This is a genomic window from Phaeobacter gallaeciensis, assembly GCF_001678945.1.
Lineage (GTDB): Bacteria > Pseudomonadota > Alphaproteobacteria > Rhodobacterales > Rhodobacteraceae > Phycobacter > Phycobacter gallaeciensis_A.
In genome coordinates, this window is the sequence record NZ_CP015124.1 from 2,754,156 (window position 1) to 2,811,607 (window position 57,452).

The following is a 57,452-nucleotide window of genomic DNA, read 5'->3' on the forward strand; positions in this document are numbered from 1 at the left end:
CGGGGAAGGGTTCTGTGGTCACATTGACCGCCTTCACCCTGTCGCCGCGGCGGCGCACTTTCAGGCCCGCGTCTGTTTCCTCGATGGCGACGCCTGCCTCGTCCAGCTTTTCGGCAAAAGCACCGACCAGATCCATGCGGCCGCCCAGCAGTTCGACTTCGCCGCCACAGATAACCGGTGCCAGCATATATGTGCCAAGCTCGATCCGGTCGGTTACCACCTGGTGGGTGGCGCCGTGCAGGCGGTCAACGCCCTGAACTTCGATTCGCGAGGTGCCGTCGCCTTCGATCTGGGCGCCCATCTTGCGCAGGCAATCGGCGAGATCCGAAATTTCCGGCTCCCGCGCGGCGTTGTTGATGACGGTGGTGCCCTTGGCCAGGGTCGCCGCCATCAGGATATTTTCAGTGGCCCCGACCGAGGCAAAGGCAAGATCGATCACCGCGCCTTTCAGTCCACCAGGCGCCTTGGCATGAAGATAGCCGTCGCGCAGGTCGATCTCGGCGCCAAGCGCCTCCAGCCCGTGAATATGCAGATCCATTGGGCGTGCACCGATGGCGCAGCCCCCCGGCAGCGACACCACCGCTTGACCCAGTCGGGCCAGCATCGGCCCCAGTACCAGATTCGACGCCCGCATTTTGCGCACGATGTCATAATCGGCCACGTGATTGTCGAGGTTGTGGCTCGACATGGCCTGCACCTGACCGTCCTGAAGCGCGGAAACCTCGGCGCCAAGGGATTGCAGCAGCTGGGTCATCGTCTTGATGTCGCTCAGGCGCGGTGCATTGGTCAGGGTCAGCGGTTCTTCGCTGAGCAGCGTTGCCGGCATCAGGGTAAGGCAGGCATTCTTTGCCCCCGCGATGGGGATCTGCCCCTGAAGGGGGCCATTGCCCGTTACCAGAATCGAATCCATGCGCTCTACCTTTCCGAACCGCCTGTTTGCTCGTCCTGTTTCCCGGCACGCGCCTTAGCCTGCGCCTTGCGGCGGGCCATGTTGGCCTTCAGGGCGGCCTTGAGGCGATCCTCGCGGGTGGTGGACTGAGCACTGGTTTTTGGTGATTTTTTATCTGCCATAAACCTTGTGTAACTTAGTGTGAAAAAACCGTCCAGAATGGTCTTGCGCCGCTCTGCGTTTATCCCTAAAAGCCCCCTCACCGGCGCTGCTGTAGCTCAGAGGTAGAGCACTCCCTTGGTAAGGGAGAGGTCGAGAGTTCAATTCTCTCCAGCAGCACCAGTAAACTTTCCCGACGATATATCCCGTAAATAGCCCGCCATGTCGGTCTTATGGTTTTGCCATGTGAACTGGCCCAATTTGCGCGGGTTTCGTGACTATCCGCTATGCAAACTGCGATTCGAATTGCGGTAATCCGGTCGATTCCCTGCAGGCTGTTTCGTGCCTCTGCGTCTGGTTCCCGCATGCCTGCCAAAATGGTGCGGCCATTGGCTGGCCACCACAAAACATCCGGGGGCAGAGATCGATTCACGCCCCGGCCGCGCCGCCTCACTCCCCGATAAAGCGGCGCATTAGATGGGCCTCTTGGCCGCGCATCAGGTCCTCGGCCACCTGCATGTGCGAGGCCATGATCTCGCGCGCCCGGTCTGCATCGCAGCTGCGCAGCGCCTCGACCAGTTGCAGCTGGTGTTTGCGCCCCTTGCGCCAAAGCTCCACATTCGGCGGATCGTAAAGGCCGCGATACACGGTCAGATCGGTCAGGATCTGCGCCATGAAACCGATGACAAAGCCCAGAAGCCTGTTGTTGGCGAAATCGGACAGCCGCGCATGGAAGATAAGCGAGGCGATATGCTGCTCTTTCTCTTCTTCCGAAGATTTGGCCGGCTCGGGATAGCGTTCGGCAAGCTCCTGCAGTTCTGCCAGCTGTGCCTCGCTCAGCTTTCCGGCCAGGCTGGCGGCAAGTTCCGGCTCCAGCGCCCGGCGCATCTGATAGATGTCCGCCACCGACAGGTCCTGAAAGTAGAAGTAATTCGCCAAGAGAGACCGGGCGCGTTCGGCAGAAACCTCGCCAACCATGCTGCCGCCACCGGGGCCGGTCTTGGTCACGATCAGGCCCTGCGCCTCAAGGATGCGCAGCGCCTCGCGCACGGTGCCCTTGGAGACGCCGAATTCCTCGATCATGGCGCTTTCGTTGGGCAGCTTGTCGCCCTTTTTCAGGTCACGCTCGACCACCCACTGCTTGATCTCTTCCGCGACCCTGACGGGGCGGGATTTCTTGGGTTTTGTGGGGGGCGTGTTGCTGCCGTCCATTCGGAACCTCTGTTTTTATCATTATAAAAATATAGACTTCATAGGGCGCCATGTGTAGTGCCTAATTTATCATTATAAATATGGAGGCCGGGATGGACTGGGGTCAGATCGCGCAGAATCGTTTGGCAGAGATTGCGCAGTGCAGCGTCGATTCCGAAGGCGTTACGCGGTTTCCGTTCACCACCGAACATGGTGAGGCGGCCAAGATTATCCGCGCCTGGATGGAAGCTGCGGGGATGGCGGTGCGCTGGGATGCCGCAGGAACCCTGATCGGGCGCAAGGAAGGGCCCGCCGGGGCGCCGACCTTTCTGATTGGCTCGCATCAGGATTCGGTACGCAACGGTGGCCGTTACGATGGCATCATGGGTGTCGCTCTGGGATGCCTTGCGGTTGAAAAGCTGACAGCGGAGGGTGTTGAACTGCCTTTCGCAGTCGAGGTTCTGGCCTTTGCGGATGAGGAAGGCGTGCGGTTTCCGACGGCGCTGATGGGGCCACGGGCGCTGGCGGGTACCTTTGATCCGTCTGTTCTGGAGATGACCGACCGCAGCGGTGTATCGCTGCGGCAGGCGCTGGCGGATTTTGGTGGCGATCCGGACGAGGTGGCGGCCCTGCAGCGCGATCCGGCGGCAACCTTGGGGTATCTGGAGCTTCACATCGAACAGGGGCCGGTGCTGGAAGACGCGGATGTGGCGCTGGGCATTGTCACCGGCATCTGCGGGATCGAGCGCAACACGGTGATCTTTACCGGTGACACTGGCCATGCGGGCACAGTACCCATGGCAGGGCGCCGGGATGCCTTGGTCGCGGCCTCGGAGTTTATTACCGAGGTTTTTGATGCCGCCAATAAAATTGCGGACCTGCGCGCCACGGTGGGATCCTTGTCGTTGCTTCCGAATGTTGTGAATGCAATCCCCCGCCAGGTGGAGCTGACGTTGGAAATCCGGGCTTTGCAGGATGAAGCCCGTGAAGAGTTTGCCGCATTCGCGCAGGCGCTGGGACAGAAGATTGCCCAGAAACGCAATGCGGGCTTTGCGATGCACCGCACCTATGACCAGCCCGCAGTACCATGTGACGCGGGTTTGGTGACGGCGCTTGAAACATCAGTGCGACAGGGCTGCCCGACCGCGCCGCGGCTGCCGTCGGGGGCGACGCATGATGCTTCGGCCATGGCAGATCTTTGTCCGATCTCGATGCTGTTTCTCCGCTGCAAGGATGGCGTCAGCCACAAGCCGGAGGAATTTGCATCAGACGCCGACATGGCGGCCGCGATTGAGGCGGTTTCGACCTTTCTGACCTCCTTGCCTACTGGCGCGTGATCAGCGGGGGAACCTATTCCGGGCGGGGGCGATCCCCTCTCAGCACCTCGCCCAGACGCTGGAACACCTCGGCGCGGGCGGATCCGGACCGCCAGGCCAGGACAATCTGCCGGGGGCAGGCGTCGGGCAGGTCTGTGAGGTGTACCTGACCTTTGGCCGCCACACCCGCCTCTACGGCGAGGTTGGGCAGCAGCGTGATGCCCAGCCCCTCGGACACCATCGCGATCAGCGTCGGCAGGCTGGTTGCGGCAAAATCATCTTGCTGGTTCGAGATTTTCCCGGGATAGGCCTCCAGCGCGTGGCGTTGCAGACAGTGGCCCTTTTCCAGCAGCATCAGGTGGCCGGAGGTCAGTAGGGTCTCAGACCCTTTGCCCGGCGTTGCGGGGCTGCCCGGTGGTGTCGCCAGCTGATAGCCATCCTCGAACAGCGGCTCGATGCTCAGTGACCCGGTTTCAAAGGGCAGGGCGATCAGGAGCAGGTCCAGCCGCCCGCTGTGCAGCCCGTCGATCAGGCTTTCGGTCAGTTCTTCGCGCAGGAACAGCCGCAGTTTTGGAAAGGTCTTGCGGATGTCCGGCAGGGTCTGCGGGATCAGGTAGGGGCCGATGGTGGGAATGACGCCAAGACGCAGGTCGCCTTCAAACGGGTTGCTGTGCGCCTGCGCCAGCACACGGATGTCCTCGGCATCTACCAGCAGCCTGCGGGCGCGGGCGACGATCTGTGATCCGACCTCGGTGAGCATCACGCTGCGCCGGGTGCGTTCGAACAGGGTCACACCCAATTGCGCCTCAAGCTCCTGTATCCCCGCGCTTAGCGTGGGTTGGGTCACGAAACAGATCTCGGCCGCGCGGGAAAAGTTCAGCTCGTCCGCGAGTGCGATCAGAAAGCGAAGCTGGCGCAGGGTGAACATTTATAGATCCCCTCTATAACTGATGAATAAATATTCAATTTCACAAATATATGGCAAGGCCCCATCTTCAGGTCATCGAAACGACCTGCTCAGGAGATGACAGATGACCGACCAGATTGCACCCACAGGCCCTCGCCTCAATGAAGCTGCCCCGGCGTTTGATGCGCTGACCACCCATGGTCAGAAAACGCTGGAGGATTATCGTGGGAAATGGCTGATCCTGTTCTCGCACCCGGCGGATTTTACGCCGGTCTGCACCACCGAATTCATTGCCTTTGCCAAGAAGCAGGATGAGTTCGCTGCGTTGAACACCGAACTGCTGGGCCTTTCGATCGACAGCCACTACAGCCACATCGCCTGGATGCTGAACATCAAGGAAAAGTTCGGCGTTGAGATCGGGTTTCCGATCATTGCCGACCTCAACATGGCAGTGGCGCAGGCGTATGGCATGATCCAGCCGGGGGCCTCGGACACCGCTGCGGTTCGCGCCACCTTCCTGATCGACCCCGAGGGCGTGCTGCGTGCGATGGTCTATTACCCGATGACCGCGGGCCGGTCCGTGGACGAAATCCACCGCCTGTTGGTGGCGCTGCAAACCGCGGATGAGAATAAATGCGCCATGCCCGAGAACTGGACCCCCGGCGATCCGGTGATCGTGCCGACGCCCGCGACGCCCGATGCTGCCATGGCTCGTATCGAAGAGGGCTATGACACGGTCGATTGGTACTTCTCGACCCGTAGCCTTTGATCGGCTTCGAACGTGAAATCCAGCCCGGCGGCCAGAACATGCCGCCGGGCTGACCCTTCCGCGCCGAAAATCCCAAGACTTAGGAGACACTCCCATGCAAAACCCTGTTGTGAAAACCTTCTGGGATCAGCCCACCGGAAGCTGGCAGTATGTGTTCCACGATCCGGCGACCATGAAGGGCGCCATTATCGACCCGGTGCTGGACTTCGATCCGCTGTCTGGTGCCACCAGCTCTGCCAATGCTCAGCGTCTGCTGGATTACGTGCAGGCGGCGGGTATCGATCTGGTTTGGATCCTCGACACGCATCCCCATGCCGACCACTTTTCCGCCGCGCAGTGGCTGAAGGCCCGGACCGGCGCGCCCACCGCGATCGGGGAAAAGGTCGTGGGGGTGCAGAAGCTGTGGAAGGAAATCTATAACCTGCCTGACGATTTCCCGACCGATGGCAGCCAGTGGGACCACCTGTTTACCGATGGAGAAGCCTTTAATGTCGGCGAGGTGCCGGTCCGGGTGATGTTCTCACCGGGGCACACGCTGGCCTCGGTCACCTATGTGGCAGGCGACGCGGCCTTTGTGCATGACACGCTGATGATGCCCGATAGCGGAACCTCCCGCGCGGATTTTCCCGGCGGCAGTTCAAAGGCGCTGTTCGACAGCATTCAGGATATCCTTGCGCTGCCCGATGACACCCGGGTCTTTGTCGGCCACGATTACGCCCCCAAAGGGCGCGCCGCGCAATGCGTTGCCACGGTGGCCGAACATAAGGCGACGAATATCCATCTGAAGGACGCCCCCGGCGAAGCGGAGTATCGCAGCCTGCGGGATGCGCGTGATGCCACATTGCCGCTGCCACGGCTGATGCTGGCGGCGCTGCAGGTCAACATTCGCGGCGGGCGCCTGCCCGCGCCCGAAGGGAATGGCCATTCCTACCTGAAACTGCCGCTGGATCAGTTCGAACCTCGCTAAGGTGTTCAGCCGCCCTGGCCCAGTTCCGCGCCGCATTGTGCGGGCGGGGCTGGGTGCATCGCCAGAAGCTTGGCAAGACCGCAATTGCCGCGCACCAGGTCCTCCAGCGTCACCATGTCGAGTTCATGGTAGAACGCTCCCAGGGCGCGCTCCAGGTAGCTGCGCAGGCGACAGGTCTCGGTCAGCGGGCAGCTGTTGTGCTCGGCATCGAAACACTCTGCAAAGGGAATGTCGGCCTCGAACAGGCGGAACATCGTGCCGATGGAGATCTGGTCGGCCGCGCGCGCCAGGCGAATGCCACCGGTGCGACCGCGTAGGGTGGTCAGGAACCCCTCGGCATGCAGGCGCTGCACCACATGGGCGGCGTGATTGGTCGAACAGTTGCACAGTTCGGAGATCTCGGCGGTTCGAAGCAGCCGGTCCCCGTTGGTCGCACAGGCCATCAGAATGCGCGCAGCCAGGTTGGTGCGGGTTGTCAGTCTCATCGGCGCTCCCGGTGTTTGGCCCTTGGGTTGGCATATTTGTTACACCGGCCATTCGGATTTTGTCTTGCGCCAGATCAAATCACCATCCCGTTACCTTGGATAAAGTCATATTCAAAATACGGGTTAATCCGGAGTTCTCCGTGAGATTGCAGACTGCCTCTTCCATCCGGGGCGAGGGCCTTGGCACACTGCTGAGCCTTGCCGCATCGCTGACATGGCTGGTCGCTGCCGCGGTGATCGCTTGGTCGCTGGCGGCTTTGCTGACGGATCCTGCGGTGCTGTCACCCGTTCTCATGGCGACGAGTTTCTTCGCGCTGGCCGCGCTGCGGGCTGCGCTGTCCGCCATGTCGGATCGCTGCCTTGCCGAGGCTGCCGATGCGCGGATCGATGTCCTGCGGCAGGAGATCGCGACGGTTGAGGCGCAAAGCACACAGCCCTCTGCCCTTGGCGGGCCGGGCGCGCTGGCTGCGCTGGCCGGGGAGAAACTGGAGGCGCTGCGCCCCTATCTCATGCGCTATCGCCCGGCGCGGATGCGTTCGGCGGTGATGCCGCTGGTGATCCTCGGCATCGCAGTCTGGCACAGCTGGGCGGTGGCGCTGGTCCTGCTGCTGGCCGGGCCTTTGATCCCGGTCTTCATGGCGCTTGTCGGTTGGGCGGCCAAATCGGCCAGCGAACGGCAGATGGTGGAGATTGGTCAGCTCAGCGATCTGCTGGTGGACCGGCTTGCGGCACTGTCGGATCTGCGCCTGATCGGGGCCGGGCCGCAGATGGTCGATGGCTTCGCCCGCGCCTCGGAAGACCTGCGGGAGCGGACGATGTCGGTGCTGCGGATCGCCTTCCTGTCCTCCACGGTGCTGGAGCTGTTTTCGGCGCTGGGCGTGGCGATGGTTGCGATCTGGGTCGGCTTTTCACTGCTGGGGGAACTCAGCTGGGGCGCCTGGGGCACGGAACTGTCTCCGGCGGCGGGGATCTACCTTCTGCTGCTGGCGCCCGAATTTTTCCAGCCTCTGCGGGATCTTGCGGCCGCCTGGCATGATCGTGCCGCAGCCGAGGCGGTGCAGGATGAAATCGCCGGATGGCGCGCCGAAGACCGCCCGGTGCGAGTGGGGCAGGGCGGTGGTGTCGCTGCTTTGACCCCTCAGCCCGTTCTGCGGCTGTCGGGCGTGGTGCATCGCGGCATTGCCTATCCCGAACTTTCCATCGTCCCCGGAGAGACTGTCGCTCTCACCGGTCCAAGTGGCTGCGGCAAGTCCACCCTTTTGCGACTGCTGGCAGGGCTGGAGCAGCCGGATCAGGGCGCGGTCCTTCTGGATGGGCAACCGCTGGATGACAGCAACGCGGCGGCGTGGCGGGCGTCGCTCGGCTGGATGCCTCAGGCGCCGCATTTCCTCAATCGCAGCCTGCGCTACAACATCGCCTTTGGCGCGCCGCTGGAGCCCGGCCTTCTGGACGCCGCCCAGTTGGCGCAGGTGCTGAAGGCGCTGCCAAAGGGCGATCTGTCTTTACTTGGAGAGCGCGGTGCGGGTCTGTCGGGCGGAGAGGCGCGGCGGGTGACGCTGGCGCGCGCCATGCAGGGCGCACCGGGGCTGATCATCGCGGATGAACCAACCGCGGATCTGGACGCCGCAACCGCAAAGGCCATCACCGATGGGTTGATGCGCTTTGCGCAGACGGGCGGCACGCTGATCATAGCCACGCATGATCCGGCGCTTGCCGGGCGTATGGACCGGCAGATCGCACTTGGTAAGTCGGAGGATCTGTCATGCGGGATCTGATACACCTGCTCCGGGTCATCCTGCGCACTGAACGCCGCAGCCTGCTACGGGGGCTTTTGCTGTCTGTGATGGTGCTTGCCATGGGCGTGGCGCTCCTGGGCCTGTCTGGCTGGTTCATCACCGCAGCGGCGGCAGCGGGCATGGCTGGGATTGGCATCCTGTTCAACGTCTTTGCCCCCTCGGCTATGGTGCGCTTTCTGGCGCTGGGGCGGACCGCCGCCCGCTACGGAGAGCGGGTGCTGACCCATGATGCGACCCTTCGAGCGCTGTCGGCGCTGCGGGTTCGGTTGCTGACGGGGCTGCTGCACAGCCCGCACCGGCATCTGGAACGAATGCGCGCCAATGCTTTCCTCAACCGGGTGACGGCGGATACAGATGCGCTGGATGGGGCGCTGTTGCGGCTGATGCTGCCCGCGCTGGCTGGTTGGGCCGTGATCCTGCTCAGCACGCTGCTGCTGTGGGTGCTGGTGCACCCGGCGCTGGCACTGACCATCGGGGGCGGCTACTTGCTGCTGCCGACGGGGGTGTTCCTGCTGGGGCAGAAACTGGCGACAAAACCAGCGCGGCGGGCTGAGGCTGCGATGCAGGCAGGCCGCAGCCGGTTGATCGACCTGATCGCCGGGCGCGATGATCTGACCGTATATGGCCAGATCGGCGTCGCCACCGATGCGGTCCTTTCTGCCTTTTCGCGGCATGGTGCAGCACGCGCGCGGCTTGATAGGACCGAGCGGCGCGCCGGAGCGTTTCTGGATCTGACTGCTGCGGCAATGACGGCGCTGGCCCTCGGGATGGGCATGGCGCTGGTGCAGCAGGGCAGCATCACGGCGGCTGAGGCGGCGATCGCCATCTTCGCGGCGCTGGCCCTTGGCGAAACGGTAGCGCCGGTGCGGCGCGCGCTGGCCGAGATTGGCCGCATGACGCAGGCCGCGCGGCGTATCCTGCCCTCCGTCGAAACCGAGATTGCATCCAGTCAGGCATCAATCCCGGCTCCATCCGGCTCTCTCACCTTCGACGCTGTAGCGCTGAAAAGGGGGCAGGGCGGGATGATCTTTGCCCCGCTCAGCCTGACGGTCGCACCCGGCGAAACGGTTGTGCTGCAGGGCCCCAGCGGCAGCGGCAAAAGCACCGCCTTGCTGCTGGCGGCAGGCGCGCTGACACCTTCGGCTGGGACAGTGCGGTTCGGCGGCCTCGATCCGGCGCAGCTGCCGCTGGAAACACGCACGCAAAGCATCGCCCTGGTGCCGCAGCGCCATGCTTTGATCGCGGGCAGCGTGGCCGAGAACCTGCGGCTTGCTGCGCCGAACGCCCCGGACGCCGAGCTGTGGCAGGCGCTGGAGGCGACCCAGCTGTCGCATACCCTGCGGCAGCGCGAGGGGCTGGACACCCGGCTTGGCTTTCGCGGGGCGGGTCTGTCGGGCGGCGAGGCACGGCGGTTGGTTCTGGCCCGGGCGATTCTGCGCAGGCCGCGCCTTCTGCTGCTGGATGAGCCGACCGAAGGGCTGGACGCCGCAACCGCGCGCGTCGTGATGACCGGTCTGCGTCGCGCCTGTCCCGATGCGGCTTTTCTGATCGCGGGGCACCGCAGCGCAGAAACGGAAGGCGCTGACCGCTGTGTCGAGGTTATTCGCAATTAAATCTGCATCTAAGATTGGAAATTTGATCTGCGTCAAAGTTATATTGCAAATATAGAATATGAAGTTTGAAAATCCGTATCTTTGATGCGGAAAACCTATGGAAAGGATTCGCATCATGGAGATCGGACTGGTCGAGCTGTCGCGCCTGCAGTTTGCGATGACGGCCATGTATCACTTTCTCTTCGTGCCGCTGACGCTGGGTCTGTCGATCCTCGTGGCGATCATGGAGACCGTCTATGTCATGACGAACCGCCCCATCTGGCGACAGATGACCAAGTTCTGGGGCACCCTGTTCGGCATCAACTTTGTCCTTGGCGTCGCCACCGGCATCACCATGGAATTCCAGTTCGGTATGAACTGGAGCTACTACAGCCACTACGTGGGTGACATTTTCGGTGCGCCGCTGGCGATTGAGGGGCTGATGGCCTTCTTCATGGAGGCGACCTTTGTCGGGTTGTTCTTCTTTGGCTGGGACAAGCTGTCGAAGGTACAGCACATGGTGGTGGCCTGGCTGGTCGCCATCGGGTCGAATTTTTCGGCGCTGTGGATCCTGATCGCCAATGGCTGGATGCAGAATCCGGTCGGCGCAGAGTTCAACCCCGACACCATGCGGATGGAGATGACCTCTTTCTTTGATGTGGTGTTCAACGAAGTGGCGCAGGCCAAATTCGTGCATACCGTCAGCGCGGGCTATGTCACCGCCGCAGTCTTTGTTCTGGGGGTTTCGGCGCTCTATCTGATCCAGAACCGGCACAAGGATCTGGCGCGGCGGTCGATCGCGGTGGCCTCGTCCTTTGGTCTGGCGGCGGCACTGTCGGTGGTCGTGCTGGGCGATGAATCCGGTTATTCCGCCAGTCACACCCAGAAAATGAAACTCGCCGCGATCGAGGCGATGTGGGAAACCGAACCGGCGCCTGCGTCCTTTACCCTGTTTGGTCTGCCGGACAAGGAAGCCCGCGAGACCCATTACGCGGTGCATATCCCATGGGCGATGGGGCTGATCGGAACCCGCAGCCTGACCAAGGAAATCCCCGGCATCAACGATCTGGTGGCTGAGGCCGAAGACCGTATCCGCCATGGTGTCATCGCCTATGACGCGCTGATGACCATCCGCGAAAACCGCGGCAATGTCCCGGCCGAGGCGCGGTTCATCTTTGAGCAGAACTCAGACAATCTGGGGTTTGCCTACCTGCTGAAACGCTATGTGGACGATCCGCGTGACGCCACCGAAGAGCAGATCGCCATGGCGGCCGAGGATACCATTCCGGGCGTCGGGCCGCTGTTCTGGGCCTTCCGCCTGATGGTCGCGCTGGGCTTCAGCTTTATCGGCGTGATGGCTTTCTTCTTCTACCGGGCGTCTTTCTGCAACATGCGCTTCCCGCGCTGGTCGCTTTATGCCGCTGTTGCCATCATTCCGACCCCGTGGATCGCGGCCGAGCTTGGCTGGTTCGTGGCCGAGTTCGGGCGCCAGCCCTGGACGGTGGATGGCGTGTTGCCGACGGCCCTGTCGGCCTCGCATCTGAGCGTTGCGGATCTGCTGATCACCCTCGCTGGTTTCGTCATCTTCTACACGATCCTCTTCGTGATCGAGGTCAGCTTGATGGTGAAATACATCCGCAAAGGCCCGTTTCAGGACGTTGCCGAGACCGAAGCCTGGCAGGACCAGCACGAAGCGCGCCTGCGCGGTGCGGGCCGTGATGCTGCCGCCCCTGCAACCCCTGCGGAGTAAGACTTATGATCCTTCATGAACTGATCGATTTTGACACGCTGCGGATCATTTGGTGGGCGCTTCTGGGCGTGCTGCTGATCGGATTTGCCCTGACCGACGGGTTCGACATGGGCGTTGGCGCACTGTTGCCCTTTGTCGCCAAGACGGATGTGGAACGCCGCGTGGTGATCAACACCGTTGGGCCGGTCTGGGAAGGGAACCAGGTGTGGTTCATCCTCGGCGGCGGCGCGATCTTTGCCGCTTGGCCGCCGCTTTATGCGGTGTCCTTCTCTGGCTTTTATCTCGCGATGTTTGTGGTGCTCGCGGCCCTCATCGTGCGTCCGGTTGCGTTCAAGTATCGCTCCAAACGCGACAGTGCCGCATGGCGTACGCGCTGGGATTGGGCGCTGTTTGCCGGAGGTGCGGTTCCGGCGCTGCTGTTCGGCGTGGCGGTGGGCAATGTGCTGCTTGGCGTGCCCTTCTTCCTGACCGCAGACCTGATGCCAATGTACGAAGGCAGCTTCTACGGCAAGTTCCTGGGCCTCTTGCATCCCTTTGCGGTGCTGGCCGGTGTGGTGTCGTTTTCGATGCTGCTGATGCATGGCGCGGCCTGGCTGACGCTCAAGACCGAAGGCGTGATCGCTGAACGCGCCCGCCGCATCGGCACCGTGGCCGGAATGGTGGCTGCAGGGGGCTATGTGCTTGCCGGATTGTGGCTGGCGGTTGGCATCGACGGGTTTGCGCTGGTGAACGATGTGGTGCCGAACGGCCCGTCCAACCCGCTGTATTCGCAGGTAACCCGGGAAGGCAGCTGGCTTGCGGCCTATGTCGCGCGGCCCTGGATCGTGGTTGCGCCACTGATGGGCTTTGCCGGGATCGCCATGGCGATACGCGGGCTGAAGGCGGGGCACGAGGTCTCGACGCTTCTGTGGTCAAAGATGGCGATCACCGGGATTGTCGCGTCGGTCGGTCTGACCATGTTCCCGTTCATCCTGCCTTCGACCGTGGACCCGAACAGCTCGCTGACCGTCTGGGATGCCTCAAGCTCGCATCAGACCCTGTTCATCATGCTGGTGGTCACCGCGATTTTCATGCCGCTGATCCTGGCCTACACCGCGTGGGTCTACAAAGTCCTCTGGGGCAAGGTCACCGAGGCAGACGTCACCGAAAACGCCGACACGCTATACTGAAGGAGTTGATATCATGTGGTATTTTGCCTGGCTTCTTGGCCTGCCCCTCGCTGCTCTCTTTGCCGTCCTGAACGCCATGTGGCTGGAGCTGCGCACCGATGCCTGCCTCGCGGAAGAGGGGGAGTGCCCGGTGGAAGAGCATAAGCGCTGAGCCTGCATCGACACGTAAAGCGAGCTGAATCCGGCCTTGCCGGTTCCGGACCTGATCCCAACCTTCTGCGGAGACCTGTGATGACCGCTGATCCCAAGACACCCGAAACCCCAGCCGATCCTGCGGCTGCGGAGCCGAGGCTTCAGCACTTTCCGGTGCCCTTTTTCGCCGCCGTCATGGGGCTGTCGGGGCTGACGCTTGCGCTGCATGCGGCGGGGATGCAAACCATCAGCCGCACGGCACTGGTCGCGACGGTTCTGGTCTTTGCCGTGCTGGCAGCGGTCTACGCGCTGAAGGCTATGCGCTATCCGCAGGCGATACTGGCCGAATGGCGGCATCCGGTGAAACTGGCCTTCTTTCCTGCCGTGTCGATTTCCCTGTTGCTGATCGCCACCGCCCTGCAGCCGGTGTCGCATGACAGCGCGCGGCTGGTCTGGCTGATCGGCGCGCTGGGGCAGGGCATCCTGACGCTGGCGGTGCTGTCGAACTGGATCGGGCACCGGGCCTTTCAGACCATCCATATCTCGCCTGCCTGGTTCATCCCGGCAGTGGGCAACGTGGTCGCGCCGGTGGCGGGTGTGCAGCTGGGATTTCCGGAAACCTCCTGGGTGTTCTTCTCGGCGGGGCTGGTGTTCTGGATCGTGCTGCTGGTGCTGGTGATGAACCGGCTGGTGTTCCACGATCCGCTGCCCGGACGCATGGTGCCGACCCTGGCCATCCTTATCGCCCCGCCCGCGGTTGGCTTCCTTGCCTGGTTGCAACTGAATGGCGACGTGATCGATGCCTTCGCGCGGATCCTTTATGGCGCGGCGTTGGTCTTTACGGCGCTGGCCGCGACACAGGTGGCCAAGCTGCGCGGCCTGCCCTTTGCCCTGTCCTGGTGGGCGCTCAGCTTTCCGGTTGCGGCACTGACAATCGCGACGCTGCGCTTTGGAACCCTGATCTCCAGCCCGCTGCATACTCTGGCCGGAAACGTCGGTGTCGGCGTTCTGTGCCTCATCGTCGGTGGGCTGGTCTACCGCACGGTCCGCGCCGTTCTGCGTGGGGAAATCTGTCAACCTGAGTGATCCCGGAAAGGACTTCAGACATGAAAAAACTTGCAATTGCAGCGATCAGCGCCCTTGGCCTTTGCACGCCTGCTGTGGCGCAGGACAAGCCCGGGACGCTGGTGACGATCCTGACCGCGCCCGAGCCGCAGACCCAGCTGATGGCGATGGTTCTGGCCATGCAGGCCGCCAAACAGGGCGTCGCGCAGCATGTGCTGCTGTGCGGCCCGGCCGGGGATCTGGCGCTGAAAGAGGCGCCCGAAAGCGCCACCGCGCCGCAGCCGCCCAAGGACATGAGCCCGCAGGGCCTGATGAAGAAAATCGCCGCGATGCCCGGTGCCAAGGTCGAGGTCTGCGCGATCTACCTGCCGGGACGCGGCGCCGACCCATCGGTCCTGCTGGATGGCGTGAGTGTTGCCAAACCCCCGGCGATGGCCAGCGCCATGATCGCCCCGGGCGCGCGGATCGCCAGTTACTGACCAGCGCCCGGCCTGCGCGCGGACCCGGCGCGCAGGCCCAGAGTTCCCTTTCGGAGGAGAGATGATGACGAAATCCATAAAGAACCCCACACGCCGCCAGCTCTTTGGCCTTGCGGCATCGGCGGGCGTGGCCGCGGCGCTTGGGGCGCATGCCAGCGCCAGCACGCCGGTGCCGACAAAGGCACGGATCGTCATCATCGGCGCGGGCGCTGGTGGCACGGCGCTCGCCAACCGGCTGGTGCGCCGCCTTGAGGGCGCCGAGATCACCCTTCTGGATCCGCGCGTGCAGCACCTTTACCAGCCCGGCCTGACACTGGTTGCCGCCGGTCTGAAGCCTGCGGATTACGTGCTTAGTCAGACCGGCGACTGGCTGCCGGACGGCGTGACCCTGATCCCGGAAAAAGCCGCCGCGATTGACCCGGAGGCCAAGACCGTCGCCACCGAGAGCGGTCAGTCGCTTGCCTATGACTTCCTGGTTGTGGCCCCGGGGCTGGTTCTGGATCACGACGCCATCGAAGGGTTTTCGCTCGATATGGTCGGGCAAAACGGCATTGGCGCGCTTTATGCCGGGCCGGAATACGCGGCACGCACCTGGCAGGCGGCCTCGAAGTTCACTGAGGAGGGCGGCGTTGGCCTGTTCACCCGCCCCGAGACCGAGATGAAATGCGCGGGCGCGCCGCTGAAGCATACTTTCCTGATCGACGATATCGCCAAGCGCGCGGGCAATGGCGGCAAGATCGACGTGCAATACGCCGCGCCGCAGACCTCTTTGTTCGGGGTGCCCATCGTCGCCGAAAAGGTGCGCATGTTGTTTGGGGACCGTGGCATCACCAGCCATATGCAGCACCAGTTGCAAGGCATCGACGCCGACCGGCGCCGGGCACGCTTTTCGACCCCGGATGGCTCGGTCGAACTGGACTACGACTATATCCATGTCATCCCGCCGCAACGCGCGCCTGAGGTGGTCCGCCAGTCCGGTCTGAGCTGGGCTGACAAATGGACCGATCAGGGCTGGGTCGAATGCGACATGGCGAGCCTGCGCCACCTGCGCTATCCCGAGATCTGGGCGCTGGGTGATGTGGCGGGCGTTCCCAAGGGCAAGACCGCCGCCAGCGTGAAATGGCAGGTGCCAGTGGTCGAGGATGGGCTTGTCGCGGCCATCACCGGCACTGACCCCACCCAGACCTACAATGGCTACACTTCCTGCCCGATGATCACCCAGATCGGCCGGGCCATGCTGGTGGAGTTTGATTACAACGACAATCTTGTGCCGTCCTTCCCCGGGATCATCGCCCCGCTTGAGGAGCTGTGGATCAGCTGGCTGATGAAGGAAGTGGCGTTGAAGGCCACCTATAACGCCATGCTGCGTGGCCGGGCCTGAGGAGGAAGAGGCGATGAAAGACCTGACAGTTGGAACCCTGATTGCGGTGTTCGAAGAGATTTTTGGTCGCGGCCTGTTCTGGGCTATGGTCGGCTTGGCGGCCGTTGTGACGCTGGGATACGTTTACGTGTTGATCCGGGATCGCAAGATCAGCTGGCACAAATTCCTGCTGGCGCAGCTGTCGATGCCGGTGGGGGCGGTGCTTGCGGTGTGGTTCGTGCTGGTGATGACTCATTCCGAACTGGCCAATATCGGCGGGCCGGTCGATCTGATCGTGCTTCTGGGGGTTGCTGCGGGCGGGGCCGTTGGTGCGGCGATCCTCGTCTACACGATGCAGTCACTGCTCTGGCCCCCGGCGGCAGAGCGCAGCTAGCCTTCCTCTCTGGCGCCGGGTGTCTCAGCGTTTGCGGTAATTCTCGCGATACCAGACATAAAGCCCGGCGCCGGCGATCATGACACTGCCGAAGATGGTCCAGAAATCCGGGACTTCGGAAAAGAACACAAAGCCCCAGACCGCAGCAAACGCCAGCCCGGAATAGGAAAACGGCGCCAGCATTGCTGCTTCGCCTTTGGAAAACGCCTGAATGAGGGCCAGTTGCCCGATGGTTCCGGCCAGCGAGATGATGATCATCAGGCCGATCCCGAACAGATCCGGGGGTTGCCATTGAAAGGGCACCGCAAGGCTCAGCAGAACGGTGCCGACCAGCCCGGTGTAAAACAGCGATGTCCAGACGTCTTCATCGGCGCCGACCCGGCGCGTCAGCAGGGCATAGCCGGAATAGCAGCACGCTGCCGCCAGCGGATAAAGCGCGGCAGGGCTGAACACATCGCTGCCGGGGCGAATGACGATCATCGCGCCGATCATGGCCACCGCGATCCCGGCGATGCGCCGCACACCCAAAGCCTCGCCCAGGAACAGCGCCGCGCCAAGGGTGATCAGCACAGGATTGGTGGACATCAGCGCCGCAGCATCCGTCAGGGGGATCTTGCTCAGGCCGGTGAAAAAGAAGGCGGTGGCGCTCATCAGCAGCACAGAGCGCAGGAATTGCAGCGCTGGATACCGGGTGCGCACCACCTGTTTCAGCCGGGGCATGACGATCACCAGCACCAGCAGCATCTGCCCGGCATAGCGCGCCCAGAGCGCTGGAAGAACGCCAACGCTGGGCGCCAGTGCCTTGACTGTGGCATCCATCACCGAAAAACAGAAGATCGCGCTGATCATCAGCAGAATGGCGCGGCTTTGCAGGCTCATCGGGTGGTCCCCGTGTAAAAACCCATTGCGTCACCGTAGCGCTGCGGCATGGACCATGCGAACCGATTGTTTTTCAGCAATATTTCAGCGCCTTCTAAGACGGATAAGGATAGAAATGCATTTCGGAAAGCAAGGCCGGAAAGGCAAATCCAAGCGGCGCCAACGCCGCTTGTGTGCTCATATAGGATGATCAGCCCTGACAATGCAAAGCCGGAGTGCGCAGATCCGTTCGCCGTCAGGCGCATACCGGCAAGTGCACTCCGGGACCGGCCGTTCGCTGCAAGCGCGGTCTACAGAAGATCGTCGAAGGCGACGGTCTGGTCGGCAAAGACCAGGAGATCGATATCGATCAGCATATCACGTCCTTCGTAGTATCCATCCCGGCCGCCATTGGCGGCATCCGTGACCGCCAACCAAGTGACGTCTTGCCCCCGGTTTGAATCAAAGTAGGTTCCGCTTTCGAAACTGAAGTCGGAGAAGTTGCCGTCGAACATCGCCCGGTCCTTGTTGTCCGAACCGGCGTCATTCCAGACACTGCCATAAATGGTGTCATCGCCAAGGCCGCCGTACAGCCGGTCATTGCCTTCTTCGCCAAAAAGGGTGTCATGGCCATCACCGCCGTGCAGCACGTCCTGACCGTCCGATCCCTGCAGCTTGTCATCGCCCGCCTGACCCAAAAGGGTGTCGCGCCCATCGCCGCCGTACAGAGTGTCATCGCCGCGCCCGCCCAGAATGAGATCGTCGTTGCCCATGCCGATCAACCGGTCGTTGCCGCCTTTGCCAGTCAGCACATCGGCGCCGTCACCGCCGCGCAGTTCATCATCGCTGCGCGAGCCGATCTGGATATCCGCCGTACGCACCGTCAGCCCATCAAAGGCGGCAAACCCGGTTCCCCCGGTCAGCTCTGTCTCGGTGCTGCCGCGGCTGACCACGACGCTGCCGGACTCGCCCCGGCCAAAGTCAAACCGGTCGATGCTGCCGTCGAAATAGGTGTAGTCCGCGCGCTGAGCGTTACCGAACAGTTCTTGCGCCGTCAGGGCCTCGTCATAGATCGCAAGATCTTCAATCGTTCCGTCAAAGTAGCTGTTGAGGTTGTCGGTCTCGCCAGCTGTGTTGCTCCAGCCCGATGCCCCGGCAATCAGGGCTTCGGTGTTCTGGCTCCAGCCTATGCGGATCTCTGGATCATAGGCGATGCGTGCACCGTTCAGGTAGACTTCAAGACCGTCCGCGCCAAAGCTGAGGTTGAAATCATATTCCTCACCGACGGTGATCGCGTTGCTGGCGATAAGGTAATGCGATTCCGTCTCGTCCTGAAGTCGCACGACCAACTCGCCGGTTGCGTCTATATAGACGGAGAGATGCCCGCCCTGACCGTAGTCCGATGCATCCTTGGAGATCAGTGTCTGGTAGCTCGACAAGCTGTTTGCGGAAAACCGGAAGGCGATGGTGCCGCGGGACAAGGCGAGACTGTCCGTGTGGTCGAATACATAGGCCGACCGGTCCGCGGCGGAAAACGCGTGGCTGCCCGTCATGGCGAATACCGCTGATGCATCCGTTTCATATCCAAGGTCCGCGGCATCTGGCAGCTGGGACCCGGGGGCACGGATCGGGCCGCTGTTGGTGCCGGGGTCCAGCGGGGCCAGCGCCTCTTCCAGATCGTCGATGGATTTGACAATGCCATAGGCCGGAGCGGCTGTGTGCTCGATATCAGAGCGTTTCACCAGATCGCCGTAGACGGTGATGGTGCCCAGCCGGTCGTCATTATGGGCGCCGCCGTTGTTGCCCTGATCCGAGTAGAGCGCGATCACCGAATGATCCATCACCCCGTTGCCATCAGCATCGCCATAGGTGATCGAGGCGATCTGAGTGGTGTGCCCTTCGATCACCAGCCTGTCGCCCTCGGCGCGGCTGAAATCCTGCACCACATCGTTGCCGAGGACGTCGACCCAATGGTCGTGCAGCTTGTCGTTTTCGCCGGCAACGCCGTGCCAGTTGATTGTGCCGTCGTCGCGGGTGTGCTTTTCGATATAGCGTTCCTTGGCGTTGATCAGCGTCTGGAAGTAGAAGATGTCGGCGCCGCGCCCGCCGATCAGCAGGTCATCGGCCGGGATTGGCTGGTCGGGATAGAGCTTGCCATCGGTCAGCTCGTTCAACGGATCGCCTTCGTCGCGGTCGGGGTCATAATAGATGGCGCCTTCGCGCCCGTCGGCGCGGCTGATCAGCAGATCGTTGCCCTTGCCGCCTTTCAGCGTGTCCTCGCCATGGCCGCCATCCAGCACGTCATGCCCGCCGCTGCCCAAAAGGCGGTCATTGCCATAGCCACCCTGCAGCACATCGGCGCCGCCCTTGCCCTTGACCCGGTCGTTGCCACCACCGCCGTTGATGCCATCGGCGCCGCCGGTGCCTGCAACGCGGTTGTCGCCGCCATTGCGGCTGATCATGTTGAGATGGCTCTCCATGTGACCATGGGCGCTGACGCCGTAATCCGCCAGAATATCGAGGAAAGTGTCGCTGGCGCCGTGCAGCTGGCCAAAGACCGGCGCCAGATCCGCCATCGCGGCCTGCATCTGCGCGCCCATGGCCAGCTCGGCTCCTGCGGCTTCGGCCAGCGCCAACTGGCTGTCTGCACCCAGCTGGCGGTCAAAGATCATGACATCGCCGATAGTGCCCTTGAACAGGGAATGGGCGTCGTCGTCCTGCCCCTCGCGCCAGGCCCGGCTGCCGCCGACCACCAGCGAATGATCGTTCAGTTGCAGGCCCTGCTTGAACTCCGGTTCTGCCGCGACCAGCGCGCCATTGAGCCAGATCATCAGCCCATCGCTGCCAAAGCTGACGGAGATGTGGTATTTGGTCTGCGCCGACAGGACGAGATCAGGCACCTTCAGGTATTCGGTGTCGGCCCCGTCCGACTGGCTGAGCAGCAGGGTGCCATCCTTGACCCAGAGGGTGAAATCACCTTTCCCGGCGCCTTTGCCATCCTTCGAGATCAGCGCCATTTCCCCTGGCAGCCGGTCCAGTGAAAAACTGAGCGAAACCGTCGCCGCGCGTAAGGAAAGGCTGTCCAGATGACCCGCGTTGAGGTAATCGCCCTCTTCTCCGCTCAAAACATGGGTCCCGGGCATGGAAAGTACTGGCATGCGGGTTTCGGATAGGGGGAGCCCGGCCGCATCTGGCAGCTGGGATCCGGGCGCGCGGATCGGGCCGCTGTCGGTGCCGGGGTCCAGCGGGGCTAGGGCCTCTTCCAGATCGTCGATGGATTTGACGATGCCATAGGCCGGAGCGGCTGTGTGCTCGATATCAGAGCGTTTCACCAGATCACCGTAGACGGTGATGGTACCCAGCCGGTCGTCATTATGGGCGCCGCCGTTGTTACCCTGATCCGAGTAGAGCGCGATCACCGAATGATCCATCACCCCGTTGCCATCGGCATCACCATAGGTGATCGAGGCGATCTGAGTGGTGTGCCCTTCGATCACCAGCCTGTCGCCCTCGGCGCGGCTGAAATCCTGCACCACATCGTTGCCGAGGATATCGACCCAATGGTCGTGCAGCTTGTCGTTTTCGCCTGCAACGCCGTGCCAGTTGATGGTGCCGTCGTCGCGGGTGTGCTTTTCGATATAGCGTTCCTTGGCGTTGATCAGCGTCTGGAAGTAGAAGATGTCGGCGCCGCGCCCGCCGATCAGAAGATCATCGGCCGGGATTGGCTGGTCGGGATAGAGCTTGCCATCGGTCAACTCGTTCAACGGATCGCCTTCGTCGCGGTCGGGGTCATAATAGATGGCGCCTTCGCGCCCGTCGGCGCGGCTGATCAGCAGATCGTTGCCCCCGCCGCCCTTCAGCGTGTCCTCGCCGTGGCCGCCATCCAGCACGTCATGGCCCCTACCGCCCAAAAGGCGGTCATTGCCATAGTCGCCCTGCAGCACATCGGCGCCGCCCTTGCCCTTGACCCGGTCGTTGCCACCACCGCCGTTGATGCCATCGGCGCCGCCGGTGCCGACGATGCGGTTGTCGCCGCCATTGCGGCTGATCATGTTGAGATGGCTCTCCATGTGACCATGGGCGCTGACGCCGTAATCCGCCAGAATATCGAGGAAGGTGTCGCTGGCGCCGTGCAACTGGCCAAAGACCGGCGCCAGATCCGCCATCGCGGCCTGCATCTGCGCGCCCATGGCCAGCTCGGCTCCGGCGGCTTCGGCCAGCGCCAGATGGCTGTCTGCGCCCAGCTGGCGGTCAAAGATCATGACATCGCCGATGGTGCCCTTGAACAGGGAATGGGCGTCGTCGTCCTGCCCCTCGCGCCAGGCCCGGCTGCCGCCGACCACCAGCGAATGATCGTTCAGTTTCAGGCCCTGCTTGAACTCCGGTTCTGCCGCGACCAGCGCGCCATTGAGCCAGATCATCAGCCCATCGCTGCCAAAGCTGACGGAGATGTGGTATTTGGTCTGCGCCGACAGGACGAGATCAGGCACCTTCAGGTATTCGGTGTCGGCCCCGTCCGCCTGGCTGAGCAGCAGGGTGCCATCCTTGACCCAGAGGGTGAAATCGCCTTTCCCGGCGCCTTTGCCATCCTTCGAGATCAGCGCCATTTCCCCCGGCAGCCGGTCCAGAGAAAAACTGAGCGAAACCGTCGCCGCGCGGGATTCATAGGCATCGGAATGGCGAATGTTCAGGATGTCTTCCTGCGCGCCGGAATATATGCGGTCGGCTTCTCTCGTGAAAACCGGAGTCGGGGTATTCGCGACCATGCTCAGGGTCCTCTTTTTGCTTTAGCCTATGTTCTGTGGTTGCTGTTGGGGAGAAGTTTATCGGGCAATGTCGCGCCAAAGGTGGCGGCAAAGTGGCGTTGGGCCATTGCGTCCGGGATCGGCGAAAACATGCAACAAGGGGCTAAGCCCCTGAAACCATGCCGCGCATGGGCAAGGGTGCCATTAACCAATTAGCAATTGCGGCATAAGTGTGGCGAAAACGTGTTGCGCGCAGCGTAAATACGTCAGCGTGAAGCCCGTGATTCAGCCTTTGCAGGAGCGATTGTGGCGCGGTCTATTGCGGCGCGCGGCTTTTGTCGTTCAGCACGGGGACCTCTGCCAACCAGTCGAAATAGGGGGACTGGCAGGTTTTCTGCCAAAGCTGCTCCAGCGCCGAGATCGGATCGTTGTCGTGCTGGTCGATGCGCAGATCCAGCGGCGGGCGCTCCGGTTCCAGCACCAGCAGGGCTGCGGACTTCAGCCCGCGGCTGTCGCCGCCTGCGTCTTTTGCGGCGGTCAGCACCCGTAGCATGCGTTCGGCGGGCGAGGGGGCTTCTGCGTGCGCCGCTGTCTTCATAGCTTCCAGAACCTCTGGACCAGTCAGCATGTTGCCGGCGATGACAAGACCCGGCTCCGCGATATGGCTGGCATAGGGAACGCTTTGATCGCCGGTGAAGCCCTGTGTGCGCCCTTGCCGGTCCAGCGCGGTGAGCTGCCGGTGCCCACGCCCCGGATCGGCGCTGGTGACACGGGTGACGGCGGTTTCGGCGTCCTCGCCCTGATACATGGCCCGCAGCACGTCATCGCGCCAGAAGCTGCTGGGCGCCGTGCCTTGAGACGCCACAAGACCCGATTCGATATCCCCCCGCAGCACCCAGCCGCCCACGCAAAGGCTGCCAGTGGCGGCCGCCGCAGCGAAAACGCCTGTTTTGCGGTCGTATGTCAAAATCGAGAAGGTCATTTCAGGGTCCAATCACATTTCCCTTGTATTTATCATGATAATTTGCGTGAATGCAATTCATTATGATAAATAAACAGGGAAGGACCCGCTCATGACTCTGCTGAAACTGACCCGCAGGGCGATGTTGGCTGCTGGCGCAGCAACGGCACTCGCCCTTTCCCCGCTTTCTGCGGCTGCTCAGACGCCGCCGGGTGTCCTGATTGTCGGCCAGATTGCCGAGCCGAAGGCGCTGGACCCCGCTGCGGTCACCGCCGTCAATGACTTCCGTATTCTGATGAATGTTTATGACGGTCTGGTGCGCTACAAGGATGGATCGCTGGAAGTTGAACCGGCGCTGGCCACCGCCTGGGACATTAGCGAGGATGGCAAGACCTATACCTTCACCCTGCGCGAGGGCGTGACCTTTCACGATGGCAGCGCCTTTGATGCCGAGGCGGTCAAGTTCAACTTTGATCGGATGCTGGATGAAAACCACCCCTATCACAACACCGGTCCCTTCCCGCTGGCCTTCTTCTTTTCCGCCGTGGAAGAGGTCGAGGTTGTCGATCCGCTGACGGTGAAATTCACGCTCAACGCGCCTTATGCACCGTTCCTGTCGAACCTGGCCTATCCGACCGGCCTGATCGTTTCGCCCGCTGCCGTGGCCGAACACGGCGCTGATTTTGGTCGCAACCCGTCCGGCACCGGTCCGTTCAAATTCGCCGAATGGCGCTCGAACGAGGCGGTGGTCATCGAGAAGAACGCCGATTACTGGGATGGCGCGGCCGAACTGGACGCGGTTGTGTTCCGCCCGATCACCGATGCCAACACCCGCACTGCGGAAATGCTGGCGGGCGGGATCGACCTGATGGTCGAGGTGCCCCCGGTAGCATTGGGTGAATTCCAGAGCGACGCCTACACCGTGCACGAACAGGCGGGTCCGCACGTCTGGTTCCTGATCCTGAACGCTAAGGAAGGCCCCTTTGCAGACAAACGCGTACGTCAGGCGGCGAACTATGCGATCAATAAATCCGCGATCGTGAATGACGTTCTGGAAGGCACCGCGGAAGTCGCCGCCGGTCCGACGCCTCCGGCCTTTGCCTGGGCCTATAACGAGGAACTGGAACCCTATCCCTATGATCCGGCCAAGGCCAAGGAGCTGATCTCTGACGCGGGCGCCGAAGGGGCGGAACTGACCTTCTACGTCACCGAAGGTGGCTCGGGCATGCTGGATCCGCTGGCCATGGGTACCGCCATTCAGGCCGATCTTGAGGCTGTCGGGTTTGACGTCAAAATCGAAACCTACGAATGGAATACCTTCCTTGGCCAGGTGAACCCCGGTCTGGAAGGCAAGGCTGACATGGCCGAGATGGCCTGGATGACCAACGATCCGGACACCCTGCCGTTCCTGGCGCTGCGCACCAGTGCATGGCCCGAAGAAGGCGGTTTTAACTCCGGCTATTACTCCAACCCCAAGGTGGATGAGTTGCTGGAAGCCGCCCGCGCTGCCACCGATCAGGAGGAGCGCGCCAAGCTCTACCGCGAAATGCAGACCATCGTGCAGGAAGACGCCCCGTGGGTCTTTGTCGCGAACTGGAAGCAGAACGCGGTGACCTCTGATCGGGTCGAAGGTTTTGCCCTGCAGCCGTCGTTCTTCCTGTTGCTGGATGACGTGGCCAAGAAATAAGAAACAAGGCGTCGCCGCAGCTGATCCTGCGGCGGCGCCACTCAGGAGGGACGCGCCATGGCGGGCTATATTCTGAAACGGCTGATGTCGGCGATACCTGTGCTGTTTGGTATTTCCATCATCGTCTTTGTCATCATGGCGATGATCCCCGGTGATCCGGCCACGGCCATTCTGGGCTCCTATGCCACGCCGGAGAATGTTGAGAAACTGAACCGGGATCTGGGTCTCGATCAGCCGATGGTGCAGCGGTATTTCATCTGGCTTGGCAATATGCTGCAGGGTGATTTCGGCCGCAGCTTCTCTCTGAACCGTGCCGTGCTGGACGAGGTTCTGGACCGCTTTGGCGCCACTCTGGTTCTGGCTGGTACCTCCTTTGTGCTGTGTTCCATTCTTGGCATCGCTGCGGGCGTTGTTTCCGCGGCGCGCCAATACGGTCTGGCGGACAAGGCGATTACCTTTGCCGTGCTTCTGGGGATTTCCATCCCGTCGTTTTTTCTGGGCATGATGATGATCCTGATCTTTGCCGTGAAGCTGCGCTGGTTTCCCGTGTCGGGCATGTGGCCCATTTACGGCGCCCGCGATCTCTCTGCGCTGATCAGCCATCTGACCCTGCCCGCGCTGGCGCTGGCGGTGGTGGCGACCGGGGTGATTGCCCGGCTGTCGCGTTCGGCCATGCTGGAGGTGCTGCGACAGGATTTCATCCGCACCGCGCGGGCCAAGGGCGTGCATGAACGCTCGGTGATCTGGCGCCACGCCCTGCGCGCGGCCATGGTCGGCATCATCCCGGTTCTGGGGGTGCAGGCGGGCTTCGTGCTGTCGGGCGCGGTCTATATCGAAATGGTGTTTCAGTGGCCGGGTGTCGGGCGGATGCTGGTCGATGCCATCCTGAAACGCGACATTCTGCTGGTGCAGGGCGGCGTGGTCTTTGTGGCAGCCTGTTACGTGCTGTTCAACATCGCGGTCGATGTCGCCCAAAGCATGCTGGATCCAAGGATCAAGACATGAAGAGCTTTCTTTCGCTTCTCGCCCGCAACCGGCTTGCCCTTGGCGGGCTGATCGTGATGGGCGTCGTTGTGCTGCTGGCGCTGGTGACGCCGCTGTTGCCGCTGGCTGATCCGGATGTGACCAATACGGCAAACCGGTTCAAACTGCCGCTGTCAGAGGGCGGCTTGTTGGGTACCGATCATCTGGGCCGCGATCTGCTGAGCCGCCTGATGTGGGGCACCCGCCTGTCGCTGGCGGTCGGATTTGCCGCTGCGGTGATCGCCGCCACCCTTGGCGCTGCGATCGGGATCGTGGCGGGGTTCTATGGCGGGCGCACCGACAATATCATCATGCGCGGCGTCGATATGCTGATGGCCTTTCCCTATATCCTGCTGGCGCTGGCCATCGTTGCGGCGCTGGGGCCGGGGCTGATGAATGCGCTGATCGCCGTCGCCGCTGTCAATATCCCCTTTTTCGCGCGCAATATCCGCGGCATTACCGTGGGCATCGCGCATAAGGAATTCGTCGATGCGGCGCGCCTGTCCGGCATGACCGACTGGCGGATCATCCTGACCGAAGTGCTGCCCAACGTGATCCCTGTGATCGTGATCGCGATGTCCACCACGGTCGGCTGGATGATCCTTGAAACCGCCGGCCTCAGCTTCCTCGGTCTTGGTTCACAGCCGCCGCAGGCTGACCTCGGCTCGATGTTGGGCGAGGCGCGTGCGGCGCTGATCTCCAACCCGCATACCTCGATTGTGCCAGGGGCGATGATCCTGGTGATCGTCATGGCGATCAATCTCCTTGGCGACGGGGTGCGTGATGCGCTGGATCCCAGGCTGAAGTCCGGCGCGCTGTCGCGGCCGATGCCCACCACTCGTGTTGAGCGGTCAGGTCCGGTTCCGGCAGCGTCGGACGATGCTCTGCTGGCGCTGCGCGGGCTCAAGACCGAATTCCAGGTCAAGGACCGCGTCTACAAGGCCGTGGGCGGCGTGGATCTGAAGGTTCAGCCTGGCGAATGTCTGGGCGTGATCGGCGAAAGCGGCTCGGGCAAATCGGTCACAGCACTCAGCGTGATGGGGCTGGTGGCCTCGCCCCCCGGCGTGATCACCGGCGGCGCCGTCCACTACAAGGGCGGGGATCTGATTGGTGCCCCCTATGAAACCCTGCGGAGCCTGCGCGGCAGCCGGATCGCCTATATCTTTCAGGATCCTTTGGCGACGCTGCACCCCCTTTACACCATCGGCGATCAGCTGATCGAGGCGGTGCGCGCGCACCACCCAACGGACCGGGCCGCGGCGCGTGCCCATGCCATCGAGCTGCTGAAATCGGTGCGCATTCCCAATGCCGAGCAGCGGGTGGACAGCTACCCGCATGAGATGTCGGGTGGCATGCGGCAGCGTGTCGGCATCGCCATGGCGCTGGCCAACGATCCCGAGGTGATCATCGCGGATGAGCCGACCACCGCGCTGGATGTGACGGTGCAGGCGCAGATCCTGTCTCTGCTCGAGGATCTGCGGCGCGAACGCGGGTTGGCGATCATCTTTATTACCCATGATTTCGGCGTTGTGGCGCAGATCTGCGACCGGGTCGCGGTGATGTACGCGGGGCGGATCGTGGAGGAAGGCCCCAGTGAGGCGATCCTCAACGCTCCGGCGCATCCCTATACCGCGCGGTTGATGGCCTGCGTGCCCGAATTGGGGCAGGGGCGGCGCGAGCTGGCCGCGATCCCGGGGCTGCCGCCTGCGGTCGATCGGCTGCCGCAGGGCTGCGCCTTCGCGGATCGATGCCACAAGGCACAAGAGGGCTGCCGCGCGGCGGATATCCTGCTTTCCGATCATGGCGCCGACCACCGGGTGCGCTGCATCGCCCCCGAAGACACCCTGCAGGAGGCACGCGCATGACGACGGCTCTGAAACTGACCGACCTCAGCAAGACCTTTCCGGTGGGCAAGCGTCTGTTCGGCCCGGCAAAGGGGATGGTGCGCGCGGTGCAGCCCCTGTCGCTCTCTGTTGAAGAGGGCGAAACACTCGGGATCGTCGGTGAGTCCGGCTGCGGGAAATCCACACTGGCGCGGATGCTGGTGGGCTTGCTGCCGCCCTCCACCGGCACGATCGAAATCAACGGTGCGCCCTTGGACGCCGCCGATCCGGCACTGTTTGGCCGCAAGATCCAGTATGTGTTTCAGGACCCGATCAGCAGTCTGAACCCGCGCAAGACGATCCGGCAAATCATGGAAGCGCCGCTGAAGCACCTGCACGGCATGTCTGCGGCGGAACGTGATGCGCGGATCCGGGAGATCTTTGCGGCGGTGAACCTGCGGGAGGAGTTCCTTGACCGCTACCCGCATGAATTCTCTGGCGGGCAGGCGCAGCGGATCGGTATCGCGCGCGCACTGGCGGCGGATGCGCGGATCCTGATCCTGGATGAGCCGGTCTCGGCGCTGGATGTTTCGGTGCAGGCGCAGGTCTTGAACCTGCTGGCTGATCTGAAGCAAAAGTTCGGGCTGACCTACTTGTTCATCAGTCACGATCTGGCTGTGGTCGAGGCAGTCAGCGACCGCGTTGCCGTGCTCTATTTCGGCGCGGTGGTCGAGGTCGGCCCGGCGGAGCAGATCTTTGCTCAGCCGAAACACCCCTATACCAAGCTTCTGGCGGATAGCGCCCCGGTTGTCGGGCGTGCGCTGGTGGCGCCGGAGGGACGCGAGACCGAGCTGCCCGATCCGCTGAACCCGCCGCCGGGCTGCGCCTTCAGCGCCCGTTGTCCTTACGCCAGCGCTGAATGCAGGCAGGCGCCGCCGCCGCTTGAGCAGCAATCGGACGGGGTCTGGGCTGCCTGCTATCATCCGCTGTCTGAAACGGCCTGAAACCCTGGCGCGCGGCGCATGGGAGTAGGTCCCTGATAGGGCTGGATAGCCGGGGGTAATATGCGTCCCGCACAGGTTTGTCGCCTGCTGATTTTTTGACGCTACCGCCAATAAAATGAGCACTCACCCGTGGTCGGCGTCCGGCTGCGGCTCTGGCGCTGGCCTGCGGCACTGCGGCTGCTTGCGGAGCCAGCAGGGTTCGCCCTAGCGGGAATAATGAGTGCCAGATTGACAGTTGTTGTTGTCGAAGAAGATCGGGATCGTGCAATTGCCGTTGTCGATGCGATCAAGGATACCGCCGAGTGCGATGTCTACGTGATCGGCAATTCCAGTGCCCTGGCGCGCAAGATTGCGGCCCATGATCCCGACATTGTTCTGATCGACATCGACAACCCGACCCGTGACATGCTGGAGGAACTGACGCTGGCCTCCGGGCCTCTGGAGCGTCCGGTGGCCATGTTCGTGTCCGGCCCCGCTGGCGGGTTGGCGCAGACCGCGATCGAGGCGGGCGTATCGGCATATGTGGTGGACGGTCTGGCGCCGGACCGGATCAAACCCGTTATGGACACCGCCATTGCTCGCTTTCGCATGGTTCGCCAGATCCGCAACGAACTGGCCGAAACCCGGCGGGCATTGGAAGAGCGCAAGGTCATCGACCGGGCCAAGGGGCTGCTGATGAAGGCAAAGGGCATTGATGAAGACGCTGCCTATGCGCTGCTGCGCAAGACTGCGATGGATCAGGGACGCCGGGTGCCGGATGTGGCAGAGGCGCTGGTCACGGCTTCGGGGCTCTTGGGATGAAGCGAAGCCACCTGCCTGTCGCCTATATGCCCCTAGTCGATGCTGCGCCGCTGATCATCGCGCAGGAAATGGGATTTGCCGAGTCCGAAGGAATTGCGCTGGACCTGATCGCCGCGCCCTCGTGGTCTTCCGTGCGGGATATGCTGGCCTTTGGCCGGGTCGAGGCCGCTCATATGCTGTCACCGGTGCCGGTTGCGATGGCCATGGGGCTGGGCGGGGTGAAGACAGACCTTTCGGCGGTGTCGGTCCTGTCGGTCAATGGAAACGTCATCGGTGTTGGCCGCGCGCTGGAAGAGCGGTTGCGGGACATTGGCTATGGTTTTGATTTCGCCGATCCGGTGAAGGCCGCCGCAGCGCTGGCCGAGGTGCGCTCCGGCCCGGTTGTTTTTGGCGTGCCGTTTCCATTCTCGATGCATGTGGAATTGCTGCGCTACTGGTGTGAAGGCACTGCCCTTGGGGCTGGGGGGATTGAAATCCGCACGGTGCCGCCGCCGCTGATGGCGACTGCGCTGGCCAATGGCGATGTGGATGCCTTCTGTGTCGGTGAACCCTGGGGATCGGTCGCGGTGGATCAGGACTCAGGGGCGCTGCTGCTGCCCGGCAAGGCGATCTGGGGCTTTGCGCCGGAAAAGGTGCTTGCCGTCAAAACCGAATGGGCCGAGAGCGAACCGGCTCTTCTGGGGCGGATCATGCGGGCGCTGTGGCAGGCTGGGCGCTGGCTGGCCAAACCCGAAAGTCGCAGCACCGCCGGAGAGATCCTGTCGCGCAAGAACTATCTTGATGTGTCGCCGGAACTGATCGACCGAGCCCTATCGGGGCAGTTCACCGTTTCGGATCGGGGCGAGCAGCGCCGGGTCGACAGTTTTGTCGAATTCCACCACGGCGCGGCCACCTTTCCCTGGCGCAGTCAGGCGAAGTGGATCGCCCATCGTCTGCGGCAATCCCACGAGGCCGCAGCTTCGCCCTCTCTTGATGAGGTTTCCCGGGTTTTCCGCGCGGATCTGCACCGCAGCCTACTGAGCGAAGCCGGAGTGGATATGCCGGGGGCCTCCGAAAAACTGGAAGGTGCGATTCGACACAAAACGGCGGTGGCCTCGACGCGGGGCGAATTGTGCCTGATGCCAGATGCGTTCTTTGATGGTCGGATTTTTGACCCAGAGGCCCTGGATTGATCACTTATTGGGCAGAAATCCCGCCCAGGCCGTTCGGGTTGGGAAAATCCCGATCAGATTTTCGTTTTTTCTTCGCGATCATGCTGCGCTGCCGCAAGATGAGGACATCGGTTCACAACGGGGTGGACCGATCCGAAATTCTCCCACTGACAGGGATATTCTGAGCAAGGCCGCTCTCGCACCGCCGAAACCATCGGCGCGTAGCGTAGCGGCCTGTTTTGCGTTTGCCCGGTTCCATCCTCCTCCGACCGGGCCTTACCGAAAGGGAAGAAGATGAGAAAACTGATGCTTGGCCTCGTGGCCTCTACCGTTCTGACCAGCCCGGCTTTTGCCGAAGCACTGGAACTTGAAAAAGATGAGTTGACCTTCGGCTTTATCAAGCTGACCGATATGGCGCCCCTCGCCGTGGCCTATGAACAGGGTTATTTCCTCGACGAAGGCCTGTTCGTCACCCTGGAAGCGCAGGCCAACTGGAAGGTTCTTTTGGATGGCGTCATCGGCGGGCAGCTGGACGGCGCACATATGTTGGCTGGACAGCCACTGGCCGCGACCATCGGCTTTGGCACCGAGGCGCATATCATCACGCCCTTCTCGATGGATCTGAACGGCAACGGCATCACCGTCTCCAACGAAGTCTGGGACATGATGAAACCGAACATCCCCACCATGGATGACGGCCGTCCGCAGCACCCCATTTCGGCCGAGGCGCTGGCGCCGGTGGTCGAACAGTATAAATCCGAAGGCAAGCCCTTCAACATGGGCATGGTCTTCCCGGTTTCCACGCACAACTACGAACTGCGTTACTGGCTGGCCGCTGGCGGTCTGCATCCCGGCTATTACAGCCCGGAAAACGTGACCGGCCAGATCGGCGCAGATGTCTTCCTGTCCGTGACCCCGCCGCCGCAGATGCCTGCCACGCTGGAAGCGGGCACCATCAACGGCTACTGCGTGGGCGAACCCTGGAACCAGCAGGCTGTGTTCAAGGGCATCGGCGTTCCGGTGGTCACCGATTACGAGCTGTGGAAGAACAACCCGGAAAAGGTGTTCGGCATCACCGCCGAGTTTGCCGAAGAATACCCCAACACCACCCGCGCGGTGACCAAGGCGCTGATCCGCGCTGCGATCTGGCTGGATGAGAACGACAACGCCAACCGTCCCGAAGCGGTCGAGATCCTGAGCCGTCCGGAATACGTCGGCGCCGATTATGACGTCATCGCCAACTCGATGACCGGCACCTTTGAATATGAAAAGGGTGACAAGCGCGAAGTGCCCGATTTCAATGTCTTCTTCCGCTACAACGCCACATACCCGTTCTATTCGGATGCCGTCTGGTACCTGACGCAAATGCGCCGCTGGGGTCAGATCGCCGATGCCAAGCCCGACAGCTGGTATGACGAGGTCGCCAAATCGGTCTACCGCCCGGATATCTACCTGGACGCGGCCAAGATGCTGGTCGACGAGGGCCTTGCCGACAGTGCCGATTTCCCCTGGGACAGCGACGGTTACAAGGCTCCGACCCCGGCCGAGGATATCATCGACGGCATCGCCTTTGATGGCCGCACCCCCAACGCCTACCTCGAAAGCCTGCCGATCGGCCTGAAGGGTGAGCAGGTTGTCGTGGGCGCCGGTGTCGAAGGCTGACCTATCCTGACCCGGAGCGCGCCAGCACCGGCGCGCTCTATCTCCCCCCTCTCCGTTGTACCTCCGGTTCCGAAAGGCTCTTCCGATGACCACGACCGACCCCGATTTTGCCGCTGCCGAGGAGCGCGAAGCCCGGCGTGCAAGGCTGTTCACCAAGATCAACACCGCCGACAAATGGTTCCAGGTTCTGGGCCTTGCCTGGATGACTCCGATCCTGAAAGCCGTTGCAGGCGACAACCCACAGGCCCAGGTCAAGGAAATCTGGCGCCTTCTCGCCGTGCCACTTATCGCGATCCTCGCATTCCTGCTGCTTTGGGGTACATTGGCGCCCAAGGTGCAAACCTCGCTTGGCGCAGTACCCGGTCCGGCGCAGGTCTGGGCCGAGGTGGTGAACCTGCATGAAGACGCGCAGGCCAAGGCGGCTAAGCGCGAAAAATTCGAAGCCATGCTGGCCAAGCGCAACGAGAAACTGATCGCCGCAGGCCGCGCCGATGAGGTCAAGACCGTCGCCTATACCGGCGCGCCGAGCTATTATCAGCAGATATGGACCTCGATCCGCACGGTGTTCTTTGGCTTTCTGATCGCCACCGCCGTTGCCGTACCGCTGGGCATCGCGGCAGGTCTGTCGCCCACCGCAAATGCCGCCATCAACCCGCTGGTGCAGATCTTCAAACCGGTTTCGCCGCTGGCCTGGCTGCCGATCGTCACCATGATCGTCTCCGCCGTTTATGCGACCAATGACGGGCTGTTCTCCAAAAGCTTCCTGATCTCGGCCATCACAGTGACGCTGTGCTCGCTCTGGCCGACGCTGATTAACACCGCGCTGGGCGTCGCCTCGATCGACAAGGATCTGGTGAATGTCTCTAAGGTCCTGAAAATGAACACCTGGACCAAGATCACCCGGCTGGTGCTGCCCTCGGCGCTGCCGCTGATCTTTACCGGGCTGCGCCTGTCCCTGGGCGTGGGCTGGATGGTGCTGATCGCCGCCGAAATGCTGGCGCAGAACCCCGGTCTTGGCAAATTCGTCTGGGATGAATTCCAGAACGGCTCTTCCAGCTCGCTCGCCAAGATCATGGTGGCCGTCTTCACCATCGGCATCATCGGCTTCCTCTTGGACCGGGTGATGTTTGCGCTGCAGTCCCTGTTCACATTCACGAACAACCGGTGATCGCCATGGCTATTCTGACATTCGACAACGTCTCCAAAAGCTTTGGCACTGGCACCGGCGAGACCCATGTGCTGAAGAACATCAACCTTGAGGTGGAGGAAGGCGAATTCCTCGTGCTCCTTGGCTTTTCCGGCACCGGCAAGACGACGCTGATCAACCTGATGGCGGGGCTCGACAGCCCGACCAAAGGCACCGTCAGCTTTCGCGGCCAGAAGATCGAAGGCCCCGGCCCCGAGCGCGGTGTGATCTTTCAAAGCTATTCGCTGATGCCCTGGCTGACCGTGGCGGGCAATGTGCGCCTTGCCGTCGACACCGTGTTCCCCAAGATGGCAAAGGCGGAAAAAGACGCCAAGGTCGCCCATTACATCCAGATGGTTGGCCTGTCCCATGCCGCCAGCCGCCGCCCGGCGGAACTGTCGGGGGGCATGCGCCAGCGGGTCAATGTTGCCCGCGCCCTGGCCATGTCGCCCGAGGTTTTGCTTCTGGATGAGCCGCTTTCGGCGCTGGATGCGCTGACCCGCGCCAACCTCGCGGATGAGATCGAGGCGATCTGGGAGGCGGACAAGAAGACTTGTGTCCTCATCACCAATGACGTGGACGAGGCGATCCTTCTGGCCGACCGCATCATTGCGCTCAATCCCGATGGCACCCTGGGTGAGGAGTTCCGTGTCACCATCCCCCGTCCGCGCGACCGGGTCGAGATGAACCACCACGAGGGGTTCAAGACCCTGCGCAGCCAGGTCACCTCCTACCTGATGGAGGTTGGCATCGAATCCAAGGTCGAAGGCACCCGCCTGTTGCCGGATGTCACCCCGATTCATGGCCTGCCGTCTGCGGTGGCCAAGGCCCAGGAAAGCGCGACCGAGGAACGCTTCCTCGACTTCTCGCAACTGCACAAGATCTACCCCACGCCGAAGGGGCCGCTCACCGTGGTCGAGGATTTCAACCTCAAGATCAACAAGGGCGAGTTCATCTCGCTGATCGGCCACTCGGGCTGCGGCAAATCCACTGTCCTGACCATGGCGGCGGGTCTGAACCCGATCTCCAAGGGGGCGATCAAGCTGGACCGCCGCCATGTGGAGGGCGCCGATCCCGAACGCGCCGTGGTGTTTCAGTCGCCGAACCTGTTTCCCTGGCTGACCGCACGGGAGAACTGCGCCATCGGGGTCGACAAGGTCTACCCGGGTGCCAGCCGCGCCGAGCGGCAGGATGTGGTGGAATACTATCTGGAGCGCGTCGGCCTGGCCGATGCGATGGACCGCCCGGCCAGCGACATGTCCAACGGGATGCAGCAACGGGTGGGCATCGCCCGCGCCTTTGCCCTGTCGCCGAAACTCCTGCTGCTGGATGAACCCTTCGGGATGCTCGACAGCCTGACCCGCTGGGAACTGCAAGAGGTGCTGATGGAGGTCTGGTCCCGCACCAAGGTCACTGCCATCTGCGTCACCCACGATGTGGACGAGGCGATCCTTCTGGCTGACCGAGTGGTGATGATGACCAACGGTCCGCAGGCCACCATCGGCAAGATCACCGAGGTCGACCTGCCGCGCCCACGCACCCGCAAGGCGCTGCTCGAACACCCGGATTACTACAGCTATCGGCAAGAGGTGCTCGATTTCCTGGAAGAATACGAGCATGGCGCGAAACCGAAAAAACCGGCGCTGAGCGCCGTCGCTGCGGAGTGAGGACCATGAAGCAGAAACTCGTGATAATTGGGGCAGGCATGGCCTCGGGACGGATGCTGGAGCATCTGCTGAACGCGGACCCAGAGGCCTATGAGATCACCCTCTTTAATGCGGAGCCGCGCGGCAACTACAACCGGCTGATGCTGTCGCCGGTGCTGTCGGGCGAAAAGACCTATGCCGAGATCGTCACCCATGACGAAGACTGGTACGCCGAGCATGGCATCACCTGCCGGTTTGGTGAAAAGGTCCTCGCCATCGATCCCGCGCAGAAAGTCGTGCGCGGCGAAAAGGGCGATGTCGCTTACGACAAGCTGGTCATCGCCACCGGGTCGAACCCCTTCATGATCCCCTTGCCCGGACATGATCTGGCGGGCGTGATCCCCTACCGCGATCTGGAAGACACCGAGGCGATGATGGCCCTTGGCGACACCCCCGGGACAAAGGCGGTCGTGATCGGTGGTGGCCTGTTGGGGCTGGAGGCGGCAGCAGGCATGGCCGCGCGTGGCGTCGATGTGACCGTCGTCCATATCATGGGCCACCTGATGGAGCGTCAGCTGGATGAGGCGGCCGGATATCTCTTGCGGAAATCGCTGGTTGAGAAGGGGATCAAGGTCCTTTGCCAGGCGAACTCCAAGGAGATCCTGGATGACGGCACCGGCCATGTGAAGGCCCTGCGGCTGGAGGATGGCACCGAACTACCCTGCAATCTGTTGGTGATGGCGGTGGGCATTCGCCCAAGCATGGCGCTGGCAGAGGCAACGGGCCTTTCCTGCAACCGGGGCGTCGTGGTGGACGACCACATGGTGACCTCGGATTCCGACATCCTTGCCCTTGGCGAATGCGTCGAACATGATGGCGCTCTCTTTGGTCTTGTGGCGCCGCTATACGATCAGGCCAAGGTGCTGGCGCAGACCCTCTTGGGGCAGGACGCGCGTTTCGTGAACAAGGAGGTCTCGACCAAGCTGAAGGTCACCGGTTGCGATCTGTTCAGCGCCGGGGATTTTGCCGAAGGAGAAGGGCGCGAGGATATCGTTTTCCGCGATCCCGCGCGCGGCGTCTACAAGCGGCTGGTGCTGGAAGGCGATCGACTGATCGGTGCCGTCATGTACGGCGACACCGCCGATGGCGCCTGGTTCTACAGTCAGATCAAGGACGGCAGCGATATCGCCGAGATGCGCGATACGCTGATCTTTGGCCCGGCCTATCAGGGGGGCGCCTCCGCGGACCCTTTGTCAGCCGTTGCAGCCTTGCCGGATGATGCGGAAATCTGCGGCTGCAACGGCGTATGCAAGGGCGATATCGTCTCGGCGATCCACGATGGTGCCACCGATCTGGGTGCATTGCGGGCCTGCACCAAGGCGTCTGCCTCCTGCGGGACCTGCACGGGACTGGTGGAACAGGTGCTGGCCGTCACCCTTGGGGACGACTACGCCGCGCCCACAGCGCAGCCCATCTGTGGTTGCTGTGATCTGACGCACGAAGACGTGCGCCGCCTGATCAAATCACAAGAGCTGAAATCTCAGGCTGCGGTCTGGCAGGAGCTGGGCTGGAAAACCCCCAATGGCTGCCATGTCTGCCGCCCGGCGGTGAACTTCTACCTGCTTGCCGACTGGCCGGTGGAATATCAGGACGATCCGCAAAGCCGTTTCGTCAACGAACGCAAGCACGCCAATATTCAGAAGGACGGCACCTTTTCAGTGGTGCCGCGCATGTGGGGCGGCATGACCACCCCGGATGAGCTGCGCGCCATCGCCGATGCGGCCGAGAAATACAACGTGCCCACCGTCCATGTGACCGGCGGCCAGCGGATCGATCTCCTGGGCGTCAAGGGAGAGGATCTGCCGCATATCTGGGCCGATCTCAACAAGGCGGGCATGGTTTCAGGTCATGCCTATGCCAAGGGCCTGCGCACGGTGAAGACCTGCGTCGGCAAGGATCATTGCCGCTTTGGCACCCAGGACAGCACGGGCCTTGGCATCAAGCTGGAAAAACGGCTCTGGGGCTCATGGTCCCCGCATAAGGTCAAGCTGGCCGTCTCGGGCTGTCCGCGCAATTGCGCCGAGGCCACCTGCAAGGACATGGGCGTTGTCTGCGTCGACAGCGGTTACCAGATCGGTGTCGCAGGCGCGGCTGGCATGGATGTGAAGGAAACCGAACGGCTGGCCGATGTGGCAACCGAGGAAGAGGCGCTCGACCTCGCCACCGCCTTCATGCAGCTTTACCGCGAGAACGCCAAATACCTCGACCGGCCCTACAAATGGGTCGCCAAGGTCGGCCTTGATTGGGTGAAGGCCCGCGTCGTGGATGATCTGGAAGAACGCCAGCGCCTGATCGACGCGTTTGAACTGTCGCAAACCATCTACCGCAAGGACCCTTGGGCCAAGGAAGTGGAGGAGAAATCCGCCGCTTATGCCCCCCTTGCCGATCTCACCCTGGAGGCCGCGGAATGAGCTGGATCGATATCGGACATATTGACGAGGTGCCCCTGCGCGGGGCGCGGCTTTTGAAAACCCCGATGGGCTGTATCGCGGTTTTTCGCACCGCCGAGGCAGAGGTCTTTGCCGCCTCCAACAGCTGCCCGCACAAGGGCGGCCCGCTGTCCGAAGGCATCGTGCATGGGCAATCGGTGACCTGCCCGTTGCACAACTGGGTCTTTGACCTCAACACCGGAGAGGCCCAGGGTGCCGATGACGGGCGGATCGAGACCTACCCCTTGCGACTTGAAGGGGCGCGCATTCTGATCGATGCCAGTGCCCTTGCCCGGCGGAGCGCCGCATGAGCGCGCCCGGCGGGATCCGCTCCACCTGCCCCTATTGCGGGGTGGGCTGCGGGGTTCTGTTGTCTGAGGACAAGAACGGCGCGCTTTCCGTGCGCGGCGATCCCGACCACCCGGCCAACTTCGGGCGGCTCTGTTCAAAAGGCTCAGCCTTGGGTGAAACTCTAGGGCTGGAGCATCGTTTGCTTGCTCCAAAGATAGACGGGCAGGACAGCGATTGGGACACGGCGCTCGATCTGGTTGCGGATCGGTTTTCCCAGTCGATCCGCGATCATGGGCCGGACAGCGTCGCCTTCTATGTTTCGGGCCAGCTGCTGACCGAAGACTACTACGTCGCCAACAAGCTGATGAAAGGCTTCATCGGCTCGGCCAATATCGACACCAATTCGCGGCTCTGCATGGCTTCCAGCGTGGCGGGGCACAAACGTGCCTTTGGCAGTGATACCGTGCCCGGCACCTACGAGGATCTGGACGAGGCCGATCTGGTGGTGCTGGTGGGTTCGAACCTCGCCTGGTGCCATCCGGTTCTTTACCAGCGCCTTCTTGCGGCCCGCAAATCACGCGGCACCAAGATTGTGGTGGTGGACCCGCGCCGCACCGCCAGCTGCGACGGCGCCGATCTGCATCTGGCCTTGCAGCCGGGGTCGGACGTGGCCCTGTTCAACCACCTTCTGAGGGAGATCGGCGCGCGCGGCGCGGTGGATCCCGATTTCCTGCAACACACCAATGGGTTCGAAGCTGCGCTCGAAGCAGCCCAGCTTGAGACCCTGTCCCCGACCGGCCTGTCGGAGGAGGAGGTCCGCGCCTTTTGCGACATGTGGATCGGCACAGAAAAGACCGTCACCATCTACAGCCAGGGGGTCAACCAATCGACCAGCGGCAGCGACAAGGTCAACGCCATTCTGAACTGCCACCTTGCCACCGGGCGCATCGGCAGGCCTGGAATGGGGCCCCTGTCGGTGACCGGCCAGCCCAATGCCATGGGCGGGCGCGAGGTCGGCGGGCTGGCGAACATGCTGGCCTGTCATCTCGATCTGGAAAACCCCGATCACCGTCAGGCGGTGCGCGATTTCTGGCAGGCCCCGCAGATGCCCGAGGTGCTGGGGCTGAAAGCGGTGGACATGTTCCGCGCTGTTGCCGATGGGCGGATCAAGGCGCTGTGGGTCATTCACACCAACCCCGCCGTGTCGATGCCCGACTCCGCCGCCGTGCGCGCCGCGATCGAGGCCTGCCCCTTCACCGTGGTCAGTGACATCACCGAACACAGTGACACCGCACGTCTGGCACGGGTGCTGCTGCCCGCCAGCGCCTGGGGTGAAAAGGACGGCACCGTCACCAATTCCGACCGAACCATCAGCCGCCAGCGCGCGGCCCTGCCCGCGCCCGGTGCGGCCCGCCCCGACTGGCAGATCCTCTGCGAAGTTGGCAAACGCATGGGCTGGCACGCGGCCTTTGACTATGAAAGCCCGGTTGAGATCTTCCGTGAATATGCCGCCCTCTCTGGGCTCGCGGGTCAGTTCGGACGCGATTTCGACATCTCCGGCCTCTCCGGGTTGGAGGCATCGGCCTATGACACCCTTGCCCCCACACGCTGGCCTGTCATCGCAGATCGCAGCGGTGGCCGGTTCTTTGCCGATGGCAATTTTTACCATGGCGACAAAAAGGCCCGGCTGCTGCCGCTGCGCTATCGCCCGCCTGCAGCCAGGACCGGGCCAAAGTACCCCTTCCGGCTGAACACCGGGCGACTTCGCGACCAATGGCACACGATGACGCGCACGGGGCTTTCACCGCGCCTTGGCGCGCATATGCCGGAACCCTTCCTTGACCTGCACCCCAATGACGCCGCCACATTGGGTATCACCCCTGCCGATCTTGTGGAGGTGCGCAGCCCCAATGGAAGCGCCATCCTGCGCGCCCGGATCAGTGACGCGGTGCAACCCGGGCAGGTCTTTGCGCCGATCCACTGGACCGGGGAAACCGCGCCCTCTGGCCGGATCGACGATCTGGTAGCAGCCGAAACCGACCCTGTGTCGGGTCAGCCCGAAAGCAAGGCCAGCGTCGTTGCCGTCCAGAAGATGGAGGCCGCCTGGTATGGTTTTGCCGTCTCGACCCGACCAATGGCACCAAACGCCGACTATTGGGCGCAGGCCCCCACCCGTGGCGGCTATCGCGCCGAGATGGCCGGATATGCGCCTGCCCCTGATTGGGAAGAGGAAGCCCGCCGCCTGTTCGATCTGCCCGACGCCGAAGCCGCCACCATTCTGGACCCCGCGCGGGGAACGGCCCGGATCGCCCTGTTCGACAAGGGGCGCCTGCTTGCGGCCCTGTTTGTCGACCGGGAACCGGTGGCGGTGGTGCGGGACTATCTTGCCACGCTCCCGGATGCGGCAGGCACAGAGGTTCTGACCGGTCGCCCCCCGGCGGATGTGCCTGACCCCGGTCCGGTGATCTGCTCCTGCTTCGGGATTGGGATCAACACCATCATCAGTGCCATCGAAACCCAGCACCTGATGACAGTGGAAGCGATCGGTGTCGCACTGGAGGCGGGTACGAACTGCGGTTCCTGCCGTCCGGAACTGGCCGCCATTCTGGCAAGCACCCATCAGCGGGAGGCTGCGGAATGAGCCTGGCCGGTCATGTCGCCACCCTGGGCCGTGGCCCCGGACGCTCCCGCTCTTTGACCCAAGACGAAGCGCGGGACGCCATGACCCTGATGCTGGGCAAGGACGCCGCGCCCGAGGCCATTGGCGCGCTGTTGATGCTCTTGCGCATGAAGGGCGAAACGGCGGAAGAGATCGCCGGTTTCGCGGCTGCCGCACAAGAACAGGCCCCGGCGCTGCCGCGGGTCGACCTCGACTGGCCGTCCTATGCGGCAGGGCGCACGCGTGGGCTGCCCTGGTTCCTTGTCTCGGCGCTGATGGTGGCCCAAAGCGGCAAACGGGCGATGCTGCATGGCTGGAACGGATCCGATCCCACTGTGCGAAACGGTCTTGAAACCCTTGGCATCCCGATTGCCCATACCCCCGCCGAGGCTGAAGCCGCGCTGAACGCAGGGAATATCGTTTATATGCCGCTGGAAAATCTTTGCCCGCCCCTAATGCACCTCTTGTCCCTGCGTGCCGTGCTTGGCCTGCGTTCTTGCGTCAACACGGTGTGCCGGATGCTAAACCCCGCTGGCGCGGCTGCCAGTGTTCAGGGCGTCTTTCACCCCTCCTACCGGCTGTTGCAGGCCGATGCCGCCCAGCGACTTGGCTTGCGATCCCTGACCGTGATCAAGGGGGGCGGCGGCGAATTCGAACGCCACCCGGCCAAGGCCATCGAGGCCTTCGGTTTGCGGGACGGTGCCCCCTGGCAGGAAACCGAGGCGGCCCGACTGGAAGGCACCCGGCGGCTGGCGGACAGCGCCAGGCCGATCAACTCGCTGAAGGTCGCAGTCAGCCCCGCCGCCCTGCCGCGTTTCGAATCCGAAATCATCCTCGGCACGGCTCATCTTGCCATGGACACGCTGGGCTGTGCCGACAGCCCCTTGCACTTTCCCGATGGTACTCACGCGTCGACATCGCTTCCCCTGACAGCCTGAAAGGACATCCCATGACATTGCTGCAACGGCTGTTTCACATCCCCCTGTTTGTCCCGGTGCAAACACTTGCTCTCGCTTCAGGGCCTGCCTCCCTCATCCTGGCGCGGGTGGGCCGCACGCTGGACCGGATGACACCCCAGCTTAGCGCCCCTTCCACGCCGAAGGAACGGCAGGCAAAAGGTCATATCGCCTTGGTCGGGGCAGGGCCGGGGGCGGCGGACCTTTTGACCCTGCGCGCCGTCAAACGCCTGCAGCAGGCCGACGTGATTTTCTACGACCGGCTGGTCGATCCCGAAGTGCTGGAGCTTGCCCGGCCCGGTACTGAAATGGTTTTTGTCGGAAAACATGTCGGGGCGCACAGCTGGCCGCAGGAGAAGATCAACCGCGTGATCGTAACCGAAGCTCTGAAAGGACGCCGCGTTGTGCGGCTGAAATCCGGCGATCCCGGCATCTTTGGCCGCGCCAGCGAAGAGATGGAGGCGGCTGATGAGGCGGGCATCCCGGTTGAGCTGGTGCCTGGCATCACTGCAGCCTCAGCCGCTGGGGCGGCGCTGGGGCGCAGCCTGACCAGTCGCGGTGTTGCCAATGCGCTGGTGCTGACTACGGGCACCGGCTGTGCCAGCGATCCTTTTCCCGATTGCACCCGCCTGTCGGGACCGGGCACGACGACGGCCTTTTACATGTCGGTGCGTCAGGCGCGGCGGCTCGCGGATCAGTTGATGCAGAAAGGCCTGCCTGCGGACAGCCCCGTTGATATCGCGGTGGAGGTCTCCAAACCCGGGGAGCGGCATTTTGCTGCCACTGTCGGCTCTTTGGCGGATGTCATCGCGGCCTGCCACATCACCGGCTGCGCGATCCTGCTGGTCACCTGGCCAGAGGGCGGGGTGCCCACAGTGCAATCGCAAACGGCGGCGGGCCAGACCGCCGAGGGTCCAAAGGCCGTGACTGCTGTCTGACTTCAGCCCCAGTCCAGCGGCGTGATGTCAAAGGACTTGATCCGCGAATAGAGCGTCGTCGGTTTAATCTGCAATAGGGCGGCGGCGCCGGTCGGGCCGGAGACGCGCCCACCCGCTTCGCGCAGGGCGGCGATGATATTGTCCCGGATCATCTCCTGCATTCTGGCCTCGGTATGGAACCTGGTGCCGGGCACCGGGGCGTCTTGGGTCGTGCCGGAGAGTTCGATGACCAGCTTGCGATCCTGCGAGACGATGGCGGCGCGCTCCATCGCATTGTGCAATTCGCGTACGTTGCCGGGCCAGTCATAGGCCTGCATCTGCTGCATCACCCGTTCGGTGATCACCGGCACCGGCCGGTTCAGCCTGCGGCAGGCGATCTTCAGCAGGTGTGCGGCCAGCAGCGGAATGTCTTCGCGGCGGTCGCGCAGTGGCAGGCAGTTGATGGGAAAGACGTTGAGGAACAGAAACAGATCCTCGCGGATGCGCCCGGTGCGGCGCACGGTCTCCTCAGCCAGCGAGGTCGCCGCGATCACCCGGATATCGAGCGGCTTTTCCCGGGTATCGCCCAGCCGGGTGACGGATCCGCTTTGCAGGGCGTGCAGCAGTTTGCCCTGAATTTCGACCGGCAGTTCCTCGACATCGTCGATGAACAGGGTGCCGCCGTGGGCCAGTTCCAGTTTGCCGGGCTTGTCGCGCATGGCGCCATTCGGGGCGCCGCGCATCTGGCCGAACAGTTCGGCCTCGACCTCCTCGGGGGCGACGGAACTGCATTTGAAATGGATCAGCGGGCGCCGGGCGCGGGGGCTGGTCTTGTGGATTTCGGTGGCGACCAGCGATTTCCCGGTGCCGGTTTCGCCGCTGATCAGGACAGTCGCCGTTGTCTTGGCCACCAGATCGATGCGGGCCACGATCTGCCGGATGGCGGGCGAGGATCCGATGATGTCGTGATGGGCGCGCTCTGATGTGATTGCCTCCTGCAGATAGGCGTTTTCCTGTTCCAGCCGGTCACGTAGGGCCGCGACCTCTTCCATCGCCTCGCGCAGCTTGCGTTCGCTTTCCTTGCGCTCGGTGATGTCGCGGAAGATCACCACCGCCCCAACCAGCACCTTCTGATCATAGATCGGGGTCGAAACATATTCGACCCGGATCGGCTTGCCATCCTTGCGCCAGAATACCTCGTCCTCGATCCGGTGGACCTGTTCGAAGCGGAAGGAGCGGTAGATCGGGCATTGCTGCGACGGGTAGTGTTCGCCGTTGAGGTGATGATGGTGGATCATCGAGTGGATGTCCTTGCCCAGCAGATCCTCAGACGTCCAGCCCAGCATCTCACGCGCCGCGCGGTTGACGAATGTGGTCTTGCCCTCGGCGTTGACACCGTAGATGCCTTCGCCTGCAGCGTTGAGGATCAGCTGGTTCTGGCGTTCCAGCTCGGCAAAGAAACCTTCGGTGCGTTTCCAGTTCACAAGGCCGGCACGAAAGGTTTCCGCCAGCGCAGCAGTTTCGGCGCGCTGATCAAGGGCGCGCAGATCGGTCAGCGCCAGGATGATCCAGCCGTCCTGCCCGGGCACCGGCTGGGCCCGGAGTTCGCAGCTCAGCGCGCTACCGTCCCCGGCCCGCAGGGTAACATCGCGGGTCCAGCTTGCGCCGCGATGATCCACCTCCTCGAGGAACACCACGAAGCGGGGCATGTCCTTGCCCAGGTAGTGTGAGAAGGGCAGGGGCGCGCTGCCGTCGTGCCCGTTTCCGAGGAGCCGGGCAGCGGATTGGTTCCAGTCAACCACCCGGTCTTCCGTGGTGTCGAGGACAAGCATGGCCTCGGGAATCGACTGCAAAAGGGAATCGGCGTTGAGAAGATCGAGTGACATGGGAAAAGGTTAATCTCCGCCCTCGTCAGGTTTAAACGAAATTTCGTAATTTACGATATGTCGTAAATGTGGGCGTCCAGAAATCAGCATAACGTACTGAAATAATGTGTTTTTGTTTGCTGCACAAATGTTGGGCGGCTGCTTTTTTTGTCCTGTGGCGACTGTCAGAGTTTACGAAACATTGACTGAAAGGGGACACCCATGACGACAAAGAGCCTTGGAAATCCGTTCTCGGATAAGACCGATCTGCGACACGGCGCCGATTGCGGTTGCGATGGATGCCTATCCGGACACGGCCATGACAAGGGCCACACCGAGCCGCAGCATATGTCCTCTGACGACATGATGGAGCGCGCCGTCGAAAGCGCCATCGTGCGCTCGGTCTTTGGGCACAATGACATCGGTCGCCGCTCTTTCATGGGCATGCTGGGCGGCAGCACGGTGGCTGCGGCGCTGGCCTCGGTCTTTCCGATGGAACAGGCCAAGGCGGCGATCCTCGACGAGTTGGGCCCGCCGGAGAAATCCGATCTCAACATCGGCTTTGTTCCGATCACCTGTGCCACCCCGATCATCATGGCGCAGCCGATGGGCTTCTACGAGCGCTATGGCCTCAATGCGCAGGTCATTAAGACGGCCGGCTGGGCCGTGGCCCGCGACAAGTCGCTGTCGGGGGAATATGACGCCAGCCACATGCTGACACCGATGCCGCTGGCGATGACACTGGGCGCCGGATCCATCGCTGAACCCTACATCATGCCCGCAGTCGAGAACATTAACGGCCAGGCTATCGTGCTGTCGAACGAACACCTGGACAAGCGCGATCCGAAACAATGGAAAGGCTTCACCTTCGGCGTGCCGTTTGAATACTCGATGCACAACTTCCTGCTGCGGTATTACGTGGCCGAGCACGGGCTGGACCCGGATGTCGATATCCAGATCCGCGTGGTGCCGCCGCCGGAGATGGTCGCCAACCTGCGCGCTGGCAACCTTGATGGTTACCTGTCGCCCGACCCGTTCAACCAACGCGCCGTCTGGGAAGGCATCGGCTATATCCACATGCTGACCAAGGACATCTGGGAAGGTCACCCCTGCTGTGCCTTTGCCGCGCCGCTGTCCTTTGCGACCGAATTGCCGAACACATACGGCGCCCTGCTGAAATCGATCATCGACGCCACGCAATACGCGTCAAACCCCGAAAACCGCAAGGAAATCTCTGAAGCCATCGCACCGACCAACTATCTGAACCAGCCGGTTCCGGTGATCGAACAGGTGCTGACCGGCACCTATGCCGATGGTCTGGGCGAGGTTCAGCGCGTGCCCGACCGGATCGATTTCGACCCCTTCCCCTGGCATTCCATGGGGGTCTGGATCCTGACCCAGATGAAACGCTGGGGCTATATCGAAGGCGACGTCGATTACAAAACGGTGGCCGAGCAGGTCTATCTGGCCGCCGACGCCAAGAAGGTGATGAACGATCTCGGCTACGAGGCGCCCGATGTTACCTACAAATCGCACACCATCATGGGCAAGACCTTCGATCCGGCCAAGCCCGAAGAATACGTGTCCAGCTTTGCGATCAGAAAGGGGTGATCCATGCTGGATAACCTTTCAGTCAATCAGCGCGCGGTGATCCTGTCCGTGGTGATGCTGGTGGTGGGCCTCCTGATCTGGGAGGCCGCCATTCCCGCCCAGAAGGCCGCGTCCGAGTTGACGGAATACGAGCGCCTGACCGGCGGCGGGGCCCCCAAGGCGGGCGTGCCCCCGCCAAGCCAGGTGATCGCCAAGGCCTGGGAACAGCTGTCGAACCCCTTCTATGATGCCGGTCCCAACGACAAGGGCATCGGCATCCAGATCGGCTATTCCATCTACCGGGTGCTGACCGGCTATCTGATGGCGGCGCTGATCGCGATCCCACTGGGTTTCCTTATCGGGATGAGCCAGGTCGCCTATAAGGCCTTCAACCCCTTCATTCAGGTGCTGCGCCCGATTTCGCCGCTGGCCTGGATGCCGCTTGCGCTCTTCATTATTCAGGACAGCGAGGCCTCGGCGATCTTCGTGATCTTCATCTGTTCGATCTGGCCGATGCTGCTCAACACTGCCTTTGGCGTTGCCGGGGTGCGCGAGGACTGGGTCAACGTGGCCCGCACGCATGAACTCGGCGCTTTGCGCACCGCCTTCACGGTGATCCTGCCTGCGGCGGCGCCGACCATCATCACCGGTATGCGGATCTCCATCGGCATCGCCTGGCTGGTGATCGTTGCGGCAGAGATGCTCGTGGGGGGAACCGGCATTGGCTACTACGTCTGGAACGAGTGGAACAATCTCGACCTGACCTCCGTCATCTTCTCGATCCTCATGATTGGCGTTGTTGGCATGTTGCTGGATGCCGCCTTTGGTGTCCTGCAGCGCGCCGTCGCCTACGCCGAATAGGAGCATTCCAATGCCTAAACCCTTTCTCAGTATCGAGCGTCTGACGCAGAAATTCCCCGACGGTCAGGGGGGCACCCTGACCGTTTTCGAAAACGCCACCTTTGGCATCGAAAAGGGAGAGTTCGTCTGCATCCTTGGCCACTCTGGCTGCGGCAAGTCGACGATCATGAACATCCTTGCCGGGTTGGCTGAGCCGACTTCGGGCGTGGTCAAGATGGATGGCACCGAGGTCTCCGGCCCGTCGCTGGACCGCGGGGTGGTGTTCCAGAACTATTCGCTGCTGCCCTGGCTTTCGACCCTGAAGAACGTCACCTTTGGTGTGAAGGCGCGCTATCCCGACTGGTCCAAGGCCAAGGTCGAAGAACACGCCCGGGAATATCTGGCCATGGTCGGGCTTGAAGGCGATGTGGTTCAGCGCAAGCCGAGCCAACTGTCGGGTGGTATGCGTCAGCGGGTCTCCATCGCGCGGGCCTTTGCCAACCATCCCAAGCTGTTGCTGCTGGATGAACCCTTTGGCGCGTTGGATGCGCTGACCCGGGGCACCATTCAGGACGAACTCCTGAAGATCTGGGGCGGGACCGAGCAGACAGTGTTCATGATCACCCATGACATCGACGAGGCGATCTTGCTGGCTGACCGCATCCTGCTCATGACCAACGGTCCTTTTGCCCGTGTGGCGGAGTCGGTGGAGATCACCATCCCGCGTCCGCGCAGCCGTACCGAGATCGTCGAACATCCCAACTACTACGCCATCCGCAACCACCTGGTGCAGTTCCTTGGCCAGCGGTCGAAAGAACTGGCCGGACAGAAAAGCGACGATCCCGATCAGCGGCCCGAAACCGTGCGGATCGACAAAACTGCGGCAGAATCCGCCACCGAAGCCGCACCAGAACCGGAACCGGCCCGCCACCTACAGGCGGTCAACGACTGACAGGTCGGCGCGACCGGCTGAAGACAAATCAGGAGGACAACAGATGAAAGATACTTTTGAGGTGCCCACGATGATGAGCAAAGAAGACGTGACCATGATGATCCTCTCGGCCAAGAAACAGGCCGGGATGACCTGGGAAGGCATCGCCGAAAAGATCGGCATGTCGCCGGTCTGGACCCATTCGGCCTGCATGGGCATGAATGGCTTTCCCAAGGACAAGGCCGAAGCGCTGGTGACGGCCCTCGCGCTGCCGCAAGAGGCGGTCTCGGTTCTGGAAGAGCCGCCGACCAAGGTCTGGGAGCAAGCCATCCCCACCGATCCCTGCATCTATCGCCTGTACGAAATCGTCGGAGTTTACGGCCCGACCATCAAGGCGCTGATCGAAGAGAAATTCGGCACCGGCATCATGTCGGCCATCGATTTCGACATGCAGGTGATCCGCGTGCCCCACGAAAAGGGCGACCGGGTCAAGATCGAGATGTCCGGCAAATACCTCGGCTATAATTCCTGGTAAGCCATCAAGCGGCCCATGTGCATTGGAACATGGGCCGCAGAACCCGTCGCCCCGGCCGTTCCGCCCGATCCTCTTCCCGGGCAGGATGGCCGGGGCGGTTTTTTTAGATCAGTGGTTCAGCTGCGCGCGCAACTCTTCGGCCTCGCGGCGGGCATCGCGCAGACCTTCCATGGCCGCGCTCAGCTCGGCTTCGGTCTGGGTCAGCTGGTTGGTCAGCTCCGCTTCGCGTTGTTGCAGGTAGGTGATCGCCTGATCGCGTGTCTCTTCGGCCTCGTGCAATTCCTGGCTCATCCGGTCCAGATCGGCCACGTCGCTTTGCCGGACGCGGGTGAAACGGTGCACCAGCCAATTGGCAAACCAGCCCATCGCGAAGGCGGCAAACAGGATGATTGCGGTGGTGAGGATGAACTCTGTCCTGTTCATTGGCCCGATGTCTCCTGTTCTGTGTCGCCGGTCTCAGTGTCAGCCGCCTGTGCGTCGTCACCCTCGGCGTCTTCTGCTTGGGTTTCAGCCTGGGTTTCGGTTTCGCCTTCGGCTGCAGGGGCTTTGGCCTCTGCTGTCGTCTCCTCCACGGGCGCTGCGGCGCTGTCGAGGGTGCTTTCCTCGCTCTCGCCAGTCGTCGGCAGCAGCAGGCGGAAATCGATGCGGCGGTTGGCTTCGCGGCCTTCCTCGGTGTCGTTCGAGGCGATCGGGCTGCTTTCGCCAAATCCGCGCGCGATATAGGTCGAGGTCAGGATCCGCCGCGCCCGCAATTCGTTGAGAACCGATTGCGCTCGCGCCTGGCTGAGGTTCTGGTTCATCTCCTCACGCCCCTGGCTGTCGGTGTGGCCTTGGATTTCCAGCCGTATCGGGCCGCATTTCTCAAGGATCGCGGCGATCTTGTCGATGATCACGTTGCTGCCGGCCTCCACCGTGGCCGAGCCGGGCTCAAAGGTGATCTTGCCGTTCTCCAGCTGCACGCTGGTCAGCGCCGCCTGACACAGCTCCGGCGCCATCGGTTGATCCTTGGGCGCGGGCGGCTCTTCATAGGTGATGTCGAGCTCATAGTCTTCGGCCTCGCCCAGTTTGGCGGACAGGAACTTGGCAATCTCTGAGGAGGCATCCTTGCGGTAGCTCATGCCGCGCAGGGTTAGATCCTCTGGCGTGACGCTGACCGCGCCGCGCTCCAGATAGGAAAGCGCCTCAAGCCCGGCCAGCACCCGCACCGGCCAATCGGCAGGCAGTCCCTCGGCCACGCGCGCGGCGGTATAGACGCTGTCGGAGCCAAACCGCGCCTTGGCATAGCTGTCGGCGATGGTGCGGGTGGCGGCATCGGTGATGCGCCCGCGCAGCTGCACCTGGCCTTCGGGGCTGAGCGTGGCGGTGAATTCGGGCGGTCCGGCAGCGGCATCGGTTTCCGGCATGGGCAGCACCGCGTGCAGGGCAAAGACCTGCGGCAGCGCGGTTTCCAGCTCTCCCACCACTGTGTCGAATTGGGCCTCCGGCGTGCCTTCGGCGGCGACAAGGGTGATATCGGCGTTGGCGATGGTGACCGAGCCCTGACCCAATTCCGCAAGGCTCTGAATGCTGAGTTCGGCGGCATCGGCCCATGTGGGGGAGGGAACCCCCATGCCAATCACGCAGTCGGCCTCTCCCTCCAGTCCGGCAGCGCGGGCGGCGGACAGGATGCGGGCGCGGCTTTCCTCGTCCTCGGCTGAGCAGGCATCGAACCGGGCACCGCTTTCGGAAATCAGAAACCGCAGGGTAAAGGGCGTGATCACCGGGCGCGGCGCGGCAATATCAAGGCTGAGACGGATCTGCGGCGGTGCCATCCTGCTCAGCTGGCGTTCAAAACTGTCGCGTTCTTCGGTGCTGTCGGCGATTGCGGTCACCGAAACCGCGCCTGCCTCGACCGAGATCTTGGAGCGCGGCAGCAGCTCCAACGCCGCGACGGCGAATTTCAGCGCCGGGTCCCAGCCATCGGGGAGCGGGTAATCCGCGGTTTCCAGAAGATCGGCGACCTTCTTGTTGTTGTCTTCGGCGATGCGGTCCAGCTGTCCGACCAGCGTCTCGCGCGAGGCGGACAGCGGGATCAACCCGCTGATTGAAATGCCCCGATCATTGCGCAGGATTTCCGCCGAAAACCGCGGCGGCGCCAATCCGTCCGAGGGCGGCACCGTGATATCGTCGATCACCCGCGCCGCATCGACAATGCTGCCTGCCAGAGAGATCGCTGCAAACCGGGTGGCTTCGTCCGGGGCGGTGCCCTGCAGGGTGACCCGCAGCCCGTCGGCGGTGACCTCGGCCCAGTGCAGGCCCGCAACATCCAGAGACCGGCGCACTTCGCGCTCGCTGCCACGCTCGACGGCTGTGACGGCAAACCCCGCTGCGATCAGGCTCAGCCCTGCCGCCGCGGCGAAGGACAAAGTCGGGATCAGAAACGAAGACAGGCGCATTGCAACAGCATTCCCAGATACGGTTGGGCTCTGTCATACAGGCCAGCGGCGGCCTGTTCAATCACACGAAAGTGGCCACGGCAAAGAAGATCAGCGGAATCAAGCCGGTATCGCGGTTGAGCCGGAACAGCTTCAACAGGCGGGGGTTGTTTTCGGGATCAAATACGCGCAATTGCCAGGTCATGTGCCAGCCCATAGCCCAGGGACCGGCAAGCGCAATCAGCAGGGTCAGCAGGTTGGCATCGACATGTGCGGCCAGCACAACGGCAAGGGCCATCAGGCCCACGGTTGCCACGATGAAGCGGCGCAGCCAGCTGGGGCTGTTGTCGCCAAACAGGCGGGCGGTGGATTTGACGCCGATCAGCGCGTCGTCCTCGGTGTCCTGATGTGCATAGATGGTGTCATAAAACAGCGTCCAGGCAATCCCCGCCAGATAGAGGATGACCGGCGGCCATGCCAACGATCCGGTATGCGCCACCCAGGCCAGCATGGCCCCCCAGTTGAAGGCCAGCCCAAGGAAGATCTGCGGCCACCAGGTGAACCTTTTGGCAAAGGGGTAGACGGCAACTGGCAGCAGCGCCAGCACGCCCATGCCGATGGCAGCCCAGTTGAAGGTCATCAGGATGCCAAAGGCCACAAGCGCCTGCGCGCACATCCAAGTCACCGCGCCGCGCACGGTCACCTGTCCGGATGGGATCGGTCGTGATCGGGTACGCTCGACCGCGCCGTCAAAGTTGCGGTCGGTGATGTCGTTCCATGTGCAGCCCGCACCGCGCATCAGCCAGGCGCCAAGCCCACAGGCGACAAAGATCCAGGCGTCCTGCCAGACCGGGGTGTCATCCCAGAGGATGGCCAGCGCCAGACCCCACCAGCAGGGGATCAGCAACAGCCATGTGCCGATCGGGCGGTCTGCGCGGCTCAGCCGCAGATAGGGGCGCGACCAGGCGGGCGCGTGGGTGTCCACCCAATTCCCCTTGACCGCATCTGCGACCTGACCATCTGGTGTTGGCGATTGCCCTTGCATATGTAGGACCTCATGAGTGCGAAGATCAGACTGTATGTAGAGCACCCCTTGGGGGCAGGGCAAACCATTCCTTTGGACCGGGATCAGGCACATTACCTCTTCGGGGTGATGCGGCAGGCTGTCGGCGCCAAGGTGGCCCTGTTCAACGGGCGTGATGGAGAATGGCTGGCCGAGGTAGCCGAAGCAGGCAAACGCGGCGGGGTATTGAGCTGTCTTGAGCAGACGCGCCCCTTGCAGATGCCGCCAGACCTGTGGCTGATTTTTGCCCCGATCAAGAAGGCGCGCACCGATTTCATCGTCGAAAAGGCCGCCGAGATGGGCGCGGCGCGAATCCTGCCGGTGCAGACCGACTTCACCAATTCCGAGCGTATTCGCCAGGACCGGCTACAGGCCCACGCGGTGGAGGCGGCCGAGCAATGCGGTGGTACCTTCGTTCCCGAGGTGACGGATCTGCAGAAACTGTCGCGCCTGCTGGATCACTGGCCGCAGGAGCGTCAGTTGATGTTCTGCGACGAGGCCGAGGTGGGGCAGAGGCTGTTTCTGGATCGCGTCGAGGGTGGCGGCCGTCCGGGGGCGGAGGGGCGCTGCCCGGCCTATCGTCCGGGCGAAGTCTCTCAGCCAGGATCCTGGGCCATCCTCATCGGTCCCGAAGGCGGTTTCTCTGAGGCTGAGCGCAAGCGTCTGCACGGGATGGAGCAGGCCCATGTGGTCAGCCTTGGCCCGCGGATCCTGCGCGCCGACACCGCAGCGGTGGCGGCAATGACCCTGTGGCAGCAAAGTCTCGGGGATTGGTGACATGGTCTGGCGCGCCGCCCGCGCGGCTGACATTCCGCAGATAGAGCGCCTGCTGCGCCAGCATCTGCAAAGCTCGATGTTCCTTCTGGGCAACCTGCAGGATCCCGGCAATGGACAGGAGATGGATCTTTGGGTGCAGGATGACCACTCGGGCGTCTTTGGTCTGACAGAGGCGGGCATGGTGCTGATGCAGGCGCCCCACGCGCGCGCCGAAGACTGGCAGGAGGCATCTGCGCTGCTGGCCGGGCGGAGCATCGTGGGCTGCGCCGGAGACACCGCACAGCTGCGCGCCTTTCTCGCCGCCAGCGATCTTGTCTCCTGCCCGACCCGGCTGGATGAAAACGAGCCGGGGTTCTCCCTTGACCTTGACCAGCTGGAAATACCGAAGGCTGAACAGGCGGCGCTGATCCCGCTGGCCGCGGCGCCGCGCGATCTGGTGCTGGACTGGCGGGCGGCATATCATCGCGAAGTTCTGGGGGCCGGGGCGGAGGTCAGTGAAGAAAAGGCGGCGCAGGATATCGCCGGTTACCTTGACCGTGACAGCCACCGGGTTCTTTCAATTGCCGGACAACCGGTTGCCATGACAGGGTTCAATGCCCAGATACCGGAGGTGGTGCAGATCGGTGGCGTCTATACGCCGCCGGGTTTGCGGGGCAGGGGGTTGGCGCGCCTTGCCGTCGCCCTGCATCTGGACGAGGCCCGCAAGGCCGGGGCGCAGCGGGCCGTGTTGTTCGCCGCCAGCCCGGCAGCAGCGCGCGCCTATGAGGCAATCGGGTTCCGGCCCGCTGGATCATTTTCTCTGGTGCTTTTTGCCCCGGAACAGGAGGTGCCATGAGTTTCATCCGACCCGAAGCACAGGCCAGCCTGTGGCGCTGGCGCGAGCTGATCGTCGCGGCGCTGATGCTGCTGGTGGGGCTGAAGTGGGCTTTCACCTCCTATGGATTTACCGCCATGACCGGCTGGGCGCTGATTGCGGTCGGGCTGGTTCTGGCCGTGGTGGGGGCGCAGCGGCTGCGATTTCGGCTGGGCGCAGGCGGGCCGGGTGTGGTGCAGGTGGACGAAGGGCAGATCGCCTATTTCGGTCCTCTGACGGGCGGCGCCGTTGCGGCCTCCGAAATCGAACGGCTGCGGCTGGATCACACCGCGAAACCGCCCCATTGGGTGCTGGAACAGCCGGGACAGCCGCCGCTGGCGATCCCGGTCAACGCCGAAGGTCACGAGGCGCTGTTTGACGTCTTTGCCAGCCTTCCGGGGTTGCGCACGGAGCGGATGCTGGCCGAGCTGCGCAAGGCCGGTGCTCACCAGGTCGTGATCTGGGAGCGCATCCCAAGCCGACCCACCCACCAAAGGCTGCATTGACACCGGCGTCGTTTGGCCCCACTTCTGACCGCCGAAAACAGCGAAACAACAGGACGGAGTGCCCGGCATGTCCATTCCCCAGTCCGGCGGCGGACCGATCGAACGCCACGAACAGATGGCCGAATACCTGGCCTCCGGCTGTAAACCGAGCGCCGACTGGCGCATCGGCACCGAGCACGAGAAGTTCGGCTATTGCAAGGATACGCTGAAACCGCTGCCCTACGCCGGTCAACGCTCGATCCAGGCGGTACTGGAAGGGCTGCGTGATCGTTATGGCTGGTCGCCCGTCACCGAAGGCGGCAACCTCATTGGTCTGACCAAGGATGGCGCCAACGTCAGCCTTGAACCCGGCGGGGCGCTGGAGCTTTCGGGCGCGCCTCTGGAAACCATTCACGAGACCTGCGACGAGGTAAACGTCCACCTGCGCGAGGTGAAGGAAATCGCCGACAAGATCGGCGTCGGTTTCATCGGCCTTGGCGCCGCTCCGATCTGGACCCATGACGAGATGCCGCTGATGCCCAAGGGGCGTTACCGGCTGATGAACGATTACATGGCCAAGGTCGGCACCATGGGCCGGGACATGATGCGCCGCACCACCACGGTGCAGGTGAACCTTGATTTCGCCTCTGAGGCCGACATGGTGCAGAAACTGCGCGTCGCCCTGGCGTTGCAGCCGGTGGCCACTGCGCTGTTTGCCAATTCGCCTTTCTTCGAAGGTATACCCAACGGCCACAAGTCCTGGCGCAGCAAGATCTGGCGCCATCTCGACGATGCCCGCACCGGCATGCTGCCCTTCGTCTTTGAAAAGGGCATGGGATTTGAACGCTACGTGGAATACGCGCTCGATGTGCCGATGTATTTCGTCTACCGCGATGGTGAATACATCAACGCGCTGGGTCAGTCCTTCCGCGATTTCCTCAATGGCAAACTGCCCGCGCTGCCCGGTGAAACCCCGACGCTCAGCGATTGGGCTGACCACCTGACCACCGCCTTTCCCGAGGCGCGGATCAAGAAATACATGGAGATGCGCGGCGCCGATGGCGGCCCCTGGCGCAGGCTCTGCGCGCTGCCGGCCTTCTGGGTGGGTCTGATGTACGACCAAAACAGCCTCGATGCGGCCTGGGATCTGGTCAAGGGCTGGGATGCGGAAACCCGCGAGGCCCTGCGCGTGGGCGCGGCGGAACAGGCGCTGCAGGCCGAGGTCGGAGACATCAAGATGCACGATCTGGCGCGTCAGGTGCTGGAGATTTCCGAGGCAGGCCTCAAGGCGCGCGCCCGTCCCGGCGCTGGTGGCATGGTCCCTGACGAGACGCATTTCCTGAATGCACTGAAGGAAAGCATCGACAGCGGCAAGGTCCCGGCAGACGAACTGCTGGAGCATTATCACGGCGACTGGAACGGCGATCTGACCCGGATCTACGCCGAATACAGCTACTGATCCAAAACGTAAAACGGGGCGCCGCTGAGGCGCCCCGCTTTCTGGGGGCCTGGGCTCAAGCGGCGCTTGCGGCCGGTTTGCCTGTGGCAACTGTGGCAGGTGGGTTCACCGCCTCGCGGACCACGGCGCGCAGGGTGGCGACGGCGTGGGCGAAGCCGAGACCGAGGCAGATCGCAGCAAAGCCGAGCGCGGGCAACAGGCCCCAGACACCTAGGTCAAGCACCGGCATCGCGGCGCCGATCAGCCCGATGCCCCCGAGGGCGATCATGGCATAGCCGGTTGCGATGGTGACGCCTGCCGCCTGCGCGGCACTGCCCGATTGCGGGCAGTCGCCTAAGATGCTGGAAATTTTGAGGATCATCAGGGTCATCGCGGTGACCATGAGAAGGGCGAGGGCGAGGTAGGTTGCGATTTGAAACAGCATGGTGGTGTCCTTTCGATTCAGAGGGGTTGTTTGTAAAAATCACGTTTGAGAGAGGCGTAAATGCAGCCGCTAATCCAGCCCCAGATAGGGGCAAAGAGACTTCCCCAAACCAAGCGCATGCCATCCCAGCTTTGTGTGGAACGGGACATGTCAGGCAGTTGTAGAATGATCCCAAACAGAATGAGGTTGGTAAGAAATGCCAGCCCTGCCCATGCTTCCGGAGTGGAGTCGCGCATGGCCAGGTAGGCCAGCATTATTGGTGTTCCGGCCAGAACATAAACTGGTCCGCCGATAAGGGTGGCGAAGGGGCTGATCAGAGTCGGTGCTCCTATCAATCCAGCCAGCAGCGGCCCGCCGACGACGGCGAGGGCGAAGGCAACGGGGTCCACCAGGTGGCGCTTTGCCACGACTTCGGGCTCAGTATTTTTTAGCCTATCAGTTATTTCTGTCATTTGTGAAATCTCCAGGTAAAATTTTTTGGGCAGGTCTAGTCGGATTTACCGCCGGGCAGGAAGCGCACCAGTTTCGATCCCATCTTCAGCACCGCCAGATGCACCGCGCGGGGCAGGCGGGAAAAGTCCATGTACCAGTCATCAAACATCTGCATCACGCGCAGGGTCTCGCCCATGCGCGCCTTGATGACCTTGGGGGTGTTGTCCTCTTCGGCCTCGGCCATGACCTCTTCAAGGGCGCGTAAGGTAGGGGCGAACTCGCGTTCACGGCGGGCGGCGATCACGGCATCCACCAGATCGAACATGTCGCGGATCGAGGTGAAATGATCGCGTCGGTCGCCCAGCTGGCGGGAGGATTTGACCAGCCCTTGTGACTGTAGTTCCTTTAGCCCGTTGGACACGTTGGAGCGGGCAAGGTTCAGCGTGTCGCAAATTTCCTCGGCGGTCAGCGCATCGGGCGAGATATGCAAGAGCGCGTGGATCTGCGCAACAGACCGGTTCACGCCCCATTTGGAGCCCATTTCGCCCCAGTGGAGGATGAAGTTCTGCATGGCCGGGGTGAGGTTCATTCGAGTGATCCTGAAATTTCTGTAATTGCAGAAATAACTGGATTGCGAGTCGAGTCAAGAAAAAACCGACGGCAGGGAAATCCTGCCGCCGGGTAAAGCGTCCGTGAGTGAGGTCGCTTTTGCTACGGCGTGGGAACCTTACTGGTTCTGCAGCTCAACCGGATCTTTGTGCTCGATGTCGCCCCAGTTTGCGTCGGCTTTTTCGATGAAGCCTGCGACGTCACCTTCCCAGCGCTCCTGGATGTCGGTTGCCAGGTTCAGGTACAGTTTGTCGTCAACGATTTTCCACAGGGTCGGGTCGCCGTCGAATTTGAAGCCCATGGCCGCGCCGAATGCGCAGTATCCGCCGTACTCGGGCAGGTAGGCTTCGGGGTTCTTTTCAAATGCAACTTTGTTTTCTTCGGAAGCAAAGCGATACAGAGCGTCGTTGTGCAGCGCGGTGATTTTCCAGTTGCCGGGGGTCGGCTCACCAACGGTGAAATATGCAACCGGGTCGTAGCCTTGCAGGGCCAGGCCGGTCGAGGACGCGTTCAGTTCCACGCCTGCTGCCATCGCCGAAGTCGCCAGTGCAACGGACAGCGCGACACCGCTCACAATAGTCTTGAATTTGTTCATGGTTCCATCCTTTGGAATGCGGGCCGATGACGAAATGCGCCATGTGTCGGCCCTTGGGTCGATAGTCTGCGTGCAACCCTTTGCGGCTGTCACAGCACCCATGTGGAGGCAGAGGCGCTCACGTTCAAAACAACTCATAGTGACTGCGCTTGGTGGCACTTTTGGGTGTTCAGAACTGCACATCACAAGGCTGCGTGTTTTCTGTGATGGGGGCACGGCGCCTGCGGTCGCAGTGTCGAATGTTGCGCCGCACCAGCGCATTGCGAACAAAGGACAGGGAGCCTGACCGGATGAACAGGGT

General features: G+C 62.7%; 49 protein-coding genes and 1 tRNA gene (1 of these 50 only partly in view). 35 read left to right on the forward strand and 15 right to left on the reverse strand.

Annotated features, from left to right (window positions below; translation table 11 throughout):
- Positions 1-910 carry the 5' portion of a UDP-N-acetylglucosamine 1-carboxyvinyltransferase gene (gene murA / locus JL2886_RS13090; RefSeq protein WP_065272411.1) on the reverse strand. 359 nt of this gene lie to the left of the window's left edge, so only the first 910 of its 1,269 coding nucleotides appear in the window; the start codon lies at positions 908-910; its stop codon lies off the left edge, out of view.
- A 246-nt stretch (positions 911-1,156) separates the two neighbouring features.
- On the opposite strand from murA, the gene JL2886_RS13095 reads away from it, so the two are divergent.
- A tRNA-Thr gene (locus tag JL2886_RS13095) sits at positions 1,157-1,231 on the forward strand.
- A 267-nt stretch (positions 1,232-1,498) separates the two neighbouring features.
- On the opposite strand, the gene JL2886_RS13100 is transcribed toward JL2886_RS13095, so the two are convergent.
- A complete protein-coding gene (locus JL2886_RS13100) occupies positions 1,499-2,260 on the reverse strand; it encodes a FadR/GntR family transcriptional regulator (RefSeq protein WP_065272412.1) in 762 nt (253 codons plus the stop codon).
- A 92-nt stretch (positions 2,261-2,352) separates the two neighbouring features.
- On the opposite strand from JL2886_RS13100, the gene JL2886_RS13105 reads away from it, so the two are divergent.
- Positions 2,353-3,576, forward strand: coding sequence for a M20 family metallo-hydrolase (locus JL2886_RS13105; RefSeq protein ID WP_065273693.1), 1,224 nt, complete (start codon positions 2,353-2,355; stop codon positions 3,574-3,576).
- 13 nt (positions 3,577-3,589) lie between these two features.
- Here JL2886_RS13105 and JL2886_RS13110 read toward each other — a convergent pair whose 3' ends face one another.
- Positions 3,590-4,483: a hydrogen peroxide-inducible genes activator gene (locus JL2886_RS13110; RefSeq protein ID WP_065272413.1), complete on the reverse strand. Its 894-nt coding sequence runs from the start codon at positions 4,481-4,483 to the stop codon at positions 3,590-3,592.
- A gap of 103 nt (positions 4,484-4,586) precedes the next feature.
- Between JL2886_RS13110 and JL2886_RS13115 the strand changes: the two genes are divergently transcribed.
- Both JL2886_RS13115 and JL2886_RS13120 read left to right on the forward strand, forming a co-directional pair.
- Positions 4,587-5,231, forward strand: coding sequence for a peroxiredoxin (locus JL2886_RS13115; protein ID WP_065272414.1), 645 nt, complete (start codon positions 4,587-4,589; stop codon positions 5,229-5,231).
- Positions 5,232-5,325: 94 nt separating this feature from the next.
- Positions 5,326-6,198, forward strand: coding sequence for an MBL fold metallo-hydrolase (locus JL2886_RS13120; protein ID WP_065272415.1), 873 nt, complete (start codon positions 5,326-5,328; stop codon positions 6,196-6,198).
- A gap of 5 nt (positions 6,199-6,203) precedes the next feature.
- Here the strand turns inward: JL2886_RS13120 and JL2886_RS13125 are convergent, their stop codons facing one another.
- Positions 6,204-6,683: an RrF2 family transcriptional regulator gene (locus JL2886_RS13125; protein WP_065272416.1), complete on the reverse strand. Its 480-nt coding sequence runs from the start codon at positions 6,681-6,683 to the stop codon at positions 6,204-6,206.
- Positions 6,684-6,823: 140 nt separating this feature from the next.
- Here JL2886_RS13125 and JL2886_RS13130 point away from each other — a divergent pair, with 140 nt between their 5' ends.
- From JL2886_RS13130 to JL2886_RS13170, 9 genes are all read left to right on the forward strand, one after another.
- A complete protein-coding gene (locus tag JL2886_RS13130) occupies positions 6,824-8,458 on the forward strand; it encodes an ABC transporter ATP-binding protein/permease (RefSeq protein WP_065272417.1) in 1,635 nt (544 codons plus the stop codon).
- Positions 8,446-10,092 carry an amino acid ABC transporter ATP-binding/permease protein gene (locus JL2886_RS13135; RefSeq protein WP_065272418.1) on the forward strand — a complete coding sequence of 549 codons (1,647 nt, stop codon included), beginning with the start codon at positions 8,446-8,448 and terminating at the stop codon, positions 10,090-10,092. Before JL2886_RS13130 ends, JL2886_RS13135 begins: the two co-directional genes overlap by 13 nt.
- Before the next feature lie 115 nt (positions 10,093-10,207).
- Positions 10,208-11,821: a cytochrome ubiquinol oxidase subunit I gene (locus JL2886_RS13140; protein WP_065273694.1), complete on the forward strand. Its 1,614-nt coding sequence runs from the start codon at positions 10,208-10,210 to the stop codon at positions 11,819-11,821.
- Between the two features lie 5 nt (positions 11,822-11,826).
- A complete protein-coding gene (cydB, locus tag JL2886_RS13145; protein WP_065272419.1) occupies positions 11,827-12,990 on the forward strand; it encodes a cytochrome d ubiquinol oxidase subunit II in 1,164 nt (387 codons plus the stop codon).
- Positions 12,991-13,003: 13 nt separating this feature from the next.
- Positions 13,004-13,141 (forward strand): cytochrome bd-I oxidase subunit CydX, encoded by a 138-nt coding sequence (gene cydX, locus JL2886_RS13150; protein WP_065272420.1) that lies wholly within the window; start codon positions 13,004-13,006, stop codon positions 13,139-13,141.
- An 80-nt stretch (positions 13,142-13,221) separates the two neighbouring features.
- Entirely contained in the window at positions 13,222-14,208 is a 987-nt protein-coding gene (locus JL2886_RS13155; RefSeq protein WP_065272421.1) for an SLAC1 anion channel family protein, read from the forward strand.
- A 20-nt stretch (positions 14,209-14,228) separates the two neighbouring features.
- Positions 14,229-14,666, forward strand: coding sequence for a hypothetical protein (locus tag JL2886_RS13160; RefSeq protein ID WP_065272422.1), 438 nt, complete (start codon positions 14,229-14,231; stop codon positions 14,664-14,666).
- A gap of 64 nt (positions 14,667-14,730) precedes the next feature.
- Positions 14,731-16,047, forward strand: coding sequence for an NAD(P)/FAD-dependent oxidoreductase (locus tag JL2886_RS13165; RefSeq protein WP_116560320.1), 1,317 nt, complete (start codon positions 14,731-14,733; stop codon positions 16,045-16,047).
- A gap of 13 nt (positions 16,048-16,060) precedes the next feature.
- A complete protein-coding gene (locus tag JL2886_RS13170; RefSeq protein WP_065273695.1) occupies positions 16,061-16,420 on the forward strand; it encodes a DUF5368 domain-containing protein in 360 nt (119 codons plus the stop codon).
- 24 nt (positions 16,421-16,444) lie between these two features.
- On the opposite strand, the gene JL2886_RS13175 is transcribed toward JL2886_RS13170, so the two are convergent.
- From JL2886_RS13175 to JL2886_RS13185, 3 genes are all read right to left on the reverse strand, one after another.
- The gene (locus JL2886_RS13175; RefSeq protein ID WP_065272424.1) at positions 16,445-17,299 is read right to left on the reverse strand and encodes a DMT family transporter; all 855 of its coding nucleotides are present in this window, start codon (positions 17,297-17,299) and stop codon (positions 16,445-16,447) included.
- A 290-nt stretch (positions 17,300-17,589) separates the two neighbouring features.
- Positions 17,590-22,044: a LamG-like jellyroll fold domain-containing protein gene (locus tag JL2886_RS13180; RefSeq protein WP_065272425.1), complete on the reverse strand. Its 4,455-nt coding sequence runs from the start codon at positions 22,042-22,044 to the stop codon at positions 17,590-17,592.
- 295 nt (positions 22,045-22,339) lie between these two features.
- Positions 22,340-23,005, reverse strand: coding sequence for a DUF1028 domain-containing protein (locus JL2886_RS13185; RefSeq protein WP_065272426.1), 666 nt, complete (start codon positions 23,003-23,005; stop codon positions 22,340-22,342).
- A gap of 91 nt (positions 23,006-23,096) precedes the next feature.
- On the opposite strand from JL2886_RS13185, the gene JL2886_RS13190 reads away from it, so the two are divergent.
- The 14 genes from JL2886_RS13190 (at position 23,097) to cobA (ending at position 42,300) form a co-directional block, all read left to right on the forward strand.
- Positions 23,097-24,671 carry an ABC transporter substrate-binding protein gene (locus JL2886_RS13190; RefSeq protein ID WP_065272427.1) on the forward strand — a complete coding sequence of 525 codons (1,575 nt, stop codon included), beginning with the start codon at positions 23,097-23,099 and terminating at the stop codon, positions 24,669-24,671.
- Between the two features lie 57 nt (positions 24,672-24,728).
- Complete coding sequence (locus JL2886_RS13195; RefSeq protein ID WP_065272428.1) at positions 24,729-25,676, forward strand: ABC transporter permease; 948 nt, start codon at positions 24,729-24,731, stop codon at positions 25,674-25,676.
- Complete coding sequence (locus JL2886_RS13200; RefSeq protein WP_065272429.1) at positions 25,673-27,559, forward strand: dipeptide/oligopeptide/nickel ABC transporter permease/ATP-binding protein; 1,887 nt, start codon at positions 25,673-25,675, stop codon at positions 27,557-27,559. Before JL2886_RS13195 ends, JL2886_RS13200 begins: the two co-directional genes overlap by 4 nt.
- Entirely contained in the window at positions 27,556-28,521 is a 966-nt protein-coding gene (locus JL2886_RS13205; RefSeq protein WP_065272430.1) for an ABC transporter ATP-binding protein, read from the forward strand. Before JL2886_RS13200 ends, JL2886_RS13205 begins: the two co-directional genes overlap by 4 nt.
- Before the next feature lie 216 nt (positions 28,522-28,737).
- Complete coding sequence (locus JL2886_RS13210; RefSeq protein WP_065272431.1) at positions 28,738-29,322, forward strand: ANTAR domain-containing response regulator; 585 nt, start codon at positions 28,738-28,740, stop codon at positions 29,320-29,322.
- Positions 29,319-30,494, forward strand: a complete 1,176-nt coding sequence (locus JL2886_RS13215) for a CmpA/NrtA family ABC transporter substrate-binding protein (protein WP_065272432.1) — start codon at positions 29,319-29,321, stop codon at positions 30,492-30,494. The genes JL2886_RS13210 and JL2886_RS13215 overlap by 4 nt, the downstream gene beginning before the upstream one ends.
- Before the next feature lie 273 nt (positions 30,495-30,767).
- On the forward strand, positions 30,768-32,135 hold the full coding sequence (locus tag JL2886_RS13220; protein ID WP_065272433.1) for a CmpA/NrtA family ABC transporter substrate-binding protein: 1,368 nt from the start codon (positions 30,768-30,770) through the stop codon (positions 32,133-32,135).
- Between the two features lie 85 nt (positions 32,136-32,220).
- Positions 32,221-33,303, forward strand: a complete 1,083-nt coding sequence (locus JL2886_RS13225; protein ID WP_065272434.1) for an ABC transporter permease — start codon at positions 32,221-32,223, stop codon at positions 33,301-33,303.
- A 5-nt stretch (positions 33,304-33,308) separates the two neighbouring features.
- The gene (locus tag JL2886_RS13230) at positions 33,309-34,988 is read left to right on the forward strand and encodes an ABC transporter ATP-binding protein (protein ID WP_065273696.1); all 1,680 of its coding nucleotides are present in this window, start codon (positions 33,309-33,311) and stop codon (positions 34,986-34,988) included.
- Positions 34,989-34,993: 5 nt separating this feature from the next.
- A complete protein-coding gene (gene nirB / locus JL2886_RS13235; RefSeq protein ID WP_065272435.1) occupies positions 34,994-37,438 on the forward strand; it encodes a nitrite reductase large subunit NirB in 2,445 nt (814 codons plus the stop codon).
- Positions 37,435-37,767, forward strand: a complete 333-nt coding sequence (nirD, locus tag JL2886_RS13240) for a nitrite reductase small subunit NirD (protein ID WP_065272436.1) — start codon at positions 37,435-37,437, stop codon at positions 37,765-37,767. The genes nirB and nirD overlap by 4 nt, the downstream gene beginning before the upstream one ends.
- Positions 37,764-40,388 carry a nitrate reductase gene (locus tag JL2886_RS13245; RefSeq protein ID WP_065272437.1) on the forward strand — a complete coding sequence of 875 codons (2,625 nt, stop codon included), beginning with the start codon at positions 37,764-37,766 and terminating at the stop codon, positions 40,386-40,388. Before nirD ends, JL2886_RS13245 begins: the two co-directional genes overlap by 4 nt.
- On the forward strand, positions 40,385-41,344 hold the full coding sequence (locus JL2886_RS13250; protein ID WP_065272438.1) for a glycosyl transferase family protein: 960 nt from the start codon (positions 40,385-40,387) through the stop codon (positions 41,342-41,344). Before JL2886_RS13245 ends, JL2886_RS13250 begins: the two co-directional genes overlap by 4 nt.
- A gap of 11 nt (positions 41,345-41,355) precedes the next feature.
- On the forward strand, positions 41,356-42,300 hold the full coding sequence (gene cobA / locus JL2886_RS13255; protein ID WP_082996084.1) for a uroporphyrinogen-III C-methyltransferase: 945 nt from the start codon (positions 41,356-41,358) through the stop codon (positions 42,298-42,300).
- A gap of 2 nt (positions 42,301-42,302) precedes the next feature.
- Here the strand turns inward: cobA and JL2886_RS13260 are convergent, their stop codons facing one another.
- Positions 42,303-44,165: a sigma 54-interacting transcriptional regulator gene (locus JL2886_RS13260; RefSeq protein WP_065272439.1), complete on the reverse strand. Its 1,863-nt coding sequence runs from the start codon at positions 44,163-44,165 to the stop codon at positions 42,303-42,305.
- A 201-nt stretch (positions 44,166-44,366) separates the two neighbouring features.
- On the opposite strand from JL2886_RS13260, the gene JL2886_RS13265 reads away from it, so the two are divergent.
- From JL2886_RS13265 to cynS, 4 genes are read left to right on the forward strand one after another with little or no spacing between them, the layout of a single operon-like run.
- Positions 44,367-45,755 carry a CmpA/NrtA family ABC transporter substrate-binding protein gene (locus JL2886_RS13265; protein ID WP_065272440.1) on the forward strand — a complete coding sequence of 463 codons (1,389 nt, stop codon included), beginning with the start codon at positions 44,367-44,369 and terminating at the stop codon, positions 45,753-45,755.
- A gap of 3 nt (positions 45,756-45,758) precedes the next feature.
- Positions 45,759-46,595, forward strand: a complete 837-nt coding sequence (gene ntrB / locus JL2886_RS13270; protein ID WP_065272441.1) for a nitrate ABC transporter permease — start codon at positions 45,759-45,761, stop codon at positions 46,593-46,595.
- 10 nt (positions 46,596-46,605) lie between these two features.
- On the forward strand, positions 46,606-47,526 hold the full coding sequence (locus JL2886_RS13275) for an ABC transporter ATP-binding protein (protein ID WP_065272442.1): 921 nt from the start codon (positions 46,606-46,608) through the stop codon (positions 47,524-47,526).
- A gap of 43 nt (positions 47,527-47,569) precedes the next feature.
- Complete coding sequence (cynS, locus tag JL2886_RS13280) at positions 47,570-48,040, forward strand: cyanase (RefSeq protein WP_237028372.1); 471 nt, start codon at positions 47,570-47,572, stop codon at positions 48,038-48,040.
- Between the two features lie 108 nt (positions 48,041-48,148).
- Here the strand turns inward: cynS and JL2886_RS13285 are convergent, their stop codons facing one another.
- From JL2886_RS13285 to ubiA, 3 genes are all read right to left on the reverse strand, one after another.
- Complete coding sequence (locus tag JL2886_RS13285; protein ID WP_065272443.1) at positions 48,149-48,463, reverse strand: hypothetical protein; 315 nt, start codon at positions 48,461-48,463, stop codon at positions 48,149-48,151.
- Complete coding sequence (locus tag JL2886_RS13290; RefSeq protein WP_082996085.1) at positions 48,460-50,475, reverse strand: OmpA family protein; 2,016 nt, start codon at positions 50,473-50,475, stop codon at positions 48,460-48,462. Before JL2886_RS13290 ends, JL2886_RS13285 begins: the two co-directional genes overlap by 4 nt.
- Positions 50,476-50,536: 61 nt before the next feature.
- Positions 50,537-51,499 carry a 4-hydroxybenzoate octaprenyltransferase gene (gene ubiA, locus JL2886_RS13295; protein WP_065272444.1) on the reverse strand — a complete coding sequence of 321 codons (963 nt, stop codon included), beginning with the start codon at positions 51,497-51,499 and terminating at the stop codon, positions 50,537-50,539.
- Positions 51,500-51,511: 12 nt separating this feature from the next.
- On the opposite strand from ubiA, the gene JL2886_RS13300 reads away from it, so the two are divergent.
- From JL2886_RS13300 to JL2886_RS13315, 4 genes are all read left to right on the forward strand, one after another.
- Positions 51,512-52,294, forward strand: coding sequence for a 16S rRNA (uracil(1498)-N(3))-methyltransferase (locus JL2886_RS13300; RefSeq protein ID WP_065272445.1), 783 nt, complete (start codon positions 51,512-51,514; stop codon positions 52,292-52,294).
- A gap of 1 nt (position 52,295) precedes the next feature.
- Entirely contained in the window at positions 52,296-53,129 is an 834-nt protein-coding gene (locus JL2886_RS13305) for a GNAT family N-acetyltransferase (protein ID WP_065272446.1), read from the forward strand.
- Positions 53,126-53,653: a hypothetical protein gene (locus tag JL2886_RS13310; protein WP_065272447.1), complete on the forward strand. Its 528-nt coding sequence runs from the start codon at positions 53,126-53,128 to the stop codon at positions 53,651-53,653. Before JL2886_RS13305 ends, JL2886_RS13310 begins: the two co-directional genes overlap by 4 nt.
- A gap of 67 nt (positions 53,654-53,720) precedes the next feature.
- Positions 53,721-55,091: a glutamate--cysteine ligase gene (locus tag JL2886_RS13315; RefSeq protein ID WP_065273699.1), complete on the forward strand. Its 1,371-nt coding sequence runs from the start codon at positions 53,721-53,723 to the stop codon at positions 55,089-55,091.
- Positions 55,092-55,146: 55 nt separating this feature from the next.
- Here JL2886_RS13315 and JL2886_RS13320 read toward each other — a convergent pair whose 3' ends face one another.
- The 4 genes from JL2886_RS13320 to JL2886_RS13335 all read right to left on the reverse strand — a co-directional run bounded on the left by JL2886_RS13320 (position 55,147) and on the right by JL2886_RS13335 (position 57,151).
- A complete protein-coding gene (locus JL2886_RS13320) occupies positions 55,147-55,515 on the reverse strand; it encodes a hypothetical protein (RefSeq protein ID WP_065272448.1) in 369 nt (122 codons plus the stop codon).
- A 17-nt stretch (positions 55,516-55,532) separates the two neighbouring features.
- Positions 55,533-55,967 (reverse strand): hypothetical protein, encoded by a 435-nt coding sequence (locus JL2886_RS13325; protein ID WP_065272449.1) that lies wholly within the window; start codon positions 55,965-55,967, stop codon positions 55,533-55,535.
- 35 nt (positions 55,968-56,002) lie between these two features.
- A complete protein-coding gene (locus JL2886_RS13330; RefSeq protein ID WP_065272450.1) occupies positions 56,003-56,536 on the reverse strand; it encodes a GbsR/MarR family transcriptional regulator in 534 nt (177 codons plus the stop codon).
- Between the two features lie 138 nt (positions 56,537-56,674).
- Positions 56,675-57,151 (reverse strand): YHS domain-containing (seleno)protein, encoded by a 477-nt coding sequence (locus JL2886_RS13335; protein WP_065272451.1) that lies wholly within the window; start codon positions 57,149-57,151, stop codon positions 56,675-56,677.
- Positions 57,152-57,452: the final 301 nt, after the last annotated feature.

Coding starts and splice junctions, on each gene's coding strand:
- JL2886_RS13105 (WP_065273693.1), top strand. CDS start 2,353: ATGGACTGGGGTCAGATCGCGCAGAATCGTTTGGCAGAGATTGCGCAG.
- nirD (WP_065272436.1), top strand. CDS start 37,435: ATGAGCTGGATCGATATCGGACATATTGACGAGGTGCCCCTGCGCGGG.
- JL2886_RS13285 (WP_065272443.1), bottom strand. CDS start 48,463: ATGAACAGGACAGAGTTCATCCTCACCACCGCAATCATCCTGTTTGCC.
- ubiA (WP_065272444.1), bottom strand. CDS start 51,499: ATGCAAGGGCAATCGCCAACACCAGATGGTCAGGTCGCAGATGCGGTC.
- JL2886_RS13250 (WP_065272438.1), top strand. CDS start 40,385: ATGAGCCTGGCCGGTCATGTCGCCACCCTGGGCCGTGGCCCCGGACGC.
- cydB (WP_065272419.1), top strand. CDS start 11,827: ATGATCCTTCATGAACTGATCGATTTTGACACGCTGCGGATCATTTGG.
- JL2886_RS13325 (WP_065272449.1), bottom strand. CDS start 55,967: ATGACAGAAATAACTGATAGGCTAAAAAATACTGAGCCCGAAGTCGTG.
- JL2886_RS13215 (WP_065272432.1), top strand. CDS start 29,319: ATGAAGCGAAGCCACCTGCCTGTCGCCTATATGCCCCTAGTCGATGCT.
- JL2886_RS13220 (WP_065272433.1), top strand. CDS start 30,768: ATGAGAAAACTGATGCTTGGCCTCGTGGCCTCTACCGTTCTGACCAGC.
- JL2886_RS13195 (WP_065272428.1), top strand. CDS start 24,729: ATGGCGGGCTATATTCTGAAACGGCTGATGTCGGCGATACCTGTGCTG.
- JL2886_RS13200 (WP_065272429.1), top strand. CDS start 25,673: ATGAAGAGCTTTCTTTCGCTTCTCGCCCGCAACCGGCTTGCCCTTGGC.
- JL2886_RS13330 (WP_065272450.1), bottom strand. CDS start 56,536: ATGAACCTCACCCCGGCCATGCAGAACTTCATCCTCCACTGGGGCGAA.
- JL2886_RS13265 (WP_065272440.1), top strand. CDS start 44,367: ATGACGACAAAGAGCCTTGGAAATCCGTTCTCGGATAAGACCGATCTG.
- JL2886_RS13275 (WP_065272442.1), top strand. CDS start 46,606: ATGCCTAAACCCTTTCTCAGTATCGAGCGTCTGACGCAGAAATTCCCC.
- JL2886_RS13230 (WP_065273696.1), top strand. CDS start 33,309: ATGGCTATTCTGACATTCGACAACGTCTCCAAAAGCTTTGGCACTGGC.
- JL2886_RS13185 (WP_065272426.1), bottom strand. CDS start 23,005: ATGACCTTCTCGATTTTGACATACGACCGCAAAACAGGCGTTTTCGCT.
- JL2886_RS13175 (WP_065272424.1), bottom strand. CDS start 17,299: ATGAGCCTGCAAAGCCGCGCCATTCTGCTGATGATCAGCGCGATCTTC.
- JL2886_RS13125 (WP_065272416.1), bottom strand. CDS start 6,683: ATGAGACTGACAACCCGCACCAACCTGGCTGCGCGCATTCTGATGGCC.
- JL2886_RS13120 (WP_065272415.1), top strand. CDS start 5,326: ATGCAAAACCCTGTTGTGAAAACCTTCTGGGATCAGCCCACCGGAAGC.
- JL2886_RS13165 (WP_116560320.1), top strand. CDS start 14,731: ATGACGAAATCCATAAAGAACCCCACACGCCGCCAGCTCTTTGGCCTT.
- JL2886_RS13305 (WP_065272446.1), top strand. CDS start 52,296: ATGGTCTGGCGCGCCGCCCGCGCGGCTGACATTCCGCAGATAGAGCGC.
- ntrB (WP_065272441.1), top strand. CDS start 45,759: ATGCTGGATAACCTTTCAGTCAATCAGCGCGCGGTGATCCTGTCCGTG.
- JL2886_RS13335 (WP_065272451.1), bottom strand. CDS start 57,151: ATGAACAAATTCAAGACTATTGTGAGCGGTGTCGCGCTGTCCGTTGCA.
- JL2886_RS13205 (WP_065272430.1), top strand. CDS start 27,556: ATGACGACGGCTCTGAAACTGACCGACCTCAGCAAGACCTTTCCGGTG.
- JL2886_RS13115 (WP_065272414.1), top strand. CDS start 4,587: ATGACCGACCAGATTGCACCCACAGGCCCTCGCCTCAATGAAGCTGCC.
- JL2886_RS13155 (WP_065272421.1), top strand. CDS start 13,222: ATGACCGCTGATCCCAAGACACCCGAAACCCCAGCCGATCCTGCGGCT.
- JL2886_RS13170 (WP_065273695.1), top strand. CDS start 16,061: ATGAAAGACCTGACAGTTGGAACCCTGATTGCGGTGTTCGAAGAGATT.
- JL2886_RS13180 (WP_065272425.1), bottom strand. CDS start 22,044: ATGGTCGCGAATACCCCGACTCCGGTTTTCACGAGAGAAGCCGACCGC.
- JL2886_RS13110 (WP_065272413.1), bottom strand. CDS start 4,483: ATGTTCACCCTGCGCCAGCTTCGCTTTCTGATCGCACTCGCGGACGAG.
- JL2886_RS13135 (WP_065272418.1), top strand. CDS start 8,446: ATGCGGGATCTGATACACCTGCTCCGGGTCATCCTGCGCACTGAACGC.
- JL2886_RS13245 (WP_065272437.1), top strand. CDS start 37,764: ATGAGCGCGCCCGGCGGGATCCGCTCCACCTGCCCCTATTGCGGGGTG.
- nirB (WP_065272435.1), top strand. CDS start 34,994: ATGAAGCAGAAACTCGTGATAATTGGGGCAGGCATGGCCTCGGGACGG.
- JL2886_RS13310 (WP_065272447.1), top strand. CDS start 53,126: ATGAGTTTCATCCGACCCGAAGCACAGGCCAGCCTGTGGCGCTGGCGC.
- cynS (WP_237028372.1), top strand. CDS start 47,570: ATGAAAGATACTTTTGAGGTGCCCACGATGATGAGCAAAGAAGACGTG.
- JL2886_RS13225 (WP_065272434.1), top strand. CDS start 32,221: ATGACCACGACCGACCCCGATTTTGCCGCTGCCGAGGAGCGCGAAGCC.
- JL2886_RS13315 (WP_065273699.1), top strand. CDS start 53,721: ATGTCCATTCCCCAGTCCGGCGGCGGACCGATCGAACGCCACGAACAG.
- JL2886_RS13140 (WP_065273694.1), top strand. CDS start 10,208: ATGGAGATCGGACTGGTCGAGCTGTCGCGCCTGCAGTTTGCGATGACG.
- JL2886_RS13320 (WP_065272448.1), bottom strand. CDS start 55,515: ATGCTGTTTCAAATCGCAACCTACCTCGCCCTCGCCCTTCTCATGGTC.
- JL2886_RS13100 (WP_065272412.1), bottom strand. CDS start 2,260: ATGGACGGCAGCAACACGCCCCCCACAAAACCCAAGAAATCCCGCCCC.
- JL2886_RS13190 (WP_065272427.1), top strand. CDS start 23,097: ATGACTCTGCTGAAACTGACCCGCAGGGCGATGTTGGCTGCTGGCGCA.
- cobA (WP_082996084.1), top strand. CDS start 41,356: ATGACATTGCTGCAACGGCTGTTTCACATCCCCCTGTTTGTCCCGGTG.
- JL2886_RS13160 (WP_065272422.1), top strand. CDS start 14,229: ATGAAAAAACTTGCAATTGCAGCGATCAGCGCCCTTGGCCTTTGCACG.
- cydX (WP_065272420.1), top strand. CDS start 13,004: ATGTGGTATTTTGCCTGGCTTCTTGGCCTGCCCCTCGCTGCTCTCTTT.
- JL2886_RS13260 (WP_065272439.1), bottom strand. CDS start 44,165: ATGTCACTCGATCTTCTCAACGCCGATTCCCTTTTGCAGTCGATTCCC.
- JL2886_RS13210 (WP_065272431.1), top strand. CDS start 28,738: ATGAGTGCCAGATTGACAGTTGTTGTTGTCGAAGAAGATCGGGATCGT.
- JL2886_RS13290 (WP_082996085.1), bottom strand. CDS start 50,475: ATGCGCCTGTCTTCGTTTCTGATCCCGACTTTGTCCTTCGCCGCGGCG.
- JL2886_RS13300 (WP_065272445.1), top strand. CDS start 51,512: ATGAGTGCGAAGATCAGACTGTATGTAGAGCACCCCTTGGGGGCAGGG.